The sequence below is a fragment of the Aquisalimonas sp. genome (assembly GCF_007120195.1).
Lineage (GTDB): Bacteria > Pseudomonadota > Gammaproteobacteria > Nitrococcales > Aquisalimonadaceae > Aquisalimonas.
Genome location: NZ_SKOG01000002.1, coordinates 1 through 57671, shown reverse-complemented (window position 1 = coordinate 57671; position 57671 = coordinate 1). Strand labels below are relative to the sequence as shown.

51 protein-coding genes, 3 tRNA genes and 1 pseudogene (1 of these 55 running past the window's edge) are annotated in these 57671 nt (G+C 64.3%); 45 read left to right on the top strand and 10 right to left on the bottom strand.

From position 1 onward, the window contains the following. A protein-coding gene (gene serS / locus QZT63_RS00565; RefSeq protein ID WP_290647731.1) for a serine--tRNA ligase crosses the window boundary here: on the top strand, positions 1 to 98 show its 3' portion. It extends 1177 nt beyond the left edge of the window; the window shows 98 of its 1275 coding nt (coding positions 1178–1275); the start codon falls outside the window, past its left edge; the stop codon is at positions 96 to 98. A gap of 225 nt (positions 99 to 323) precedes the next feature. Next, positions 324 to 884: a hypothetical protein gene (locus QZT63_RS00560; RefSeq protein WP_290647730.1), complete on the top strand. Its 561-nt coding sequence runs from the start codon at positions 324 to 326 to the stop codon at positions 882 to 884. A gap of 58 nt (positions 885 to 942) precedes the next feature. Here QZT63_RS00560 and cysB read toward each other — a convergent pair whose 3' ends face one another. Beyond that, positions 943 to 1923, bottom strand: a complete 981-nt coding sequence (gene cysB, locus QZT63_RS00555; protein WP_290647729.1) for an HTH-type transcriptional regulator CysB — start codon at positions 1921 to 1923, stop codon at positions 943 to 945. Between the two features lie 604 nt (positions 1924 to 2527). On the opposite strand from cysB, the pseudogene cobA reads away from it, so the two are divergent. Next, positions 2528 to 3322: pseudogene (cobA, locus tag QZT63_RS00550) on the top strand (uroporphyrinogen-III C-methyltransferase); the annotation flags it as partial. A 47-nt stretch (positions 3323 to 3369) separates the two neighbouring features. On the opposite strand, the gene QZT63_RS00545 reads toward cobA, so the two are convergent. Next, positions 3370 to 4041 carry a Bax inhibitor-1/YccA family protein gene (locus QZT63_RS00545; RefSeq protein ID WP_290647728.1) on the bottom strand — a complete coding sequence of 224 codons (672 nt, stop codon included), beginning with the start codon at positions 4039 to 4041 and terminating at the stop codon, positions 3370 to 3372. A 209-nt stretch (positions 4042 to 4250) separates the two neighbouring features. Beyond that, positions 4251 to 5936: an isovaleryl-CoA dehydrogenase gene (locus tag QZT63_RS00540; RefSeq protein WP_290647727.1), complete on the bottom strand. Its 1686-nt coding sequence runs from the start codon at positions 5934 to 5936 to the stop codon at positions 4251 to 4253. Positions 5937 to 6106: 170 nt separating this feature from the next. Here QZT63_RS00540 and QZT63_RS00535 point away from each other — a divergent pair, with 170 nt between their 5' ends. The 6 genes from QZT63_RS00535 to lysS all read left to right on the top strand — a co-directional run bounded on the left by QZT63_RS00535 (position 6107) and on the right by lysS (position 15019). Continuing rightward, entirely contained in the window at positions 6107 to 7054 is a 948-nt protein-coding gene (locus tag QZT63_RS00535; protein ID WP_290647725.1) for a 5'-nucleotidase, read from the top strand. Between the two features lie 184 nt (positions 7055 to 7238). Beyond that, complete coding sequence (thrH, locus tag QZT63_RS00530; RefSeq protein ID WP_366635406.1) at positions 7239 to 7844, top strand: bifunctional phosphoserine phosphatase/homoserine phosphotransferase ThrH; 606 nt, start codon at positions 7239 to 7241, stop codon at positions 7842 to 7844. 9 nt (positions 7845 to 7853) lie between these two features. Then, positions 7854 to 8426, top strand: coding sequence for a metallophosphoesterase family protein (locus tag QZT63_RS00525; protein WP_290647723.1), 573 nt, complete (start codon positions 7854 to 7856; stop codon positions 8424 to 8426). A 6-nt stretch (positions 8427 to 8432) separates the two neighbouring features. Beyond that, the gene (gene hrpA / locus QZT63_RS00520) at positions 8433 to 12335 is read left to right on the top strand and encodes an ATP-dependent RNA helicase HrpA (protein WP_290647722.1); all 3903 of its coding nucleotides are present in this window, start codon (positions 8433 to 8435) and stop codon (positions 12333 to 12335) included. A gap of 68 nt (positions 12336 to 12403) precedes the next feature. Next, positions 12404 to 13499 (top strand): peptide chain release factor 2 gene (gene prfB / locus QZT63_RS00515; protein WP_290647721.1). Its coding sequence is split into 2 segments (ribosomal slippage): positions 12404 to 12475 and positions 12477 to 13499, totalling 1095 coding nucleotides; the frame shifts between segments, so codons are not numbered across the junction. Between the two features lie 20 nt (positions 13500 to 13519). After that, the gene (gene lysS, locus QZT63_RS00510; protein ID WP_290647720.1) at positions 13520 to 15019 is read left to right on the top strand and encodes a lysine--tRNA ligase; all 1500 of its coding nucleotides are present in this window, start codon (positions 13520 to 13522) and stop codon (positions 15017 to 15019) included. Positions 15020 to 15079: 60 nt separating this feature from the next. Here lysS and QZT63_RS00505 read toward each other — a convergent pair whose 3' ends face one another. Next, positions 15080 to 16156 (bottom strand): hypothetical protein, encoded by a 1077-nt coding sequence (locus QZT63_RS00505; RefSeq protein WP_290647719.1) that lies wholly within the window; start codon positions 16154 to 16156, stop codon positions 15080 to 15082. 68 nt (positions 16157 to 16224) lie between these two features. Here QZT63_RS00505 and QZT63_RS00500 point away from each other — a divergent pair, with 68 nt between their 5' ends. The 7 genes from QZT63_RS00500 to QZT63_RS00470 all read left to right on the top strand — a co-directional run bounded on the left by QZT63_RS00500 (position 16225) and on the right by QZT63_RS00470 (position 20603). Beyond that, a complete protein-coding gene (locus QZT63_RS00500; protein ID WP_290647718.1) occupies positions 16225 to 16410 on the top strand; it encodes a succinate dehydrogenase assembly factor 4 in 186 nt (61 codons plus the stop codon). Between the two features lie 128 nt (positions 16411 to 16538). Further along, the gene (gene sdhC / locus QZT63_RS00495) at positions 16539 to 16934 is read left to right on the top strand and encodes a succinate dehydrogenase, cytochrome b556 subunit (protein ID WP_290647717.1); all 396 of its coding nucleotides are present in this window, start codon (positions 16539 to 16541) and stop codon (positions 16932 to 16934) included. Further along, entirely contained in the window at positions 16931 to 17311 is a 381-nt protein-coding gene (gene sdhD, locus QZT63_RS00490; protein ID WP_290647716.1) for a succinate dehydrogenase, hydrophobic membrane anchor protein, read from the top strand. Before sdhC ends, sdhD begins: the two co-directional genes overlap by 4 nt. A gap of 6 nt (positions 17312 to 17317) precedes the next feature. Further along, positions 17318 to 19108: a succinate dehydrogenase flavoprotein subunit gene (gene sdhA, locus QZT63_RS00485; protein ID WP_290647715.1), complete on the top strand. Its 1791-nt coding sequence runs from the start codon at positions 17318 to 17320 to the stop codon at positions 19106 to 19108. A gap of 48 nt (positions 19109 to 19156) precedes the next feature. Beyond that, a complete protein-coding gene (locus QZT63_RS00480) occupies positions 19157 to 19936 on the top strand; it encodes a succinate dehydrogenase iron-sulfur subunit (protein ID WP_290647714.1) in 780 nt (259 codons plus the stop codon). A 6-nt stretch (positions 19937 to 19942) separates the two neighbouring features. Next, positions 19943 to 20191: a succinate dehydrogenase assembly factor 2 gene (locus QZT63_RS00475; protein ID WP_290647713.1), complete on the top strand. Its 249-nt coding sequence runs from the start codon at positions 19943 to 19945 to the stop codon at positions 20189 to 20191. A 7-nt stretch (positions 20192 to 20198) separates the two neighbouring features. Then, positions 20199 to 20603 (top strand): hypothetical protein, encoded by a 405-nt coding sequence (locus QZT63_RS00470; RefSeq protein ID WP_290647712.1) that lies wholly within the window; start codon positions 20199 to 20201, stop codon positions 20601 to 20603. Here QZT63_RS00470 and nadB read toward each other — a convergent pair. Further along, a complete protein-coding gene (nadB, locus tag QZT63_RS00465) occupies positions 20549 to 22147 on the bottom strand; it encodes an L-aspartate oxidase (RefSeq protein WP_290647711.1) in 1599 nt (532 codons plus the stop codon). The genes QZT63_RS00470 and nadB overlap by 55 nt on opposite strands. 270 nt (positions 22148 to 22417) lie before the next feature. On the opposite strand from nadB, the gene rpoE reads away from it, so the two are divergent. From rpoE to acpS, 12 genes are all read left to right on the top strand, one after another. Further along, a complete protein-coding gene (rpoE, locus tag QZT63_RS00460; protein WP_290647710.1) occupies positions 22418 to 22999 on the top strand; it encodes an RNA polymerase sigma factor RpoE in 582 nt (193 codons plus the stop codon). Between the two features lie 14 nt (positions 23000 to 23013). Next, positions 23014 to 23574 carry a sigma-E factor negative regulatory protein gene (locus tag QZT63_RS00455; protein WP_290647709.1) on the top strand — a complete coding sequence of 187 codons (561 nt, stop codon included), beginning with the start codon at positions 23014 to 23016 and terminating at the stop codon, positions 23572 to 23574. 19 nt (positions 23575 to 23593) lie between these two features. After that, on the top strand, positions 23594 to 24058 hold the full coding sequence (locus QZT63_RS00450; RefSeq protein WP_290647708.1) for a SoxR reducing system RseC family protein: 465 nt from the start codon (positions 23594 to 23596) through the stop codon (positions 24056 to 24058). Between the two features lie 123 nt (positions 24059 to 24181). After that, positions 24182 to 25624: a DegQ family serine endoprotease gene (locus tag QZT63_RS00445; protein ID WP_290647707.1), complete on the top strand. Its 1443-nt coding sequence runs from the start codon at positions 24182 to 24184 to the stop codon at positions 25622 to 25624. A 144-nt stretch (positions 25625 to 25768) separates the two neighbouring features. Beyond that, a complete protein-coding gene (gene lepA, locus QZT63_RS00440; RefSeq protein WP_290647706.1) occupies positions 25769 to 27565 on the top strand; it encodes a translation elongation factor 4 in 1797 nt (598 codons plus the stop codon). A gap of 35 nt (positions 27566 to 27600) precedes the next feature. Next, the gene (gene lepB, locus QZT63_RS00435) at positions 27601 to 28389 is read left to right on the top strand and encodes a signal peptidase I (protein WP_290647705.1); all 789 of its coding nucleotides are present in this window, start codon (positions 27601 to 27603) and stop codon (positions 28387 to 28389) included. Continuing rightward, entirely contained in the window at positions 28370 to 28768 is a 399-nt protein-coding gene (locus tag QZT63_RS00430; protein WP_290647703.1) for a DUF4845 domain-containing protein, read from the top strand. The genes lepB and QZT63_RS00430 overlap by 20 nt, the downstream gene beginning before the upstream one ends. Then, a complete protein-coding gene (rnc, locus tag QZT63_RS00425) occupies positions 28765 to 29460 on the top strand; it encodes a ribonuclease III (RefSeq protein WP_290647702.1) in 696 nt (231 codons plus the stop codon). Before QZT63_RS00430 ends, rnc begins: the two co-directional genes overlap by 4 nt. Further along, positions 29457 to 30380: a GTPase Era gene (era, locus tag QZT63_RS00420; protein WP_290647701.1), complete on the top strand. Its 924-nt coding sequence runs from the start codon at positions 29457 to 29459 to the stop codon at positions 30378 to 30380. The genes rnc and era overlap by 4 nt, the downstream gene beginning before the upstream one ends. Before the next feature lies 1 nt (position 30381). Further along, entirely contained in the window at positions 30382 to 31137 is a 756-nt protein-coding gene (recO, locus tag QZT63_RS00415; protein WP_290647700.1) for a DNA repair protein RecO, read from the top strand. Beyond that, positions 31134 to 31880 (top strand): pyridoxine 5'-phosphate synthase, encoded by a 747-nt coding sequence (gene pdxJ, locus QZT63_RS00410; RefSeq protein WP_290647699.1) that lies wholly within the window; start codon positions 31134 to 31136, stop codon positions 31878 to 31880. The genes recO and pdxJ overlap by 4 nt, the downstream gene beginning before the upstream one ends. Before the next feature lie 11 nt (positions 31881 to 31891). Next, positions 31892 to 32272 carry a holo-ACP synthase gene (acpS, locus tag QZT63_RS00405; protein ID WP_290647735.1) on the top strand — a complete coding sequence of 127 codons (381 nt, stop codon included), beginning with the start codon at positions 31892 to 31894 and terminating at the stop codon, positions 32270 to 32272. A 333-nt stretch (positions 32273 to 32605) separates the two neighbouring features. On the opposite strand, the gene QZT63_RS00400 is transcribed toward acpS, so the two are convergent. Then, the gene (locus tag QZT63_RS00400) at positions 32606 to 35374 is read right to left on the bottom strand and encodes an ATP-binding protein (RefSeq protein ID WP_290647697.1); all 2769 of its coding nucleotides are present in this window, start codon (positions 35372 to 35374) and stop codon (positions 32606 to 32608) included. A gap of 300 nt (positions 35375 to 35674) precedes the next feature. Here QZT63_RS00400 and QZT63_RS00395 point away from each other — a divergent pair, with 300 nt between their 5' ends. From QZT63_RS00395 to QZT63_RS00385, 3 genes are read left to right on the top strand one after another with little or no spacing between them, the layout of a single operon-like run. Then, positions 35675 to 36475, top strand: coding sequence for a 3'-5' exonuclease (locus QZT63_RS00395; protein WP_290647696.1), 801 nt, complete (start codon positions 35675 to 35677; stop codon positions 36473 to 36475). Further along, a complete protein-coding gene (gene rlmD / locus QZT63_RS00390; RefSeq protein ID WP_290647693.1) occupies positions 36468 to 37802 on the top strand; it encodes a 23S rRNA (uracil(1939)-C(5))-methyltransferase RlmD in 1335 nt (444 codons plus the stop codon). Before QZT63_RS00395 ends, rlmD begins: the two co-directional genes overlap by 8 nt. Positions 37803 to 37813: 11 nt before the next feature. Further along, positions 37814 to 38413: an NUDIX domain-containing protein gene (locus tag QZT63_RS00385; RefSeq protein WP_290647691.1), complete on the top strand. Its 600-nt coding sequence runs from the start codon at positions 37814 to 37816 to the stop codon at positions 38411 to 38413. A 70-nt stretch (positions 38414 to 38483) separates the two neighbouring features. Here QZT63_RS00385 and purB read toward each other — a convergent pair whose 3' ends face one another. Continuing rightward, positions 38484 to 39851 (bottom strand): adenylosuccinate lyase, encoded by a 1368-nt coding sequence (gene purB / locus QZT63_RS00380; RefSeq protein WP_290647687.1) that lies wholly within the window; start codon positions 39849 to 39851, stop codon positions 38484 to 38486. Between the two features lie 205 nt (positions 39852 to 40056). Between purB and QZT63_RS00375 the strand changes: the two genes are divergently transcribed. Beyond that, positions 40057 to 41439 carry a class II fumarate hydratase gene (locus QZT63_RS00375; protein WP_290647686.1) on the top strand — a complete coding sequence of 461 codons (1383 nt, stop codon included), beginning with the start codon at positions 40057 to 40059 and terminating at the stop codon, positions 41437 to 41439. Here the strand turns inward: QZT63_RS00375 and QZT63_RS00370 are convergent. Next, positions 41414 to 42268, bottom strand: coding sequence for a dihydrofolate reductase family protein (locus QZT63_RS00370; RefSeq protein WP_290647685.1), 855 nt, complete (start codon positions 42266 to 42268; stop codon positions 41414 to 41416). The two genes, QZT63_RS00375 and QZT63_RS00370, sit on opposite strands and share 26 nt — an antisense overlap. A gap of 204 nt (positions 42269 to 42472) precedes the next feature. On the opposite strand from QZT63_RS00370, the gene uvrY reads away from it, so the two are divergent. From uvrY to QZT63_RS00345, 5 genes are all read left to right on the top strand, one after another. Continuing rightward, entirely contained in the window at positions 42473 to 43111 is a 639-nt protein-coding gene (gene uvrY / locus QZT63_RS00365) for a UvrY/SirA/GacA family response regulator transcription factor (RefSeq protein WP_290647683.1), read from the top strand. Positions 43112 to 43125: 14 nt separating this feature from the next. Continuing rightward, positions 43126 to 44958, top strand: a complete 1833-nt coding sequence (gene uvrC, locus QZT63_RS00360; protein ID WP_290647681.1) for an excinuclease ABC subunit UvrC — start codon at positions 43126 to 43128, stop codon at positions 44956 to 44958. A 7-nt stretch (positions 44959 to 44965) separates the two neighbouring features. Then, positions 44966 to 45547, top strand: coding sequence for a CDP-diacylglycerol--glycerol-3-phosphate 3-phosphatidyltransferase (gene pgsA / locus QZT63_RS00355; protein ID WP_290647679.1), 582 nt, complete (start codon positions 44966 to 44968; stop codon positions 45545 to 45547). Positions 45548 to 45585: 38 nt separating this feature from the next. Then, positions 45586 to 45660 (top strand) — tRNA-Gly (locus QZT63_RS00350). 170 nt (positions 45661 to 45830) lie between these two features. Then, positions 45831 to 45904, top strand: a tRNA-Cys gene (locus tag QZT63_RS00345). A gap of 352 nt (positions 45905 to 46256) precedes the next feature. Here the strand turns inward: QZT63_RS00345 and QZT63_RS00340 are convergent. Beyond that, on the bottom strand, positions 46257 to 47243 hold the full coding sequence (locus QZT63_RS00340) for a lysylphosphatidylglycerol synthase transmembrane domain-containing protein (RefSeq protein WP_290647678.1): 987 nt from the start codon (positions 47241 to 47243) through the stop codon (positions 46257 to 46259). A gap of 830 nt (positions 47244 to 48073) precedes the next feature. On the opposite strand from QZT63_RS00340, the gene QZT63_RS00335 reads away from it, so the two are divergent. The 8 genes from QZT63_RS00335 (at position 48074) to fusA (ending at position 56689) form a co-directional block, all read left to right on the top strand. Beyond that, a tRNA-Leu gene (locus tag QZT63_RS00335) sits at positions 48074 to 48160 on the top strand. 26 nt (positions 48161 to 48186) lie between these two features. After that, complete coding sequence (locus QZT63_RS00330; protein ID WP_290647676.1) at positions 48187 to 48783, top strand: class I SAM-dependent methyltransferase; 597 nt, start codon at positions 48187 to 48189, stop codon at positions 48781 to 48783. A gap of 1 nt (position 48784) precedes the next feature. Then, positions 48785 to 50206, top strand: coding sequence for a pyruvate kinase (gene pyk / locus QZT63_RS00325; protein ID WP_290647675.1), 1422 nt, complete (start codon positions 48785 to 48787; stop codon positions 50204 to 50206). Between the two features lie 237 nt (positions 50207 to 50443). After that, positions 50444 to 51817, top strand: a complete 1374-nt coding sequence (locus QZT63_RS00320; RefSeq protein WP_290647674.1) for a sodium-dependent transporter — start codon at positions 50444 to 50446, stop codon at positions 51815 to 51817. A gap of 8 nt (positions 51818 to 51825) precedes the next feature. After that, positions 51826 to 52383: a DUF192 domain-containing protein gene (locus QZT63_RS00315; protein WP_290647673.1), complete on the top strand. Its 558-nt coding sequence runs from the start codon at positions 51826 to 51828 to the stop codon at positions 52381 to 52383. 466 nt (positions 52384 to 52849) lie between these two features. After that, the gene (locus tag QZT63_RS00310; RefSeq protein ID WP_290647671.1) at positions 52850 to 53524 is read left to right on the top strand and encodes a response regulator transcription factor; all 675 of its coding nucleotides are present in this window, start codon (positions 52850 to 52852) and stop codon (positions 53522 to 53524) included. Positions 53525 to 53795: 271 nt separating this feature from the next. Further along, positions 53796 to 54455 (top strand): response regulator transcription factor, encoded by a 660-nt coding sequence (locus tag QZT63_RS00305; RefSeq protein WP_290647669.1) that lies wholly within the window; start codon positions 53796 to 53798, stop codon positions 54453 to 54455. A 179-nt stretch (positions 54456 to 54634) separates the two neighbouring features. Next, complete coding sequence (gene fusA, locus QZT63_RS00300) at positions 54635 to 56689, top strand: elongation factor G (protein ID WP_290647668.1); 2055 nt, start codon at positions 54635 to 54637, stop codon at positions 56687 to 56689. Positions 56690 to 56769: 80 nt separating this feature from the next. On the opposite strand, the gene QZT63_RS00295 is transcribed toward fusA, so the two are convergent. Further along, entirely contained in the window at positions 56770 to 57582 is an 813-nt protein-coding gene (locus QZT63_RS00295; RefSeq protein WP_290647667.1) for a 4'-phosphopantetheinyl transferase superfamily protein, read from the bottom strand. Between the last annotated feature and the right edge of the window lie 89 nt (positions 57583 to 57671).

The window sequence follows — 57671 nt, the reverse complement described above, 5'->3', positions numbered from 1 at the left end:
TGGCCATCCTGGAAAACTACCAGCACGCCAACGGACGGGTGCGGATGCCCGAGGTACTGCGCCCCTACATGGGCGGACAAGAGTGGCTCACCACCTGAAAGCAGAGCGTGTCACTGTCTCCCTTTCGCCACACTTGTCAACGGCCGGATTTGGAGGATAGTAAGCCGGGATTCGGCAACCCAGCCGGAGTGGCAACGTGCGAGAAGCCTGATCACCCCGACCGTCTTCACTGCTGCGCGCACACACATCGCGTGGCGCGAGCTGTGAGTGTCGCGGGATAGGGTGTTGATCGGGGGACGCGAGCTAACAAGGAGCGAAACAACTTGGAACACAAACCAGCAAGTCAGCCCATGGAGGCCCTGTTCGATGGCATGGCCGCGACATCCCGGCAATTCTGGGATCAATGGCAACAGACACCGAGCACACACGTTAGCGCCGATGACCTGACTCGGGAGGTGGATCGATCTTTTTGGGAGGGGCTTGAGGTCTCTGAACGACTGGTTCACGGAACGATTCAGGTGGAAAAAGAGATGATCGCGCAGTGGTGTGGGTCAGTATCAACTCTCACCGAGCAGCCCGGAGATGGCAGTGGGGCTGCGCAACAGTGGGGCGAGATGATGGAGAGCTGGCTCGATCTGCGTACCCGTATGTGGGAGCAGTGGTTCCAGGAAGTGCGGCGTATCGAACAGCAGACCCTGCCGTTGTTCCTACGGGCCGTGGACGAGACGGCTGGGGACCCGGAGATCGCCCCGGTCCCTGCCGCGGGTGATTCGGCCTCGGCACCAACCCAGGAGATGCAGGCGGAGCAGAGCACGGTCCCACCCGCTTCGGCTATCAAGTCGGCGCGGTCCGGGGGCAGAAAACAGGCCGATCTGGACAGCTGATGGTTACGGGACACTAACAAGCCGGGGACGGACGTACTGCGTCCCCGGCGAGCCCCCATCAGCGCTGCGCAAGAGCCGGTTCGAGTTCCTTGAACATCGCTGCACGCTCCTCATGCGTACGCACCGCCATGGAGCGCTCCACCACGTCGCGGGTCAGGTGCGGTGCAAAGAGTTGAATAAATTCGTACATGTAACTGCGCAGATAGGTTCCCCGGCGGAAGCCGATATTGGTGACGCTGGACTCGAACAAATGCCCGGCGGGGATGGCTTTGAGGCCCGGATCCCGCTCCGGTTCGTAGGCCATGGTGGCCACGATCCCCACCCCGAGCCCGAGCCGCACGTAGGTCTTGATGACCTCTGAATCGGTCGCCGTGAAGACCACCTCCGGTTCCAGACCACGCTGGCGGTAGGCCTTGTCCAGCTTGGAACGGCCGGTGAAGCCGAACACGTAAGTCACCAGCGGATACTTGGACAGGGACTCGAGTGTCAGCGGGTCCTCTTCCAGCAACGGGTGGCCATCGGGGACAATGACACTCCGGTTCCACCGGTAGCAGGGCATCATCACCAAGTCCTCGAACAGGTCGATGGCCTCCGTGGCGATGGCGAAGTCCACACCGCCGTGGGCCGCCAACTCTGCGATCTGCATCGGCGTTCCCTGATGCATGTGTAGGCTGACACGCGGATAGCGCTCGCGGAATGCACTGACCACCCCCGGGAGCGCGTGGCGGGCCTGGGTGTGGGTTGTGGCAATGGACAAGCTGCCCCGGGCGTCGTCCAGGTGCTCTTCCGCAATCGAACGGATGTTATCCACATCACCCAGGACCCGTTGTGCGGCTTGCAGGATTTCCTTGCCGGCGGCTGTCACTTGCGTGAGGTGCTTGCCGCTTCGCTCGAAGATCTGGACGCCCAATTCGGACTCGAGCATCCTGATCTGTTTACTCACTCCTGGTTGCGAGGTGTAGAGCGCCTCGGCGGCCGCCGAGACGTTGAGGTCGCGGCGAGCGACCTCGCAGATATAGCGCAGCTGATTGAGCTTCATGAAAGGCCCCGCGGGAGTCAATTCGCTATATAACACATTCGCATATCACTAAATGAAATTGCTTCTTTTGTAAATAAGGGTCTGGCGTTAGTCTCCTGCAACCGATGGGTTGACACATCCTCAGGCGGCGCCGGGGAGGCGAGGTTCAATGACTGATGCGCTCACACTCACACTGAGCACGCGCGGCAAGCCAGTGCTCGTCCTCGGTGGCTGCGCCGATGGCGACACTCGGCTCCAGTGCCTGCAGCTGCGTGCGACGCTGTTCAGGGGATGGGGTCGCACCCGTGTCCCCGACGTTGAACCGGTCTCGCCGCCGGACTCCCGCGAGGCCCTGGAGGCCATGGTGCGGCGCAGTGCCATGGTGATCATTCTGGACCTCTCGGAAGCCGATGCGCAGGCCCTGGCTGACGCGGCAATCGACGCCGGGGTGCCGTTGTGGATCCCAGAACGGCCCGAGCAGGGAACGGCCCGGCCGCTGGCGCCGTCTCAACCCCCGGTGCAGTCACCCGCAGGGGCGCCTGGTGCTGACGCGGCTGTTGCGCCGGGCCCAGGAACCGAGGCGTCAACCGATCAGGCCGCAGACGGGCAACCGACTCGCCGTCGCGGTGACGTGAGTCTCGTTGGCGCGGGACCGGGCGCTCCCGATCTGCTCACCCTGCGGGGCATGCGAGCATTGCAACAGGCGGATGTGGTCATTTACGACCGGCTGGTCGCGGCAGCATTGCTGGATCTCGTGCCCGCGCATGCCGAGCGCATTTTCGTCGGCAAACGCCGCCAGGACCACACGCTTCCCCAGCACGCGATCAACCAGCTCCTCCTGGATCGCGCCGGAGCCGGCAAGCGCGTGGTCCGCCTCAAAGGCGGGGACCCCTTCATCTTTGGACGCGGTGGTGAGGAGATCGAACACCTGATGGACGCGGGCATTCCGTTCCGCGTGATACCGGGCATCACTGCGGCCAGCGGTTGCGCCGCCTACGCCGGCATCCCGCTCACCCACCGGGACTACGCCCAGTCCTGTGTATTTGCCACTGGCCATCGCAAGAATGGGGCACTGGATCTGGATTTTCGCGGCCTGGTGCGCGAGGCGCAGACGCTCGTTTTTTACATGGGGCTGCACAGCCTGCGGGAGCTCTGCGACGGCCTGGTCGCCCACGGCATGCGGGAGGATATGCCCGCAGCGCTGGTGCAGCAAGGCACCACAGTCGCTCAGCAGGTCATCGTCGCCCCACTCACGCAGCTTCCCGCGGCAGTCGAACGGGCAGGGATCCGCGCCCCCACGCTACTGATCATCGGCGAGGTGGTGAGACTGCGCGAGCGCTTGGCCTGGTTCGATGGCAGCAACGAAGCGATGGCCTGGGCCGAGGCGACGACACCCGGACCGGTGGTGCCACCGGAGTAGGGGTAACGCGCCGCTGCCGGCCCGCGACATGCCGGACCGGCGACGCCTCAATCATCGCCACCGAACGCCATCAGCAAATGCAACAAGCTGGTGAAGAGGTTGTAGATGGCAATGTAGAGGCCCACCGTCGCCATGATGTAGTTCGTCTCGCCGCCGTGCACCAGCGCGCTGGTCTGGTACAGGATGAAGGCGGACATCAGCAGCACGAACATGGCGCTCACGGCCAGCATCAGTCCCGGCAGCTGGAAGACCAACGCGCCCAGGCCAGCCAAGAACGCCACCAGGATGCCGGCAAACAGAAAGCCGCCCATGAAGGAGAAATCCTTGCGGGTGGTCAGCGCATACGCGGACAGGCCGATGAAGATCGCGGCCGTACCGCCAAAGGCCGTCATGACGATTTGCCCACCGTTACTGACGGCGGTCAGGTAGAAGCTGATCAGCGGCCCCAGCGTGTACCCCATGAAACCCGTCAACGCGAACACCGAGAGCAACCCCCAGGCGCTGTTCTTCAGGGCATTGGTCAGAAACAGCAGACCGAAGTATCCGCCGAGAACCAGGAACCATGGCATGGGGGGCGCATTGGTGGCCATTGCCACGCCCGCCATGATGGCGCTGAATGCGAGGGTCAGGGACAACAGGGAATACGTGTTGCGGATGACCTTGTTGGTCTCGATCGCCCGTGCACCGCGGGTGCTGACGACACGCTCGTGGCTTGTCATTTCGTTCTTGCCTCCTTGAGTTGATTCCAGCCCAGGGGTCGTAGACTCCCCGGGTCGACGGCGACATTCTAGCGCGAAGCCGCGCGCTGCACGATCCTAACAACGTGGCTGGTGTCAGATTCCCTGGGCCCGATGGCGCCTGTCAATGCAACAGACCTCCCTGGCGGCAACCGGGTTCCCGCAACGGCGGGTTCCCGCAACGGCATGAATCAGTTTGCCGCCTCAGGCAACGCCCGCTGCACGATGGCATTCAGGTCCGCGCCCCTGGACAGACCACCGTACATCAGCGTGCGCTCCGGGCCGAGGCGAGCGGTGCAGAAGGCATCGGCAACCGCCGGAGTGCCGGCGCGCACGAGCAAGGACCCTTGCATGGCGAGCACCATGTCCTCCACTAGCATCCGCGCATCAGAGGGCGAATCAGCAGCGCCATGCAGACGCCGCTCGATGCGTTTTACCGCCGCATCCAGACAGCGGTTCTCGCCCTGCGTGCGTCGCAGTTCCGAGAGCATCACTTCCACGGTTTCCGGGTTCTTGTGCATGGCCCGCAAGACATCCAGGCACTGGATGTTGCCAGAGCCCTCCCAGATCGCGTTGACCGGCGCCTCGCGGTACAGGCGCGGCAAGGCGTGTTCTTCCACGTAGCCGGCGCCTCCCAGGCACTCTTGGGACTCCGTGATGTGCCCGGCCGCCCGCTTGCAGATCCAGTACTTGCCCAAAGCGGTGCCGATGCGCGCGAGCGCACCCCCGCGGGGTGCCGTTGCCTGCTGGTCCATCGCCGAGGCAATCCGAAAGGTGAGCGCCACCGCGCCTTCGACTTCGAGGGCGAGATCCGCGAGGACGTTGCGCATGAGGGGCTGTTCCAGAAGGATACCGCCGAAGGCGCGCCGGTAGCCGCAGTGATGGATTGCCTGGGCCAGACCGTGGCGCATCAGGCTGGTGGATCCGATCATGCAGTCCAGGCGCGTCTGCGCCACCATGTCAATGATCGTGCGCACACCGCGACCCTCGTCGCCGATCATAACCGCGTGGGCGTTGTGGAACTCGACCTCGCTGGAGGCGTTTGAGCGGTTCCCCAGCTTGTCCTTGAGCCGCTGGATTTCAATGGCATTAACCGTGCTGTCGGGCCGCCAGCGCGGCAGCAGAAAACAGCTCAGGCCGCCCCGCGACTGGGCGAGGACCAGAAACGCATCGGACATGGGCGCGGAGAAGAACCACTTGTGGCCGACCAGCTCGTAGTCGCGCCCGGGCCCTTCGGCGCCGACGGCCGTGGCCCGGGTGGTGTTGGCGCGCACGTCCGAGCCGCCCTGCTTCTCGGTCATACCCATGCCCAGGGTCAGGCCCTGCTTCTGGTCAGGCGGCAGAAAACGCGGGTCATACCGATTGCTGAGAATGCCGGGTTCCCAGCGTTTAGCAACCTCTGGCTGGTGCCGCAGCGCCGGTATGGAGGCGTGAGTCATGGTGACCGGGCACATGGTGCCGGCTTCCGCCTGGTTGTGCAGGTACATCAGGGCCGAACGCACCACCTGGCTGCCCACCCCAGGCTGTCTCCAGGACAGGGCGTGCACTTCGCTGCCAATGGCCGCCTCCATCAGCGTGTGGTACGCCGGGTGGAACTTCACCTGGTCGATGCGGTGGCCGTAGCGATCGTGCGTGAGCAACTCAGGCGGATTGCGGTTGGCATCGAAACCGGCCTCCCAGAGTTCCCCACCGGCCCGCTCCCCATAAGCGCGCAGACGCTCATCGCCCCACGCGCCGCCTTCACGCTCCACCGCCTCGCGCAGGACCCTGTCGGTCAGGTAAAGATTCCGGCCCTCAAAGGGTGGGGGCTGGTTTTCCACATCATGGGTCGTCCACGCTGCGGTGTGGTGCAGGGGCTGTCCGTCACGGGCGGCCATGGTCTCCTCCTCCAGCCGGTTCGCCGCAATCCGCTCGTGCTTCCTTACCGCGTACGTCGATCCGGTATGCGAAGATGCGAATCGAGGAAGCGCTTCCTTGGAACGCGGCCGGCTTAACAGTATGAGTGAAGCAAAGTTCAAATCCTGAGTACAGCTGTGGAGGCACGCCGATGCCGGTATCATTCGACGGCAAACTGGTGGTGGCGATCTCCTCCCGTGCCCTGTTTGACATGGGCGAGAGCCATCGGGTTTTCATGGAACAGGGCGTGGATGCTTACTGCCGCTACCAGCGCGAGCACGAGGACGAGATACTGCCGCCCGGGGTGGCGTTCAATCTGGTCCGTAAGCTGTTGCGCCTGGAGGGCACAGACGGTGGAGTTGAGGTCATCCTGTTGTCGCGGAACAGCGCCGATACCGGGCTGCGGGTGTTTAATTCCATCGAGCACTACGGGCTCCACGTGACCCGGGCTGCGTTTACCAATGGCGAGCGACCCTGGCGCTATGTCCCGGCCTTCGGGGCACACCTGTTCCTGTCCGCCGACCCCAACGACGTCGCCCAGGCACTCAGCCTCGGCTATGCCGCGGCGACGATCCTGCCATCGGCCGGACGTGAGGTGAACGCCCAGGAAGAACGCGAGGTGCGTATCGCCTTTGACGGCGATGCCGTGCTCTTCGGGGACAGCGCCGAACGTGTCTTCCAGGAATCGGGGCTCGAGGCGTTTTCGGCCAGTGAGCGCGCGCAGGCCCGCTCACCGCTGCCCGGCGGGCCTTTCAAGTCGTTCCTGGCCGCGCTGCACCAGCTGCAGCGCCGGGAAGACGCCTCCGGCGAGGCGAGCCCCATCCGCACGGCGCTGGTCACCGCCCGCAGTGCGCCGGCCCACGAGCGCGTCATCCGCACTCTGCGCCACTGGGATATCCGCATCGACGAGGCGCTCTTCCTGGGGGGGCTCGCCAAGGCGGATTTCCTGGCGGCGTTTGGTGCCGATATCTTCTTCGATGATCAACAGGGGCACTGCGAGATTGCCAGCCAGCAGGTGGCGACAGGGCATGTGCCGCACGGCATCGCCAATCATCAGCCAGGTGGCAATATTGAAGACACAGATGCAATCCAGGGTTGACCAGAGCGGGCCTGGTCAGGCCTTGAATCCCGGTGACCTCGCGATGTTGTGAACCACGACACAGCGCCCGCACGCCGGTGTACGTAGTGTTCTTGCGGGCCAGGTCAAAAACGACTACCGTGTGCGCGTTTTGCCCCCGCGGGGCCGACCGGTGCCCGAGCTGGTTGCAGGGAGCGGATCCGTTTTGAAGATTGTGTGCCTCGATCTGGAAGGGGTACTCGTGCCGGAGATCTGGGTCGGGCTTGCCGAGCGCACCGGTATCGAGGAACTGCGGGCGACAACCCGGGATGTGCCGGACTATGACCAACTCATGCGTCAGCGCCTGCGCATTCTGCACCGGCATGGGCTCGGTATGGAGGCGCTGAGAGAGGTTATCGACAGCGTGTCGCCGTTTCCCGGAGCGCGCGAATTTGTCGACTGGTTTCGCGAGCGCTACCAGCTCGTCATCCTGTCGGACACCTTCTACGAGTTCGGGCGGCCAATTATGCGTCAGCTGGGCTGGCCGACACTGTTTTGCCATGAGCTGGAGGCGGACGCCGATGGACGCATCGTGGACTACCACCTGCGCATGCCAGACCACAAACGCGCCGCTGTTGCCGCGTTTCAGCAGCTCAATTTCCGCGTGACTGCGGCCGGGGATTCCTACAATGACGTCGGCATGTTGAGCCAAGCGGAAACAGGGATTTTGTTTGCGCCGCCCCAGAACGTCGTTGACGATTTTCCGCAGTTCCCGGTAACCCGAGACTACGAAGCCCTCAGGAACGCCATCGAAGCGGCGTCTTCGGAGTGATAACGCGCCATGACACTTACGCAGATCACGCGCGTCGCGATTCTCGCCGACACCCACGGGTTTCTCGACCCGCGCATTGCCGAGCGCGTCGTCACGTGCGACTACGCTGTGCATGCCGGTGACGTGGGCGGTGCAGAGGTCTTATGCTCGCTCAACCCAAGGATCTCGGTGATCGCCATTCGCGGGAATAACGACACGCCCGCGAAATGGGCGGCGTCCGAAACCCATTTTCTTGAGAACCTGCCCGCCATTGCGCAGCTCGAGCTTCCCGGGGGCCTGCTCGTGGTGACCCATGGGGACGACGCGCGCTCCCTGAGCGAGCGTCACCGCCATCTGCGCAAGACCTACGCGGACGCCCGGGCCGTGGTGTACGGCCACAGCCACCGGCTGACCATGGATTGCGACAGCAACCCCTGGATTCTCAACCCGGGGGCAGCTGGTCGGACCCGCGTCCAAGGCGGACCCTCGTGCCTGCTGCTAAGCTGCACCGAGGCTGCGTGGTCCGTCGAGTCCGTGCAGCTGCCAGCGCGGCGTTATCCCAACCGCGATGGGCGGCGCAGGCGCACCCAGGTAGCGAACTAGGAGGCCATGAGCGGGGACACGGGTCCACGTCCCGACCACAGCCTGGACGAGCTGGCTGAGCGCGTGCGTTGCGCGCTGGGTGCGGATCGGCGCGGCTTTCTAAAGCGCCTGCAGGGGTTACGCAAGCGAGCCCGGGCCGGCAAGCCCTACGATCATGGCCTGCGCCGGCTGAGCGCCGACGTGGCAACGTCCGTCGCCCGGCGTGCCCAGCGTGCCGCCAGCCTGCCGACGCCGGAGTTTCCTCAGGATTTACCGGTCACCGCGCACCGGGACGCCCTGGCCAAGGCCATCCGCGATCACCAGGTGGTCGTCGTGTGCGGCGAAACCGGCTCCGGCAAAAGCACCCAGCTGCCCAAGATCTGCGTGCAGCTGGGGCGGGGCGTGGACGGAATGATCGCCCATACCCAGCCACGGCGCATTGCCGCCCGGACCCTCGCTGGACGAATTGCCGAGGAACTGCACACCCAGCTTGGAGGCGCGGTGGGGTACAAGGTCCGTTTCACGGACCGCGTCAGCACGGCGACCCACATCAAGCTTGTGACCGACGGCATGCTGCTCGCCGAGTCCCAGGGCGACCGCGAACTCGATGCCTACGATACCGTCATCATCGACGAGGCACATGAGCGCAGCCTCAACATCGATTTCCTGCTGGGGTACCTGAAACAGCTCCTTCCACGGCGTCCGGACCTCAAGGTCGTCATCACCTCGGCGACCATCGATCCGGAACGCTTCGCGCGCCACTTCGACAATGCGCCGATCGTCCACGTCTCGGGGCGAACCTATCCCGTGGAGGTGCGCTACCGCCCCCTGGCAACGGAGCTCGCCGAGAACCCGGATCGCGATCAACAAACGGCCATCGTCGAGGCGGTGGAGGAGCTCGCCCAGGAGGGGCCCGGGGACGTTCTCGTATTCCTCGCCAGCGAACGGGAAATCCGGGAAACCGCCGAAGCGCTCCGTAAGCGGCACCCGCCGGGCACGGAGATTTTACCCCTGTTCGCCCGGCTCAGTGCCGCCGAGCAACAGCGCGTGTTTCAGCCGCATCAGGGCCGACGCATCGTCCTGGCCACCAATGTGGCCGAAACCTCAGTGACGGTGCCGGGCATCCGCTACGTTGTGGATACGGGGCTGGTCCGGCTGAGCCGCTACAGTTACCGTACGAAGATCCAGCGGCTGCCCATCGAGCCCATCTCCCAGGCCTCGGCCAAACAGCGCGCCGGGCGCTGTGGCCGTGTGGCACCGGGCATTTGCATCCGCCTGTACAGCGAGGATGACTTCCGCTCGCGCCCGGAATTCACCGACCCGGAGATCCTGCGCACCAATCTGGCATCGGTCATCCTGCAAATGCAGTCCCTGGGACTCGGTTCGGTGCAGGCGTTCCCGTTCGTCGAGGCCCCGGACCAGCGCTATATCAATGACGGCTACCGGCTGCTCCACGCGTTGCGCGCCGTGGACGCCACACACCGACTCACCGATCAGGGCCGGCAGCTGGCCCGCCTGCCGGTGGACCCCGCATTCGCGCGCATGCTGATGGCCGCAGGCGAGGAGGGCGCCCTGGCGGAGGTGCTGGTGATCGTCGCCGCGCTCAGCATCCAGGATCCCCGCGAGCGCCCGGTAGAGGCGCAGCAGGCGGCGGATCAAGCCCACAGCCAATGGCGCGACCAACGCTCGGATTTCCTGGGCTTCGTCAATCTTTGGACGGACTACCGGGATGCCGGGCGGCACCTCTCGCGGAACAAGCTCAACCGCTGGTGCCGCGAGCGCTATCTCAACCCGTTGCGCATGCGCGACTGGGGCGATATCCACCGCCAGTTGAAGGAGCTGGTCTCCGGCATGGGGCTGCGGATTAACACCGACCCTGCCGGCTACAAGGCACTGCACCGGGCACTGCTAACCGGACTTCTCGGCAACGTGGCCATGCGCAACGATGACCAGGGCTATGTGGGCCCCCGCAACCTCAAGCTGACTATTTTTCCCGGTTCAGCGCTGGCAAAGCGGCGTCCGAAGTGGATCGTGGCCGCGGAGGTCGTGGAAACCTCGCGGGTGTTTGCCCGCACCGTGGCAGCCACGGACCCGCGGGACGTGGAGCCCCTGGCCGATCATCTCGTCCAGCGCCACTATGCCGAGCCCCATTGGGATCGCCGCCGCGGGCGCGTCACGGCCCATGAGACCGTAACGCTGTACGGCTTGCCACTGGTCACCGGGCGAAAAGTGGACTATGGCCGCGTGGCACCAATCGATGCCCACGAGGTGATCCTGCGCGAGGGCCTTGCAGAGGATCGGGTCGACAGCGAGGGGCACTTTCGCGAGCACAACCGGCAGCTCATCGCCGAGATCCAGGAGCTGGAAGAGAAGTCCCGGCGGCGCGATGTGCTTGTGGACACCGATCGCCGGTATGCCTTCTACGCCGAGCGCGTACCCGCCGAGGTGAACGACCTGCGCGCCTTCGAGCGCTGGCGGCAGACTGTGGAGAAAACCGAGCCGCACCGGCTGTACATGACCCGTGACACCCTTATGCAGCATGAGGCCGAGGGGGTGACGGCGCAGCGCTACCCCGAGGAGCTCGCCATCGGGGAACTGCGCCTGCCGCTGCGCTATCATTTCGAACCCGGACACCCGGAGGATGGGGTGTCGCTGCAGGTGCCCCTGGCGGCCCTGAACCAGCTCCGTCCTGAACCCCTGGAGTGGCTGGTGCCCGGGCTCATCGAGGAGAAGGTGACCGCGCTGATCCGCGGACTGCCGAAGTCCCTGCGCCGCAATTTTGTGCCGGCGCCGGATTTCGCCCGGGCAGCGCTGGAGGCCATGGCACCGGCGCAGGGCGGGCTGCTCGATGCCCTGCGCCGGCAACTGCACCGCATGACCGGTGTCGACGTTCCTCCCGAGACATGGGCGGCCGTGGCGTTGCCTGCGCATCTGGTGATGAATATCCAGGTCTACGATGCCGAAGGCGAGCGCATTGCCCAGGGGCGCGACCTGACCGCGTTGCAGCGTGACCTCGGCGACCAGGCCAGCCAGGACTTTCGCGTGGCCAGCCCAGATCCGCAGTGGGGGCGAGAGGGCATCACGCGCTGGGATTTCGGCGAGCTGCCGGAGGCGGTGGAATTTCGGCAGCATGGCATGACCGTGCGCGGTTTTCCCGCGCTGGAGGATCGCGGCAAGAGCGTTGCGCTGCGCGTCAAGGACTCCCCGGACGCGGCTGCGCAGGCCACGCGCGCCGGCCTGCGCCGGCTGATCCAGCTTCAGCTCCGGGATCAGGTTGACCACCTGCGCGGGAACCTGCCGGAGTTCCAGACGATGGCCTTGCAGTACCGCGGACTGGGCAGCAGCGACGAACTCCAGGACGACATCCTGGCCGCGGTGGTCGAGCAAGTGTTCCTCAACGGCGAAACCCTGCCAGCCACGGGGCAGGCCTTCGAGCATGTGCTCGAGCGGGGTCGGGGCGAGTTGGTGGAACAGGGCGAACGGTTTGCCCGCCGGGTGGCGCGTATCCTCGAGCGCTTTCACACGCTGCGCAAGTCGCTGCGGGAGCCCCGCGGAGTGGAGGGCATGGATAGCTTCCGGGACATGGGTGAGCACCTGAATCACCTAGTGTTTCCCCATTTCCTGGCGCGCCTGCCAGCGGGGCTGTTGGAGCACCTCCCCCGTTATCTGGACGGCCTGGCCCATCGTGTCGAGAAGCAGCGGCAGGATCCGCGTCGGGATGCGCAGCGCACGCACCTGGTGCGCCCCTGGTGGGAGGCCTATCTCGAGCGGGCGTCCCGACATGCGCGCGAGGGGATCGACGATACCCAACTCCAGCGCTTTCGTTTCCTCCTGGAGGAGTTTCGCGTCTCGCTTTTCGCCCAGCATCTCGGCACGGCGGCGCCGGCATCCGAGAAACGGCTGCGCCAGCAGTGGCGGGCCGTACGCTAACCCTGCTAGTGTCCTGTGACCCCCTGTAGTACCATGCGCTCCTTCCCACATGCCGACATGGGCGCGTTATGGAAATCAACGCCTTGTACTCTCAAGCTGCCGATCTGCGTCAGCGCGTCGACGCGCTGAGGGGGTACCTTTGACTACCCGGGCAAGAAGGAACGCCTGGAGGAAGTCCTGCGGCTGCTTGAAAACCCGGACATCTGGGACGACCCGGAAGAAGCCCAGACCCTGAATCGCGAGCGCTCCCGACTCCAGGACCAGGTCGAAAAGCTCGAGGAACTGGGCGCCGGCCTCGGTGACATTGAGGAACTCCTGGACATGGCCCAGGAGGAAGACGATGCCGACACCGTCGCGGCGGTGGAAGCGGACCTGCGCGACTACGAGCGGGCCGTCGAGGGGCTGGAGTTTCAGCGCATGTTTTCCGGGGAAATGGATGCGTGCAACGCGTTTGTGGATATCCAGGCCGGATCGGGCGGTACGGAGGCCCAGGACTGGGCCAACATGCTGCTGCGCATGTACCTGCGCTGGGGTGAGCACCGGGGCTTCAACACTGAAATTATCGAGCTCTCCGAAGGGGATGTCGCCGGTATCAAAAGCGCGACGGTCCGCTTCGAAGGCGACCACGCGTTTGGCTGGTTGCGAACCGAAACGGGGGTCCACCGCCTGGTGCGCAAATCGCCCTTCGATTCGGGCAATCGCCGGCATACCTCCTTTGCGGCCGTGTTTGTCTCCCCCGAGATCGACGACAACGTCGAGATCGAAATCGATCCCTCGGAGCTGCGCATCGATGTCTATCGCGCGAGCGGTGCCGGCGGGCAGCACGTCAATACCACTGAGTCGGCAGTGCGGATCACCCACACGCCCACGGGCATCGTCGTGCAGTGCCAGAACGACCGTTCCCAGCACAAGAACCGCGCCACGGCCATGAACCAGCTGCGCGCCAAGCTCTACGAATACGAGATGCACAAGCGCCGCAAGGCCCAGGAGGCGGTGGAGGACGGCAAGTCCGATATCGGCTGGGGCAGCCAGATCCGCTCCTACGTGCTCGATCAGTCCCGGATCAAGGACCTGCGCACGGGCGTGGAAATCGGCAACACCCAGGCCGTACTCGATGGGGATCTGGACCGCTTTATCGAAGCCAGTCTCAAAGCAGACGTCTGACCGAGCGAGCAGCCAAGCCCGTGAGCAAGAACAACCCGGAAACCGACGACAACAAACTCATCGCCCAACGCCGGGAGAAGCTCAAGGCCTGGCGCGAGAGCGGCAATGCGTTTCCCAACGACTTCCGCCGGGATGCCTGCGCGGCCGATCTGCTCGGCGCTTACGGCGACCTGGACAACGAGACGCTACAAGCCGACGGGGTCCGGGTGCGCGTGGCCGGACGCATGATGGCCAAGCGCGTCATGGGCAAGGCCAGCTTTGCCCAGCTCCAGGACATGACCGGGCGCATCCAACTCTATGTGCGCCGGGATGATTTGCCCGACGGCCATTACCAGGACTTCAAGAGATGGGATGTGGGCGACATCATCGGCGCGGAGGGCACGCTGTTTCGCACCCGGGCCGGGGAGCTGTCCATCAGCGTCGAGCGTATCGTGCTGCTGACCAAGTCCCTGCGGCCGCTTCCGGAGAAGTACCACGGACTGACAGACCAGGAGGCGCGTTACCGGCAACGCTACGTGGATCTGATCATGAACCCCGAGGTCCGCGAGGTCTTCTACGTGCGCAGCCGCATCATCCAGTTCATCCGGGATTTCTTCAACGCCCGGCGTTTCCTGGAAGTGGAGACGCCGATGATGCAGCAGATCCCCGGTGGAGCGGCGGCGCGTCCCTTCGTCACCCATCACAATGCGCTCGACATGGCACTCTACCTGCGCATCGCCCCGGAGCTTTACCTGAAGCGGCTGGTGGTGGGCGGCTTCGAGCAGGTCTACGAGATCAACCGCAATTTCCGCAACGAGGGTGTGTCCACGCGGCACAATCCCGAGTTCACCATGCTGGAGGTCTATCAGGCCTACGCGGATTATCATGACCTCATGGACCTGACCGAGGAACTGCTGCGCGCGCTGGCCGTGGAGCTCAAGGGGGCGCCGGAGCTGACTTGGCAGGGGGAGCCGGTGGATCTGGGCAAGCCCTTCCAGCGGCTGGCCATGCGGGATGCGATTCTGCGCTACAACGAGCACATTCGACCCCAGGAGCTCGACGAGCTGGGGGCGGCGCGCGCCGTCTGCCAGCGGCTCGGCTTGCCCGCCGATGACGACGCCGGCCTCGGCAAACTGCAGCTCGCAATCTTCGAGGAAACGGTGGAGCACCAGCTGCGCAAACCCACGTTTATTGTTGATTATCCCAAGGAAGTCTCGCCCCTGGCGCGGCGCAAGGACAGCAACCCGTTTGTCACGGAACGCTTCGAACTCTTCATCAGCGGCCGGGAGATCGCCAACGGCTTCTCCGAGCTCAATGACGCCGAGGACCAGGCCGAACGCTTCCAGGCGCAGGTGGCCGAGAAAGACGCCGGCGACGAAGAGGCCATGCAATACGACGCCGATTTCATCCGCGCGCTGGAATACGGGTTGCCGCCCACGGCGGGCGAGGGCATCGGCATCGACCGACTGGTGATGGTGTTTGCCGATCAGGCGTCCATCCGGGACGTGCTGCTCTTCCCGGCCATGCGCCCCGAAGGCTAATCTCCTGACGGGTACTCACCTCCCCGCGGGGTTTGCCATCTCCGCATCAGGCCACGTGGACTACTTTCCCGCCGCTTCGTCCTCGGCCACTGGGGGCACAGGATAGGGCAGCGGCATAAAGCGGGCCGCTTGGCCAGCGATGCGCAGGTCCTGTCGGTCACGAAACTCCACTCGCAGCACGGCGAGCGCTTCGACTCCCGTCGGACCGGCGACACCCTGGACGATCTCGCCGGCGGTCTCGCCATCCGCCGTGAGCACGCTGTCGCCAGGCGCGGGCGCCTGACCCCCGGGCGTCGCCAGGCCGAACATGCGCCGGCTCGCCTTGCCCCGGTAGTGCATGCGCGCCACCACCTCCTGGCCAGGGTAACAGCCCTTGCGGAAGTCGATGCCGTCGATGAGGTCGAGGTTGACCTGCTGCGGCACAAACCGCTCCGAGGTACCGGCGGTGATGCTGGGCACGCCGGCGCGCACCTCCAGCAGCGTCCACGCCGCGGGTGTGATGGGCCGGGAGCCGGCGGTCAGCCCGCGCCAAAGGCCGGCCGCGTCGCGGGCATGGGCGATCACCAGGAAGCGCTCCGTGTCTGCGTTAAGGTTGAGCACGGTGGTATCGCCCGCGTGCATGGCCGCCCCCACGCCCTGGGGTAGTGTGCCGGTGAGCTCCGTCAGAGCTGCGGCTCCCGAGCCGGTGGCACCCCAGACGCCGGCGTGCGCCGTGAAATCCTGCAGCGCGACCCGCGCGCGCAGCACGAACATGCGTAACCGCTTGACCAGGGGCTCGATCAGGCTGGCATCGGTCAGTAGCAGGAAGTCGTCGGCCTCCAGGCGCACCACCTGAAATAGCCCCAGCAGGCGGCCCTTCGGATTGCAGTAACCCGCCAGCCGCCATTGCTCGGTCCCCTGATCGTCTACACTGTGGCTGAGCTGGGCGTGGAGAAAGGCGGGGGCGTCTTGGCCGACGACCCGTATAACCCCAACCCCTGGCAATGGCATCACGCCGCCGGCGCCAAGGACCGCGTGGAGTTCCCCCGCGGCGTCGCCAAAGTCAAGTAGCCGGCCCTGCCCGTCGAAGCGCGCCTGTTGCAGGCTCAGTAGCGTGTACCAGTCAATGGTCGGTGCGGTCTCGGGACGATTGCTCATTGTGCACTGCCGTATACGCGTTATGGTGTGGCATACTCGAGAACTTATCCGCTCAGGAGGCCGACGTCATGACACAGCGTACACCGGATCAACGGCAGTCAGTGCCTCAGGACTCCCGCGAGGCCCAATCGCAGGATAACACGATGGATCCCGCCGACCCGAGTACATGGCCGGATGAGTTCGGTGGTCAGGCCGGCCCCGAGCCGACCCGGTATGGCGATTGGGAGAAAGGTGGGCGCTGCACGGATTTCTAAGGCCACCCACTCCCACTGGCGACCCCAGCTTCGACCAAGTCCGGCTTTCCGGCGTGGTGCCAGCTTGCATCGCCCGGAAGGACAGTTTAGTTTAACTGCCGCTTTTGGCCCACGCGGAGCGAGTCACGATGCCAACCGATAATCGACCGCTGTCCCCCCATCTGCAGATCTACCGACCCCAATGGACCTCCGGACTCTCCATTTGCCACCGATTGGCAGGAGTCGTGAATACCATTGGTTCGCTGCTGGTGATCTACTGGCTGGTTTCCCTGGCGAGCGGCCCGGCTGCGTTTGAGCGTGCCCAGGCAATTCTGGGATCCTGGCCCGGGCTGTTCGTTCTGTTTTTCTTCAGCCTGGCGCTGTTCTATCACCTGTGTAATGGAGTTCGGCATCTGTTCTGGGACGCCGGCAAGGGCTTTGAGCTGGACACCGCCTGGCGCTCCGGGCAGGCCGCGGTTGCCGGCGCGGTGGGCCTGACGGTAATCGTGTGGATTGTGGCGCTGACCACTGGGGGGGGAGGATGAACCTGAGAACACCCGTCAAGGAGGCGCGCGGCCTCGGCTCCGCGAAGGGCGGAACACACCACTGGCTGATGCAGCGAGTGAGCGCTATCGCCCTGTTGCTACTTGTCCTTTGGTTCGCGTTTTCCATTGCGATCAACGCCGGCGGCGGGTATGAGGCCGCGCGGGCCTGGATCGCGTCACCGATCACGGCGGGGGCGGTGATTCTGTTGCTGGCCGCCGCGTTCTATCACGCGCAGCTCGGGCTGCAGGTGGTGCTGGAAGACTACGTGGGCAACAAGGCCGTGCAGCTCGCCGCCGTCATTGCCGTTAAATTCCTGGCTGTGATCCTCGCACTCACGGGCATCCTGGCCGTGCTCAGCATCGCCTTTGGAGGCTGAACGCAAATGTCCAGCTACGAGATCATCGATCATACCTACGACGTCGTGGTTGTTGGTGCCGGCGGCGCGGGACTGCGCGCCACATTTGGCATGGCCAACCAGGGCCTGAAGACCGCCTGCATCACCAAGGTGTTCCCCACGCGCAGCCACACCGTAGCCGCCCAAGGAGGCGTATCGGCGGCCCTGGGCAACATGGGCGAGGACGACTGGCGCTGGCATATGTACGACACCGTGAAGGGGTCGGACTGGCTCGGTGACCAGGACGCCATCGAATACATGTGCCGCGAGGCCATTCCGGCGATCATCGAGCTGGAACACTATGGCGTGCCCTTTTCACGCACCGACGCGGGCAAGATTTACCAGCGCCCGTTCGGCGGCATGACCACCCATTTCGGCGAGGGGCGCGCCCAGCGCACCTGCGCGGCGGCGGACCGCACGGGTCACGCGATCCTGCACACCCTCTACCAGCAGGCCCTGAAGTACGAGGCGGAGTTCTACATCGAATACTTCGCGCTGGACCTGATTATGGACACCGATGGTGTCTGCCGCGGCGTGATCGCCCTGAACATGCATGACGGCACCATTCACCGTTTCCGCGCCCATGAGACCGTGTTGGCGACGGGCGGGTATGGCCGTTCGTATTTCTCCTGCACTTCCGCACATACCTGTACCGGCGATGGCAATGGCATGGTCCTGCGTGCGGGCCTGCCGCTGCAGGATATGGAGTTCGTGCAATTCCATCCCACCGGCGTGTACGGCGCCGGCTGCCTGATCACCGAAGGTGTGCGCGGGGAGGGCGGCTATCTGACCAACTCCGAGGGCGAGCGATTCATGGAGCGCTACGCGCCCAACGCAAAGGACTTGGCCTCCCGGGATGTCGTCAGCCGCTCCATGACCATCGAGATCCAGGAAGGCCGGGGTGTCGGCCCGCAGAAAGACCACATCAACCTGCACCTGGAGCACCTCGGCGCCGACGTGATCAACGAGCGCCTGCCGGGCATCGCCGAGACGGCCCACATCTTCGCTGGTGTCGACGTGACCAAGGCGCCGATTCCCGTACTGCCGACGGTGCACTACAACATGGGTGGCGTGCCGACCAACTACAAAGGCGAAGTGGTGACCCTGCGCAACGGTGACCCCGACGCGGTGGTGCCCGGTCTCATGGCCATCGGCGAGGCGGCCTGTGTCTCGGTGCACGGCGCCAACCGACTCGGCTCCAATTCCCTGCTCGACCTGGTGGTCTTCGGCCGGGCGGCCGGCTTGCGGGCCAAGGAACTGGTTGCGGAGCAAGGGGATAACCACCGCCCCCTACCAAAAGACTCCGCGGACTTTGCGCTGGCGCGCCTTGACCGCCTACGTTACGCCAATGGCAGTCAGCCCACGGCGCAGATCCGGGACAAGATGCAGCGGGTGATGCAGAATTTCGCAGCGGTGTTCCGCACCGGTGAGATCCTGGAGCAGGGCTGCCAGAAGATGGACGACGTCTTCGCGTCGTTCAAGGATGTGGCCGTCTCCGACCGCTCCTTGATCTGGAACTCCGATCTCATCGAGACACTGGAACTGGACAATCTACTCGGCTGTTCGGTGACCACCATCCACTCGGCCCGCAACCGTCAAGAGAGCCGCGGCGCACATGCCCGCGAGGACTTTAGCGAGCGGGATGACGAAAACTGGATGAAACATACCTTGTCCTGGATGGACATCCACGGCAAGACGGACATCGACTACCGCCCCGTCCACATGACCACACTGACCGATGAGGTGGAGGTCTTCCCGCCCAAGGCTCGGGTGTACTGAATCCGACGGCACGCGTCGTAGGCCAGCAAGTAACGAGGTTGACAGCCAATGGCAGAGTTCAAGCTTCCGAAAAACTCCCGGGTTGGCCAGGGCACGACGTGGCCTGCCCCTGAGGGTGCCAGCAACGTGCGCAATTTCCGTATCTACCGTTGGAATCCGGACGATGGGCTGAACCCACAGGTGGATACCTTCGAGCTGGACATGGATGACTGCGGCCCGATGGTTCTCGACGCCCTCATCAAGATCAAAAACGAGGTCGACCCGACGCTGACCTTCCGGCGCTCCTGCCGCGAGGGCATCTGCGGCTCCTGCGCCATGAACATTGACGGCACCAACACGCTCGCTTGCACCAAGGCCTGGGACGAGGTCAACGGCGACGTCCGCGTCTATCCGCTGCCGCACATGCCGATGGTCAAGGACCTGGTGCCGGATCTCACGCATTTCTATGCGCAGTATGCCTCTATCAAGCCCTGGATCCGCACGGAGACGGCAACGCCGCCGGACCGGGAGCGGCTCCAGAGCAAGGAGGACCGGGCAAAGCTCGACGGCCTCTACGAGTGCATTCTGTGCGCCTGCTGCACCACATCCTGCCCCAGCTACTGGTGGAACGGGGACCGCTATCTCGGCCCCGCCGTGCTACTGCAGGCCTACCGCTGGATCGTGGACAGCCGTGACGAAACCACGGGCGAGCGCCTGGACGACCTCGAGGACCCGTTCAAGCTCTATCGTTGCCATACGATCATGAACTGCACGAAGACCTGCCCCAAGGGCCTGAATCCCGCCAAGGCGATTGCGGAGATCAAAAAGTTGATGGTTGAGAGGCACTAGGTGGGCGTGAGCGAGCTGTCCCGTCTGCGCTGGCATTGCCGCCGCGGCATGCGTGAGCTGGACTTGCTGTTCGAGCGGTTTCTCGATCATGCGTATGCGGACCTGGCTGAAGAGGACCGCAGGCGCTTTACAGAGCTTCTCACGCATGAGGACGACACCCTGTTCGGCTGGTTCTATCAGGGAGAGGTGCCGGAGGATGCCGAACTCGCACGGCTCGTGGAGCGAATCCGCGAGAATTTCGGGCTTTCAGGTTAGGCCGTCCTTGACGCTGCGGCGCTGGGGATACCTCCTGGTGGCGGTCTGGGTGATGGCGCTGGCCCTTGCGCCGGTCGCCGTCATCCTTACCACAGGCATGCTCATGCCCCTGCACCTTCTGCGCGGGCGCTCCCCGTGGTATCCGCGCAGACTGGCGGCATGCTGGATTGCGCTCGACGCAGATCGCGGGTGCATCCGCGTCAAGCCGGCATTACCGAACGCCCCGCAATGGGGGCTGCGGGACTGGTTCCGGCACCCGCGGCTGATGATCCTGTACCTCGAGCGCACCCCGCGGGAGTACGGCTGCCTGGTGCTTGTGCGTGACGGCATGGAACCATCGGCCTGGCGCCGGTTGTATTACCTGTTGGGGGTGAGCACTGTCGGGACGGGCTCGCAGCTGCGCTCCGGATAATCCAGCGTGTAGTGCAGCCCGCGGCTTTCATGCCGGCTCTGGGCGCACCGGATGATGAGCTCAGCGACGGTGGCCAGGTTGCGCAGCTCGAGAAGATCCGCATTGACGCGGAAGTTGCCGTAGTATTCCAGGATTTCCGCCCGTAGCAGGTCCACGCGGCGCCGTGCCCGTTCCAGGCGTTTATTGGTGCGCACGATGCCGACGTAGTCCCACATGAAGCGTCTGAGTTCGTCCCAATTGTGACTGACGACCACCTGCTCGTCGGAGTCACTGACGCGGCTCTCATCCCAAGGGGGGAGTGGGCCAGGGGTATCGAATCGGTGGATACGCGCGGCGATGTCGTCCGCAGCCGCGGTGCCGTACACCAGGCACTCCAGCAGTGAGTTGCTGGCCAGGCGGTTCGCCCCATGCAAACCCGTGTAGGAGACCTCGCCAATGGCGTACAAGCCGGGCAGATCGGCACGACCGTGAGGATCAACCATCACCCCGCCGCAGGTGTAATGCGCCGCCGGCACGACGGGCACCGGCTCGCGCGACAGATCGAAGCCGAACTGCTGGCACTGCTGGTGGATCATGGGAAAGTGCTCGCGGACGAAGTCCGCATCGCGGTGCGAAATATCCAAATACAGGCAGTCCGCCCCCAGGCGTTTCATCTCGTGGTCGATGGCCCGGGCGACCACATCCCGCGGGGCCAGCTCCTCGCGCTTGTCGAAACGGTGCATAAAGCGGTTGCCGTCGGGCAGCAGCAGATGAGCGCCTTCACCGCGAAGGGCCTCGCTCAATAGGAACGACTTCGCGCGCGGGTGAAAAAGGCAAGTCGGGTGAAACTGGTTGAACTCCATGTTCGCAACGCGACAGCCTGCACGCCAGGCCATGGCGATACCATCACCCGTCGCACCGTCGGGATTACTGGTGTAGAGATACACCTTGCTCGCACCGCCGGTGGCCAGCACCACAGCGCGCGCCGGCAACGCGTAGACGTTGCCAGCGCGCACATCGAGGACATAGAGCCCCAGGCAGCGTTGCGGCTTCGTGCCGAGCCGGCCTGCCGTGATCAGGTCGATGCCCAGACAATGCTCCAGCACCGTGACATTCCCCCGCCGGCGCACCATGCCCTCGAGGGTCGTCTCCAGCGCGCGTCCGGTGGCATCGGCCGCATGCACGATACGCCGGAACGAATGGCCGCCCTCGCGGTGCAAGTGCAGGCTGCTGTGGCCGTCGGGACCCATCTCGCGGGAGAAGGGAACGTCGTTGCCCACAAGCCACTTGATGCACCCCGGGGCATTCGCAGCCACGAAACGGGCGGTTTCCGCGTCCGAGAGCCCGGCGCCCGCTTCGAGCGTGTCCGCCACGTGGGCCTCAACGGAATCCTGTTCGTCGAATACCGCACTGATACCGCCCTGAGCATAGAGACTCGAGCCTTCCGTCAGCGGCCCCTTGGACAAAACGGCCACCTGCAAGTGCTGCGGCAGCCGCAACGCCAGCGTGAGGCCGGCGGCACCGCTGCCGATGATGACGACATCGAACGGATCAGGGTTTAACACGGCTCCAGGTTTCCGGCGTGGCAATGATCAGGATCAAGTGGGTTGTTGCTTGCAGCGTAACAGGGCGATCAGCTACCCTCAGTGGCCGTTAAGGCCTCCCGGCACGGGCGAGGCCCTCGTGACGGCAACGCGTCGTGCGGCAAATGGGAGCAGGGTGGCGTCGCCGGCACTCATCTAAACACAATCCGCTGAAGCGCGCGAACTATCCATGCCCATCAATGTCTACCGCAATAACGCGGTCAGCGCAGCGGCCGCAAAAGGACGGGCTGAATGACCAATGCAAAGGTCGATCAACAGCTCGTCGAGCGAGTTCAGGCCGGCGACAAAAAGGCGTTCGACCTGCTGGTGCAGAAGTATCAGTTCAAGCTGGTCAAGATGATTTCGCGGTATGTGACCGATCCCAGCGAGGCGCAGGATGTCGCGCAGGAAACCTTTATCAAGGCGTATCGGGCGTTGCCGAATTTCCGAGGCGAGAGCAGCTTCTACACCTGGATCTATCGAATCGGCGCGAATACCGCGAAGAACTACCTTGTTGCCCAGGGACGCCGTCCTCCGGGATCCGACGTGGACGCCCAAGACGCCGAGCAATACGCGGTGGATTCCCTCTTGCGAGAAACCGACACCCCGGAGGGGTTGGCGCAGCGCGAGGAAATCGAGCGCACCGTCTTCGAGGCCATTGAGGCCTTACCGGATGATCTGCGCACAGCGATCACGCTGCGCGAGTTGGACGGCTTGAGTTACGAGGAGATCGCTCAGGCAATGGAATGCCCGGTAGGGACGGTCAGGTCGCGGATATTTCGGGCGCGAGAGGCCATCGATCATCGGCTCAGACCGTTGCTGGATAATAGGTAGGGGGAGACGTGGTGGTGCCATTGACGAAGCCTTATGCACAACAGGTATCGGCCCTGGCCGACGAGGAACTGCCTCAATCCGAGCTCGACCTGCTCGTGCGCCAGTGCAGCCGTTCGGATGACATCGCCGAGCGGCTTGGGCGGTATGCCATCATACGGGAGGCCTTGCACCGGAACCTCCCGGCCCAGGTCGATCCCGGACTGGCACATCGAATTGCGTGCGCCCTGGAGGACGAACCGACCCACCAGCGGCCCATGACAGTGCGCTCGCGCCGCTGGACGCGGCCCATGGCCGGCGTGGCAGTCGCTGCCTCGGTTGCATTGGTCGCCATTGCCATCTGGCCCGAGCAGTCCCCATCGCCCGAGCAGCAGCCCATACAGACAGCAAGCGTGCCTGCGGCCGATCAGGCCGCGGGGCAGCCGGTGCGTACCGAGAATATCCAGTGGGATCGCCTGGATTCGGACATCCAGGCCCGGCTGGAGGAGTACGCGGTGACCCCAGGCGAGCGCGTGGAACCCCAGCTAGGCATTCTCCCGCGCCCCGTGGGCGTGAGCAGCCGCCGCCTCGAGGATTGATCGGCGTGGCCGGCGTGCAATGATCGAAACACAGGCAGAGGTTATCGATTGCCGCAACGGCTGGGCCCGGCTGCGGGTTCAGCGGCAAACGGCCTGTGGCCGGTGTCACCTGCAATCCGGTTGTGGCGTGGGCGTGCTGGCCCGCGTTCTGCCGGGCGCAGCGTGGGAAGTGGCGCTGGCGAGCGCGACGCCGCTGGCGCCGGGGCAGCGCGTTCGCATCGGTGTCTCGGAACAAGGCTTGGTATCGGCAGCCGCGCTGGTCTACTTACTCCCCCTGGTGATGCTGTTGGGAGGTGCTGCGCTCGCATCGCCCTGGGGAGACGCCGCCACGATTCCTGCAGCCTTGGTTGGCTTGGTCGCAGGCCTTGCCGTCGCCCGCCGCCTGGCCGCACGATCAGCGCATCGGGGCAAGGGCCAGCCGGTTCTGCTCGGGCCAGTGGCGGAACCCGAGCGGGTTACAGCAGTCCATGCGGGGAAGCACTAACGCACTGCCGGACGCGCCCCGGGGCCTGGAATCGCACCCGGCGATGGACACCGGCCTGAGCGGTGTGGCGCCGTTGGGCATGACCGAAGTGTGAACACAATGAACTGCACGGGGAATCACAATATGCAACAGGTGGCGAATCGGAAGTTCCTGGTAGTGCTGTGCACGCTGGCACTGTTGACCGCGCTCGCCTTGTCCGAGGCACAGGCGCGCGATCTTCCGCACTTCACGGAACTCGTCGAAAAGAACAGCCCGGCGGTGGTGAATATCAGTTCCACCCAGACCCGGGAGCGGGGCGGGGGTCAGGGCGGAACGCCCGACCTGCCTGAAGATCATCCGTTCCATGAATTCTTCGAGCGCTTTGGCGACGAGCCCGGCGAGGAGGGACAGCCACCCCGGCCCTTCGATTCCGAGTCTCTGGGATCAGGGTTTATCATTTCCTCCGACGGCGACATCATCACCAACTACCACGTGGTGCGCAACGCCGACGAAGTGGTGGTGAAGCTCAGTGATCGCCGTCAATTCACGGCGGAAATCGTCGGCTATGATGAGCGCAGTGACCTGGCGCTACTGAACATCGACGCCGAGGATTTGCCCACGGTGTCCATCGGTAAGGCCCGGGATCTGGCCGTCGGTGAGTGGGTGCTCGCCATTGGTTCGCCATTCGGGTTCGAGCATTCGGTAACGGCAGGCATTGTCAGCGCGAAGCGCCGTAGCCTGCCCCAGGATAACTACGTGCCGTTCATCCAGACCGATGTGGCGATCAACCCGGGTAACTCCGGTGGCCCGTTGTTCAATCTCGACGGCGAGGTGGTTGGCATCAACTCCCATATCTATAGCCGCAGCGGTGGATTCATGGGGCTCTCGTTCGCGATCCCCATCGAGCTTGGCATGGATGTGGTGGAGCAGCTGAAGACGGACGGGCGAGTCGCTCGCGGTTGGCTGGGGGTTCTGATCCAGGATGTCGATCGCGATCTCGCCGAGTCCTTCGGTATGGATCGCCCGTATGGTGCCTTGGTGGCCGAGGTCACCCCGGATAGTCCTGCCGCGGACGCAGGGTTCGAAGCCGGGGACGTGATCGTAAAATTCGACGACCAGGAGGTCGGGGTATCGTCGGAGCTGCCGCCGATGGTCGGTCGTATGCGCGCCGATACCGAGGTCACGGTGGAGGTAATCCGAGGCGGCGAACACGAGGACATCTCCGTCACCCTCGGGGAGCTCCCGGACGATCTCGCGGCGGACGAACCCCCGCGAGAGGAGGCCCCGGAAGAGGAATCAGTGCCCCAGGAGCAATACTTCGGCATGGAACTGCGGGATCTCACGGACGAGCAGCGCGAGGAAATGGGGGTCGAGCACGGCGGTGTCCTGGTCGAGAGCATTTCCGAGGGGCCGGCGCAGCAGTCGGGCATTCGGCGCGGTGACGTGATTACCATGCTGGATCAAGAGCGAGTCGATTCCATGGAGGCATTCAAGGAGATCGCCGACAATCTCGACGGCGATCGTGTCGTGCCCGTATTGCTGCTGCGCAACGGCAGTCCGCGCTTTTTGCCGCTCAGGCTCCCGTAGGCGCGATGAATCGGTACAATACCGGCACACACTCGTGCCGGCGGACTGCAAAACGTGCCCCGCTTGCGGGGCACGCTTGTTTTCGGCCGACGCAATGCTCCCGGCTCTCCGGCAGTTACCCGGGAGCAAGCAACTGATGCGACTATGAGACACATACGGAACTTCTCCATAATCGCCCATATCGACCATGGTAAATCCACCTTGGCGGACCGTCTTATCGAGCGCTGCGGTGCCTTGACCGGCCGCGAGATGTCCGAGCAGGTGCTCGACTCCATGGATCTCGAACGTGAGCGGGGAATCACCATCAAGGCGCAGAGCGTGGCGCTGCAGTACCATGCCCGGGATGGCAACACCTATCAGCTCAACCTCATCGACACGCCCGGGCATGTGGATTTCTCTTACGAGGTCTCACGGTCGCTTGCGGCCTGTGACGGCGCGCTGCTGGTCGTTGATGCCGCCCAGGGCGTTGAGGCCCAAAGCGTCGCCAACTGTTACACGGCAGTTGGCGAGGGCCTCGAGATCCTGCCGGTGCTCAACAAGATCGACCTGCCATCTGCCGAACCCGAAGCAGTGCTGCAACAGATCGAGGAGATCATCGGTCTGGACACCGGCGAGGCGCTCATGATCAGCGCAAAGACCGGACAGGGAATCGACGAGCTCCTCGAGGCCATCATTCGCTGCGTGCCGGCACCCAAGGGCAAGCCGGAAGACCCGCTCAAGGCACTGATCATGGACTCCTGGTTTGACAACTATCTGGGCGTGGTCTGCCTGGTACGGGTGTTCAACGGCCGCATTACTGTCGGCGAAAAGATCCAGGTCATGTCCACCGGTCGTGAGTTCCAGGTGGATCAGCTGGGCATGTTCACGCCCAAGAAGACGCCCATGAAGCGGCTGGAAACGGGCGAGGTCGGCTATGTCGTCGCCGGCATCAAGGATATCGACGGCGCGCCAGTGGGTGACACGCTCACGCACAAACACGCGCCGTGCGCCGAACGCGTCCCCGGGTTCAAGTTGGTTCAGCCGCGAGTCTTTGCCGGGATGTTCACCATCAGCTCGGAAGACTACGAGTCCTTCCGGGATGCCTTGTCGAAGCTGCGGCTCAATGACGCCTCGCTGCAGTATGAGCCGGAAAACTCGGCCGCGCTGGGATTCGGCTTCCGCTGCGGCTTCCTCGGCATGCTGCACATGGAAATCGTCCAGGAGCGACTGGAGCGCGAATATGGGCTGGACCTGATCACCACCGCTCCAACCGTCATCTACGAGGTGGAGACCACCGCCGGTGAGGTGCTGGAGATCAGCAACCCGGCTGCACTGCCGCCGAATCACGAAATCGACGAGATCCGGGAGCCGATCATCCAAGCGAGCATCCTGGTGCCCCAGGAGTACGTCGGCAACGTCATCGCCTTGTGCGAGGAAAAGCGGGGGGCCCAGCGGGACATGCAATTCGTGGGCAACCAGATCTCACTGGTCTACGAGTTGCCGTTGAGCGAAGTCGTCCTGGATTTCTTCGATCGACTCAAGTCGGCGAGTCGCGGGTTTGCCTCCTTCGACTACGAGCTCAGCCGCTTTCAGGCCGAAAACCTGGTGCGCCTGGATGTGCTCATCAATGGCGAACGCGTGGACGCCCTGGCCGTGATCATCCACCGCGACCACGCGCAGCGCCGCGGACGAGAGCTGACGGAACGGTTGAAGAAGCTGATCCCGCGGCAGATGTTCGAGGTTGCCATCCAGGCCGCCGTGGGCAGCCATATTGTGGCACGCTCAACGGTGAAGGCAATGCGCAAGAATGTGACTGCCAAATGCTACGGCGGCGACATCACCCGCAAGCGCAAGCTGCTCGAGAAACAAAAGGCGGGTAAGAAGCGCATGAAGCAAGTCGGCAAGGTGGAAATTCCCCAGGAGGCTTTCTTGTCGGTACTGCAGGTGAATAACAATGATTGAGCGCCCACGATTAGCCGGTGCCGAAGGACGTCACGATGTACTTTGATTTCGAGTTTCTGCTGGTCCTTTTGACGCTGGTGACGGCGCTCACCGTCGCCTACGCCTGGTTCAGGCGTCGTCGGCTGCTCCGGGCGGGCAAACCGCTACCGCCGAAGGACAACTGGTGGGTGGATCTGTGCCGGTCACTGTTCCCGGTCATCCTCATTGTGTTGGTGATCCGCTCGTTCGTTGTGGAGCCATTCCGGATTCCATCGGGCTCCATGATCCCCACGTTGCTGGCAGGGGATTTCATCCTGGTCAGTAAGTTCTCCTACGACATACGTCTGCCCGTACTGAATACCACGGTGATCCCCACCGGTAAGCCGCAACGGGGCGATCTGGCGGTCTTCAAATACCCGGTCAATCCACGCCAGGACTTCATCAAGCGCGTGGTCGCCGGGCCGGGTGATCACGTGCTCTACAGCGGTGGCGATCTCTACGTCAACAACGAACCCGTCGAGCAGTCGGACGAGGGCGAATACAATCAGCCCGAAGCACCCCGGGCACGATTGCTGACCGAATCCCTGGGTGACCGGGAGTATCAGATCCTGCAGCACCCGAGCCCGGCGTGGTGCACGGATTATGGATCAGGGCCCGACGGCTACACTGTCCCCGACGGCCATTATTTTACTATCGGCGATAATCGAGACCGCAGCAGCGACAGCCGATGTTGGGGCCCGGTCAGCGAAGACCTGCTGGTCGGGCGAGCATTCTTCATCTGGATGAGTTGGGATACCCATGAAAACCGGATCAACTGGAGCCGAATTGGCAGTCGCATCCAGTAGCGGAGCCGGCGTCGGTGGGCGCCGCCAGCGGGGCATGGGGCTGATATCGTGGCTGCTGCTGCTCGTGCTGACCGCGCTGGTGGCCCTGCTGGGGCTGCGCGTCGCACCTGTGTACCTCGAGTCCATGACGGTTCGCTCGGTGGTCTCGGACGTGGCCAGGGATCCTGAGTTGCGGGGCGCGCGCCCCAGCGATGTCCGCAGCGCCGTGATGCGGCGCCTGCAGGTGAACAATGTCAGCAGCGTCGAGCGCGGAGATATCACCGTCGAGCGCTCCGGCGATGGGATTGAGCTCATTGTCGACTATGAACGGCGTTTTCGGCTCTTGGCGAACCTCGACGGCGTGGCCAGCTTCCGCGAAGAGGCGATGGTGGACCCGTGAGCGACCCTCGGGACGATCTATCCCATCGCCTGGACTACCGGTTCCGCAACCCCCGGCTGCTGGAAGAGGCGTTGACCCATCGCAGCGTTAGCGAACGCAACAACGAACGCTTGGAGTTCCTCGGCGACAGCATCCTGAATTTCGTTATTGCCGACGAGCTGTTTAAGCGCCAGCCGGAGGACTCCGAGGGCAAGCTGAGCCGGCTTCGTGCCAGTCTCGTCAACCGGGAAACCCTCGCCAGCATCTCCAGGCAACTGGATCTGGGCGCGCACCTGCGCCTTGGCAGCGGCGAGCGCAAGAGCGGCGGCCGCAGGCGCGACTCCATCCTCTCCGATGCCCTGGAAGGTCTCTTCGGCGCCGTGTATCTGGACGGCGGCTTCGGCGCATGCCGTGATCTTATCGTGCGTCTGTACGCAAACCGATTACATAACCTGCCCAGCGCCGCCGAGCTCAAGGATCCGAAAACCCGCCTCCAGGAGCACTTGCAATCGGCCCGTTTGCCATTACCCACTTACCAGGTGCTGGAGATCGCCGGTAAGGCCCACGATCAGACATTTCGTGTGGAATGCCGTATCCCCGGCGTAGAGACGGCCACTGTGGGCGAGGCGCGCAGCCGGCGGCGCGCCGAGCAACGGGGCGCCGAGGCGATGCTCAGGGCGCTCAGCGCCGATGACCCGGAGAAGCAGCCATGACCGCAGGCAGCACGACGAACGCGGGCTCCACCGGTCAGCGCTGTGGCTACGTCGGGCTGGTCGGGCGGCCCAACGTGGGCAAATCCACGCTGCTGAACCGGCTGCTGGGCATGAAGCTCAGCATTGTCTCGCGGCGGCCGCAGACCACCCGTCACCGGATCCTGGGGGTTCACACCCATGGCAACACCCAGTTGATCTACGTAGACACCCCAGGGCTTCACGGCAAGCAGAAAAAGGCGCTGAACCGGTACCTGAACCGATCGGCAGTCGCCGCCCTGCGTGATGTGGATGTGGTGGTCATGCTGGTGGAGCCGGGTCGGTGGCTGGAGGATGACGAACTGGTGCTTGAGCATGTGCGTCAAGTCGATCGCCCCGTGATTGCAGTGGTGAACAAGGTGGATCTGGTCCCCCGGAAAGAGGCGTTGCTGCCGTACCTGAAAGAGCTCTCGGGTCGCTTTGCGTTCAGCGAGATTGTGCCCCTGTCGGCAACCAAAGGGCAGAACGTAGAATCACTGCAAGAGGCCATTCGAGGGTATGTCCCGGAGTCGGTGTTCTATTTCCCGCAGGACCAGGTCACCGATCGCAGCCAGCGCTTTCTGGTCGCTGAGCTGATCCGCGAGCAGCTCATGCGCACGCTCGGCCAGGAGATCCCCTACTCGACCTCCGTAGAGGTGGAGGCCTTCGAGGAGAGTAAGTCGCTCGTGCGCATTGCCGCGGTGATTTGGGTCGAGCGTGACGGCCAAAAGGCGATCGTCATCGGTCAGGGCGGCCGCCAGCTCAAGCTCATTGGCCAAAACGCCCGCCGCCATATCGAGCAGTTCATGGGCAAGCAGGCGCATGTGGAGCTGTGGGTGAAAGTTCGCGAGGGCTGGGCCGACGACGAGCGGGCCATGAAGAGCCTCGGTTACGACGAGAGCTGATATGCCGCCTTCGACCGGTCGTGAGGACACGCGAGCGGCCTGGGTTGTCCATCGGCGCCCCTACCGCGACACCAGCCTGTTACTGGAGCTGCTGACGCACGACCACGGCCGCATTGGCGCCGTGGCCCGCGGGGCGCGTGCCCAGCGCTCCCGCTGGCGCGGTGTGCTCGAACCCTTCCAGCCGGTCCTGGTGAGCTGGCAGGGGCGGGGCGAGCTGCTGACGCTGACCGGCGCGGAGGCCGGCGGGCGGCCGTTGCGTTTCCCCGGGACGCGCCTGGCCGCCGCCTTCTATCTCAGTGAGCTCGTGTTGCGCCTGCTGCGGCGCGACGATCCGGCGCCAGACATCTTTTTCGCCTACGGTGCCGCGCTGCAGGCCCTCGCGGGATCCGGCGAGGCCGAAGACGTCCCATTGCGGCTGTTCGAGAAGCGGTTGCTGCAAGCCCTCGGCTACGGCCTGCTGCTGCATGCGACGGCCGATACCGGCGCGGCGGTCGACCACCGTCGCAGCTACCGTTACATCCTGGAGTACGGCCCCGTGGACACCGCGACGCAGACTGGCGGGTTGCTGATCTCCGGCGAGGCATTACAGGCGCTGCACCGGGAACAGTTCGAAGACAGCGCACTGCGGGCGGAGATGCAGCGGCTCACAGGAGCGGCGCTGCGGCTCTACATTGGCGATCGACCGTTATACAGTCGATCCCTGTACCAGAGTCTGCGGCGTCGGCCGCGGAGCGCAAACGAGGAGACACCGCCATGAGCGCTGAGAACCAGGCGGGCGTGCTGCTGGGTGTGAACATCGACCACGTGGCGACCCTGCGGCAGGCCCGCGGTACCCGCTACCCCGATCCGGTACAGGCCGCGTTGATCGCGGAACAAGGCGGAGCGGATGGCATAACCCTGCACCTGCGCGAGGACCGTCGCCACATCCAGGATCATGACCTGGGACGCCTCGCGGACGTGCTGCAGACGCGCATGAACCTAGAGATGGCGGTTACCGAGGAGATGCTGACCATCGCCGAACGCCTGCGCCCCGCTTATTGCTGCCTGGTGCCGGAACGCCGCGCCGAACTGACCACCGAGGGGGGGTTGGACGTTGCCGGGCAGCCGCAGCGCATTGGCGATGCCTGCACGCGGCTTGCGAATGCGGGGATTCAAGTGTCCTTATTCATCGACCCGGAGGCCCACCAGATACTCGCGGCGAAAGAGGTTGGGGCCCCATTGGTAGAGCTCCACACCGGGCGCTACGCCGATGCTGGGAACACCGCGTCACAGCAAGCCGAGCTCGAGCGCATCCGCAGCGGGGTCGGGCTTGGTGTGGAAGCGGGGCTGACCGTCAACGCCGGTCACGGGCTGCACTATCACAACACCGAGGGGGTGGCCGCCATCCCGGGCATCCACGAACTCAACATCGGCCATAGCATCGTCGCCAGGGCCGTATTCAGCGGCCTGGAACAGGCGGTTCGCGACATGAAAGCGTTGCTTCGGGGAAGCGCCCGGTGAGCATCGTCGGCATGGGAACCGACCTGGTGCATGTGCCGAGGATTCAAAAGGTGCTGGCGCGCCATGGCCAACGCTTTGCCGAGCGTGTCCTCGCCCCTGAAGAGCTGCTGCGCTGGCAGACCCACGCCGACCCCGCCGCCTACCTCGCCAAACGCTGGGCGGTCAAGGAGGCCGCCGCCAAGGCGCTCGGGACGGGCATTGGCGGCGACACTGGCTTTCACGATCTGCGTGTCGCGCGATCCGCTGCCGGCAAGCCCTTGCTGCTGGTGACGGGGCGGGCGGAGGCAACGGCGCGGGCCCTGGGCATCGAGCACTGGCACGTGAGTATCAGCGACGAAGGCGACTATGCCCTTGCCTTCGTCGTGGCGGAGGGGCGAACTGGCGCAGCGTAATCCGCCGTTGATCGCATACCGCCTCAGGTGCACAACTCATGCTGCGTCTGTGCACCTACGGCGCAATTAGTCTTACGGTGCATTACGCTAGCGCTAATGGCACCCTACACCTTCGGTCGGGCCCCGTGCCATGGCAGGACTCCACCCCGTAGGGCGGGTTAGCGCAGCGTAACCCGCCGTCAATGACATGGCGCCGTAGACGCACAACCCGGGTTGCGGCTGTGCGCCCTTGGCGCAATTTGTTTGACGGTGCATTACGCCTGCGGCTAATGTCTACATCTTTCGATCGGCGGCGCTGCCGTGGCGTGGCTGCACGCCTTAGGCGGCGGGCAATCAGCGGTCACCGTCCTGACTGCGCTGCTGCAACACCATCAACTCATTGATGGCGTCCACCACCCGCTCAAAACCGCCGGTAATATCCTCAGGCCGGTTTTCGCCCACCGCCCGCTCCAGGGCGTCACAGGCTTGCTGCAGACGCTCCGCCCGGCAAACGCCGGCCGCCCCGTTGAGTTTGTGAACGTGGTCCTGCAGCGCCGCGCGATCACCGCGCCTATAGGCGTTGTGAATCGCACGGCGATGCTCGGGGAGTTCGGCGGCAAGCAGGCTTCGCAGCTCAGCGCTCAGCTCCCCACGGGCATCCTCCGCCAGCGACGGCAATTCCGCTACCTCCATCTCCGCCTCGCCGGCCGCGAGTCGAAGCTGGCGGGTCACCTGCGCCTCGGTCACCGGCTTGATGAGGCACTCGTCCATGCCGATCCGCATGAGCCGCTCCCGCTCGCCGGTCATGGCGTTCGCGGTCAATGCAACAATGCGGGGCATGGCGCGCCCGTGGTGCTGCGCATGGCCGCGAATTTCGCCGTACGCATCCTCGCCGCTCATGCGCGGCATGTGAATGTCCATAAACACAAGGGCGTAGTCAATCTCCCGGCACCGGTTCACCGCCTCATGGCCGTCACCTGCTTCGTCTACCTGTGCCCCCTGCTGCCCAACAATGGTGGAGACCAGCTTGCGGTTGATGGCATTGTCGTCGACCACCAGCACGCGAATCTCCCGCAAGCGATTCAGGGGCTCGGTCCGGCTCGCTTCGGGTCGCGGCGGCCGGGATTGCTGAGGCGCCATCCATTCGGGTGGCGTTTCGTCCAGTGACAGCACGCGGCATAGTTCGCGGTAGAGCGTCTGGCGGCGGACCACCTTGGGCAGGCAGGTCTGGGCGCCAAGTCGGTACAAGTCGCACAGCTCGTTACGCTCCACAGTGCTCGCCAGGATGAGCACCGACGCATCCAGGCGCTGCGCTCGCGCCATCAGCTCGCGGAAGTAGCCGCGATCGAGCTCCTCCCGGCTGAGGCCCAGCACGATACAGTCCCAGGCAGTGTGGGACTTGGCCAGTGACAGGAAAGTCTCGGCGTCCTCTACATCCCGGACCTGCAGGCCCAACGCGCCGAAGACGTGCCGCGCCGCCAGCCGGCTGAGGGTCGACGTGTCATGGAGCAGAAGCTGCCGTCCGGCGAGCGGGTTGTGGCCGGCGGGCGTGCGAGCGTTCGTATTGGCCCGGCGTTGTTTCACGCACTCGAGCGTGAACCAAAACGTCGAGCCCTTATCCTGTTCACTCTCAAGGCCGACGTTACCCCCCATCTGTTCCACGAGCTTTTTGGAGATGATGAGGCCCAGCCCGGCGCCACCGAAACGCCGGGTGATGGACGTGTCGGCCTGGCTGAAGGCCTGGAACAGTTTTTCCTGTGCCTGGAATTTCAGGCCGATTCCGGTATCAGTCACCGTGATTCGGATCCGTACCCGGTCGTCAGACTCGTCCTCCAGCATGACCCGCACGACGACCCGGCCCTGCGGGGTGAACTTGACCGCATTGTGGACCAGGTTGGTGAGTACCTGCCGGATGCGGATGGGATCACCGAAAAGCCGAGCCGGCACATCCTGATAAATCAGATGCACCAGCTCCAGGTTCTTGCCGTAAGCCGTCGGGGCCATCAATGCCATGACCTCCTCGACGCAGTCACGCATGTCAAAGGCGACATTGTCGATAACCAGCTTGCCGGCCTCGACTTTCGAGAAATCCAGGATGTCGTTGACCAGGGCCGACAGATTGGTGCAAGACTCACGGATTGTGTCCACGAATTCCCGCTGCTCGTCGTTCAGCCGCGTGTGCGACAACAAATCAGTGAAGCCGAGAATACCGTTGATCGGCGTGCGAATCTCATGGCTCATGTTGGCCAGGAACTCGGATTTCACCTTGCTGCCCTGGAGCGCACGCTTGCGCGCAAGGTCGAGCTCCGCGTTCTGGATTTCCACCGCCTCAAGCGTTTCCCGGGACTCGCGGGTGGCCTGCTCGATCTGTTCATTGAGATCCGTTTCGTTGCGCTGCTGGCGGGCCGCCATTCGATTCACGGCGCGCGCCAGCTCGCCGATCTCGCCACTCGCAAGCAGGTGCGCCCGCGCCCGCAGATCGCCCGAGCCAAGGCGGCGTACGGTATCCGTGAGCCGGGCGATGGGCCGGACAACGCTGCGGCGCGCCCAGAATCCGAACCCGAGGCTGAACAACAGCGCGAGCCCCAGCGCTGCGGCGGCGCGCCTGGCCAAAACCGCTTCGCGCTGAAGGTAGGGCGTGGCATTCACGTCAACGAGCACCCAACCCACAAGCTGCTCGCCGCTGTCCAGCGGCAGGCGATCCAGCAAGGGGTCGGGGGGCGCCACCACGGGGACGCGGATACTGGGGAGGTGATCCAGGCGCAAAAGCCAGCCGCTTAGGCGCAGGAACATGTCCTCTGGTCGTGCTTCTTGTGCCGCCACGTCCTCGGCGCCAAAGTGGGCCACCACCTGTCCATCGGCCCGCTGCACAATCACTGTGGCAATGGCCGGGTCCAGCCGGGCCGCGGCTGCGATCTGGTGGACAACGGGCTGGTCTTCGCTCGCCAGCGGCTCCCGCAACGCGGGCGCCAGCTGCCGCGCCACGGTCTCACCCCGCTCGACCAGCTGCTTGTAAGTGTCCTGGGCCCTGCTGCTGAGTAGATACCCCACCAGCAGGGTTGTCGTCAGCACCGGTGCAAGCACCGCGAGCACGAAGACGCGCATCCCGAGTCCCCAGCGCATGGGTTACTCCGTCCTGTCCATGGGAATGGGCGGCTCTGCCGCCGCCGAGCGGAAGTCTCAACTATGCAATGGTACAGGTTCCTGGTGATCCCGACCTATGCGGCGTGATCACGAGCTTTCCCGCACATCCATTGTGGGCGAGAATAGGCGCGCCCTCGCGGACGCGCGTCACGCGATCACTACCGCACTGCACAGCGCTTGCCGGTAGCGAGGGACCAGCGCGACTCCTACGAGCCGCGACAAATAGCGGGCAACAGCGGAATCGCTACCTCTCCTCTGGCGGGTATCCGGACTGATTCCATGACGATTTTCGCGTTTGACATCGAAACCGTGCCGGACCTGGACGGGCTACGGCGGCTGTACGGCCTTGACGGTCTGGACGACGCCAGTGTGGCCGAGGCCGGATTCAGCCTGCGGCGCCAGGAGACCGGGGGCTCCGATTTTCTGCGCCTGCACCTCCACCGGGTGGTGGTGATCTCCATCGCCATGCGCAGCGGCGAGCGCTTCAAGATCTGGTCCCTGGGCCAAGGGGACGATGACGAGGCGGAGGTAATCCAGCGTTTCTACGATGGCATCGAGCGCTTCACCCCCACGCTGGTCTCCTGGAACGGCAGCGGCTTCGATCTGCCCGTGCTCCATTACCGGGCGCTTAGGCACGGGCTGAGTTCACCCCGCTACTGGGAGACCGGGGCCACGGAACAGACGTTTCGCTGGAACAACTATCTCAACCGCTTCCACGAACGCCACACGGATCTCATGGACATGATCGCCGGCTACCAGCCGCGGGCCAATGCGCCGCTGGATGAAATCGCCACCCTGTGCGGTTTCCCCGGCAAGATGGGCATGAGCGGCAGCCAGGTCCACCAGGCCATCGAGTCCGGGGCATTCGACAGCGTGCGCGACTACTGCGAGACTGACGCACTCAATACCTACCTGGTGTGGCTGCGTTTCCAACTGCTGCGCGGTCACCTGGATCGCCCCGGGTACGCGCGGGAGTGCGCCATCGTGCGTGAGACACTCGCGGGCGACGGCCGCGCGCACCTCCGGCAGTTCCTGGACGCCTGGCCGATGGATTCCGTGGAACAGGGCACTGATGGCTAAGCGCCGGCGTCGCTCGCGCATTCCCGGGGAGCCGGTGGATGTCCAGGTGGAGTCCCTGAGCCATGAAGGCCGGGGCATTGCCCACATCGCCGGCAAGACCGTTTTCGTCCACGGCGGCCTCCCGGGCGAGGCCGTGCGCATGCGCTATACCAAGTGCCACCGCCGGTTTGATGAAGGGCGCGTGGAGGCGGTGCTGGCGCCCGCTCCGGAGCGGGTCGAGCCGCGTTGCCCGCACTTTGGGGTGTGCGGTGGCTGCAGCCTCCAGCACATGCCCCCGGAACAGCAGATCCGCTTCAAGCAAGGGGTATTGCTGGAGCAACTCGCCCACATCGGCGGCGTGACGCCGGAGACGGTACTCGACCCGATCACGGGGCCCATCTGGGGATACCGGCGCAAGGCGCGCCTGGCGGTCAAGGACGTGCCCGCCAAGGGGCGGGTCCTGGTCGGTTTTCGCGAAAAGCACAGCCCCTATGTGGCCGATATGACAGAGTGCCACGTGCTGGACCCGCGGGTCGCAGACCGCCTCACGGACCTGAGCGCGCTGGTGGCCGGGCTCTCCTGCCGCGGTCGTTTGCCGCAGATCGAGGTGGCCATCGGTGACGACACGGTGGCCCTGGTGTTTCGCAACCTGCACCCTTTCACCGGTGCCGACTACCGGCGCCTGGCCGCATTTGGCGAACAGCACGGTCTCGCCATCTACGAGCAGCCGGGGAACGAGGACACGGTGACACCGGTGTGGCCCGGCGCACCACGCCTGGCTTATCGGCCCGCCCCGGGTGAACCGGTAATCGAGTTCCAGCCCACCGACTTCACCCAGGTGAACCGCGGCATCAACACCGCCATGGTTGAGCGGGTACTTGAGTATCTGCAGCCGCAGCCGGCCGACCGCGTCCTGGAGCTCTTTTGTGGCCTGGGCAATTTCTCACTGCCGCTCGCCCGACGCGCCGGGGAGGTCGTGGGCGTGGAGGGCGATGAGCGGTTGGTCCGGCGCGCGCAGGAAAACGCCGCACGCAATGGCATCGCCAATGCACGGTTTTACGCCGCCGACCTTGCGGCGGACACAGACACACCGGCCTGGCTCGACAGACCCGTCGACAAGATACTGCTGGATCCACCGCGCTCCGGTGCGGCGGCGGTCATCGCACGCGTCGGCGGCCTCGCAGCGCGGACGGTGTTGTACATTTCCTGTAACCCGGCCACCCTCGCCCGGGACGCGGGCGCCCTGGTCCACGAACATGGCTACCGGCTCGAGCGGGCGGGGGTCATGGACATGTTCCCGCATACGGCGCACGTGGAGAGTCTGGCGCTGTTTCGTCACGGAGGCTGACAGAGAGGCCCATGGCAAAACAACTCGAAATCCTCAATTGCACAGTCGCTTATAACGGTTTCTTCAGGCTGGAACGCTACCAGTTGCGCCACGGACTGTTTGCCGGCGGCATGAGCCAGGAGCTCGTGCGCGAGCTGTTCCGGCGGGGCCGTGTGGCGGCGGTGCTTCCCTACGACGCGGTACGCGATGCGGTCGTGCTCATCGAACAGTTCCGCATTGGCGCCATGGATGCACCGACCGGCGCCTGGCTCATGGAAACCATCGCAGGGGTCGCCGAGCCCGAGGAGACCATCACGGCGGTGGCCCACCGCGAGGCCCGGGAGGAGGCGGGTCTGAGACTCGACGAACTGATGCGGATCTGCGACTACTACCCGAGCCCGGGAGCGTCGTCGGAACTCGTCAGTCTGTTCTGCGCACGTGTGGACGCCACCGGCGTCGAAGGCGTGCACGGACTCGCCGAGGAAAACGAAGATATCCGCGTCCACGTCCTGCCCGTGGAAGAGGCCATGGACATGCTGGAGCACGGCATTATCAACAGTGCCATGCCCATTATCGCGCTGCAGTGGCTGGCGCTGAACCGCGAGCGCCTGCTCGACCTGTGGGCCGACTAAAGAGCGCATTCTCTGTTCCATGACCTTGCCTCGCTACTCCCGGGCGTACCGCGCACGGCGATGCTTCGGTTCATACCCCGCGCGCCTGCTCGGCGGCATTGCCGATGTAGCGCGCCGGAGTGAGCTCCCTTAAAGTTTGCCGCGCCTCTTCGGGAAGATCGAGCGCGTCGATGAACGCCTTCATGCCGGCGGCGTCAACACGATGCCCGCGCGTGAGTTCCTTGAGCTTCTCGTAAGGATGCTCGATCCCGTAACGGCGCATGACCGTCTGGATGGCCTCGGCGAGGACTTCCCAGTTGGCGTCGAGATCCTCGGCGATACGCTGGCGATTGACTGCCAGCTTGCCCACGCCCTTGAGCAGCGCGTCGTAGGCGATCAGCGAGTGGGCGATGCCCGCGCCCGCACTGCGCAGCACGGTGGAATCCGTCAAATCACGCTGCCAGCGGGACACGGGGAGCTTGGCCCCCAGATGCGAGAACACGGCATTGGCCAGCCCCAGATTGCCCTCGGCGTTTTCGAAGTCGATCGGGTTCACCTTGTGCGGCATGGTCGATGATCCCACCTCGCCGGCGACCAGGTCTTGCTTGAAGTAGCCCCAGGCGATATAGCCCCAGACATCGCGGCTGAAGTCGACCAGCACCGTATTGAGCCGGGAGCAGGCATCGAACAGCTCGGCAATGTAGTCGTGGGGCTCGATCTGGGTTGTATAGGGGTTCCAGGTCAGCCCGAGCCCCTCGACGTAGCGGCGCGCAAACGACGGCCAATCGACCTCCGGATAGGCCACGTGGTGGGCATTGTAGTTGCCGACCGCGCCGTTGATCTTCCCCATGATGGGCACAGCGGCGATCTGGGCACGCTGGCGCTCCATCCGGTAAGCGACGTTTGCCATCTCCTTGCCCAATGTGGTCGGGGAGGCCGGCTGGCCGTGCGTGCGCGACAGCATGGCCACATCGGCGTTGGTGTGCGCCAGTTCGCGCACGGCGTCGATCATCCGATCCAGGATCGGCAAGAGCACCTCGCGTCGTGCTGCATCCAGCATCAGCGCGTAGGCCAGGTTGTTGATATCCTCGGAGGTGCAGGCGAAGTGCACGAACTCCCTGATCGACCCGAGTTCCGGATGCCCGGCAATGGCTTCCTTGATGTAGTACTCCACCGCTTTGACGTCATGATTCGTGGTCGCTTCAAGCGCCTTGACGCGACCGGCCTGCTGCGGTTCGAAGTCGGTGATCAGTCGGTCCAGGGCCTGGCGGGCGGCGTCCGACAGGGGCGGGACTTCCGTGAGCACCGGCTCGGCCGCTAGCGCCTGGAGCCAGCGCACCTCTACGATTAGGCGGTGCCGGATGAGGCCGAACTCGCTGAAGATGGGCTGCAGGGCTTCGGTCTTGTTGCCGTAGCGACCGTCGACGGGGGAAATCGCCGTGAGTCGGGTGAGTTCCATGGTGGCTCCGCTGTTTCCTGGCCCTTTGCTTGCCCACACCTGCGGGTGCAGGATCGTTCCCGGGCTGCCGGGGCTATTCTATCAGTGTGCGGAAAAAGATCACCGGCAGCCTTGGATCATGACGCCGCTTCGGGCACGCTTGACGACCCTTGATGATCGAGGCGCCGCGCCGGTCCCATCCATACCCCCTACGGAGGAATCAATAATGGCCGACTATCGCACCGAAAAAGACAGCATGGGCGAACTGCGCGTGCCCGCGGATGCGCTCTACGGCGCCCAGACGCAACGCGCGGTGGATAACTTCCCCGTGAGCGGCATCCCCATGGGGCGCCCGTTCATTCGCGCACTTGGCTTAATCAAGGCGACCGCGGCCGAGGTCAACCGCGATCTCGGCTTGATGGATACGAGTACTGCCGACGCCATCGTGACCGCCGCCCTGGCAGTGGCCGAGGGTGAGCACGACCAGCAATTCCCTGTGGATGTCTTCCAGACGGGTTCCGGCACCAGCAGCAATATGAACGCCAACGAAGTCATTGCCCATCTGGCCACCAGGGAAGCGGGCACGACGATCCATGCCAACGACCACGTGAACATGGGCCAGAGCAGTAACGACGTCATCCCCACGGCGATCCATGTCAGCGCCGCCCTGGAGACCCAGGAACGGCTGTTGCCGGCGCTCGAGCACCTGGAGCAAACCATCGAGGCGCGTGTCTCGGAACTCTCCGAAGTGGCCAAGACGGGCCGAACGCACCTCATGGACGCCATGCCCGTGACGCTGGGACAGGAACTCTCCGGCTGGGGGGCCCAGATCCGGCAGGGTCGGGAGCGGATCAGCGACACACTGCCGCGTTTGCGCGCTCTGGCCCAGGGCGGCACCGCCGTCGGCACGGGGATCAACGCGCATCCCGAGTTCGCAGGACGCTTTGCCAATCGCCTGGCAGAGCGCACCGGCCTGGCCTTCCGGCCGATGGACAATTGTTTCCTGGGCCTGAGCAGCCAGGATACGGTCGTGGAACTTTCGGGGCAGTTGCGCGCGCTCGCGGTGGCCTACATGAAGATCGCCAACGACCTGCGCTGGATGAATAGCGGCCCACTGGCCGGGCTCGGCGAGATCAGCCTGCCCGCCCTGCAGCCAGGCTCCAGCATCATGCCGGGTAAGGTGAACCCGGTGGCGCCGGAATCCGTTGCCATGGTGGCCGCCCAGGTCATGGGTAACGACGGCGCCGTCGCCATCGCCGGGCAGTCCGGCAACTTCCAGCTGAACGTCATGCTGCCCCTGGTTGCGCACAATGTGCTGCAAAGTATTTATATTCTGGCCAATGCAGCGACCCTGCTGGCAGATAGCGCCATTGCCGGCTTCACGGTGAATCAGGCAAGACTGGACGACGCCTTGGCCCGTAACCCGATACTCGTCACCGCCTTGAACAGTGTGATCGGTTACGAGCTGGGCGCCAAGGTCGCCAAGCGTGCCTACGCGGAAGGACGCCCCGTACTGGACGTGGCCGAAGAGATGACGGATCTCGAGCGTTCCGAACTGGAGCGGATTATGGATCCGCGCTCCCTCACGGAGGGGGGGATTCCAGGCTGAAGTGTGCATAGTGCTGCGCCGGTGCATCCTCTGTTGCGGTATCCAGGTACAGCCACTGGAGCCTGAGGTCAGCGGGCGGCTCCAGTGGCTCGCCTTCGACGATGGTGCTGTAACCATCGCCGCCGACAATACGGTGGCGATGGGTCAAGAACAGCCCATCCAGGGCACCGGCCTTTAGAAACGCGTGCAGCACGTAAGGCCCGGTGACGGAGTAGGCCCGGCGATACCCCATTTGACCCAATTGCCGGGCGGCTGCCTCACCGCAAACGGCGCTGCCCTCGTTCACGGGCACGACCCGAGCGCCGCGGCCCTCGTGGCGGGCGACCGCCTCTGCCGGGGCATCACGGGTGGTCAGCACTGTTACCCGGCGGCCCTGCCGCAAGAGCGACAGCGGTAGCTGAAAATCCAGGCTCGCCGAAAGCACCGCCACATCAGGCTGAGGTGGGTAGCCGTGCCGGGTGCGCCAGGCATGCAGGTCCTGGAACGGTGGCTTGGAGCTCAGGGGCAGCACGTCCTGGGCCGTCCCCAGGCGCAGGTCGCGCAGGTATCGGCCGCTCGTGATGAGCACATCGGCGCGCGCCGCCAGTTCCTGGAACAGCCGCCAGTCTCGCGGATCACTGATACTCGCCGCGACCCCGAGGCGCCCCGTTTGCCGATTGACCAGGGCGATCCGACCGTCGAGCGTGGCAATGAAGTTGCCATAAATCCACGGCCCGAAGCGACCCCCGCTAGGCAGGGGCGCTTCCAGATAGAGCCCCAGCAGAGGAACCGGATCAACCGCGGCGGGGTAGAGCGGTTGCACAGGAGCGGTGTACCGGGATTCGGTCATGATAGTTGTGATGCACTCGCTAGTTGGAAAAACGCCACACTACCAGTATGTCCCCAGGGACGCCTACGCGCGCGGCGCTGACCGTGGGACGCGGCGCCCGTAACTGACGTATCATGACCGGGATCGGCTGCTTTGCCGGCTACCTTGCCACCAACAGGGTCAGGCCGTTAGCGTCCGGTGCCACGCAGAGAGGTTCAAGACGGAATGGACGTGGTACTGGTCGATGACCACCAGTTGGTCCGTAGCGGTATCCGCCGCCTGCTGGACGACGCGCACGACATTGAGGTTACCGGTGAAGCGGCCAGCGGCGAGGCTGCCCTGCAATTGGTCCGCGACAAACGGCCCGACGTGGTGCTCATGGATGTAAGCATGCCCGGCATAGGCGGGCTGGAGGCCACGCGAAAGCTGCTTCGCATTGTCCCGGCGCTCAAGATCATCGCCCTGACCATCCACGGGGATGAGCCCTATCCAAGCCGCCTGATGGAAGCAGGTGCGATGGGGTATATCACCAAGGGCTGCGACGAGGAGGAAATCATTGGCGCGATTCGGACCGTATGCCGTGGCGAGCGTTACGTCGGTGCGGAAATCGCCCATCAAATGGCCCTGGCAAGCTTTGACGGCACGCGCGGAGGCGGGCTGGGGAAGCTCTCTCAGCGGGAAATCCAGGTGATGATCATGGTCACCCAGGGACGCAAGGTGCAGGAGATTTCGGATATCCTGTGTATCAGCCCCAAAACGGTGAGCACCTACCGCTACCGGCTGCACGAGAAGCTTGGGGTGGAAAGCGACGTGGAATTGACCCACCTGGCCCTGCGCCATGGAATGATTGACCAAATGCCCTAGTGTCCTGTACCTGCATGAGCGAAGCGCTGCCATTTGATGCCCGTGAACTCGTCCGCTCGTTCCCCGACCAGCCAGGTGTTTACCGAATGCTCGACGGGGATGGGCAGATCATCTACGTCGGTAAGGCGCGCAAACTCCGGCGGCGGGTTGCCAGTTACTTCACGGCCTCGGTGAAGAACCCGCGCACCCGCGCCATGGTCGCGCAAGTTGCGGACATCAGCTTCACGGTCACTCACACCGAGGCCGAGGCCCTGATCCTGGAAAACACCCTGATCAAGGAGCACAGCCCGCGCTACAATGTGCTTCTGCGCGACGACAAGAGCTACCCCTACATCTTTCTCTCCGACACACAGACATTTCCGCGCCTTGGCTTCCATCGGGGCAGTAGACGCCAGCCAGGGCGTTATTTTGGCCCGTTTCCCAGTGCCGGCGCGGTCCGGGACACGCTGAGCCACCTGCAAAAGGTGTTCCCAGTGCGCCAGTGCGAGGACACCTTCTTCGCCAATCGCTCGCGGCCATGCCTTCAGTACCAGATCAAGCGCTGTACCGCCCCCTGCGTGGGCTATGTCTCGCCAGCGGAATACGCGCGGGACGTGGAGCACGCCGTCATGTTTCTTGAGGGCAAGAGCGGCGAGGTCATCGACCGGCTGGTGCGGCAGATGGAGGAAGCCTCCGAGCAACTGGATTTCGAGCTCGCCGCGCGGCTGCGCGATCGTATCGCGACGCTAAGACGCATCCAGGAAAAACAGGCCATGGCCGGCGAGAAGGGAGACCTGGACGTGGTCGCTTGCGCCGCCGAAGGGCGTGCGGCCTGCGTTCAAGTGTTCGTGATTCGTCACGGCCACAACCTGGGCAACAAGAGCTTCTTCCCCAAAGTGCCGCAGGGCACGGAGCCCGGGGAAATCCTCGCCGCATTTCTGGCGCGGTACTACCTGGGCCGGGAGACTCCCAGGGAGATTCTGGTCAATGTCGAGGTGGCCGAGCGGGAAGTGCTGCAAGAGGCCCTGGCCCAGGACGCGGGGCACGCCGTCGTCATTCGCCGCCGGGTGCGTACCGAGCGCCGGCGTTGGCTGGACATGGCGGTGAACAATGCCCGCACCGCCCTGCAGGCCCGCGCTGCCCAACAGGCAGGGCAGGGGCAGCGCATGGACGCCCTGCAGCAGGCCCTGGATCTCGAAGCCATCCCGCAGCGCATAGAGTGTTTCGATGTTAGCCACACCGGCGGCGAGGCGACCGTGGCGTCTTGTGTGGTGTTCGATCACGAAGGCCCGGTGAAATCCGACTACCGGCGATTCAACGTCACCGACATCGAGCCGGGCGATGATTACGCGGCGATGCGCCAGGCCCTGGAGCGGCGCTACACACGGCTGAAACGCGGTGAAGGCGTGTTGCCGGACCTGTTGCTCATTGACGGCGGCCCGGGGCAGGTGAAGCAGGCCATGGCGGTGCTGGAAGAGTTGCAGGTCGACGGAGTGCCCGTCATCGGCATCGCCAAAGGGCCGGATCGGCGCCCGGGAGAGGAGAAGCTGTATCTCGCTGAGCGCGATGAAACAGTTATACTGCCCGCGGATTCCCCGGCATTGCACGTGTTGCAGCAGATCCGGGACGAAGCCCATCGATTCGCGATTAGCGGGCACCGGAATCGGCGCAGCAAAGCCAGGCGCGGTTCAAGGCTCGAGGATATCCCGGGGCTCGGGCCCAAGCGCCGGCAGAACATCCTCAAGCAATTCGGCGGATTGAAAGCGGTTTCCCGAGCGGGCGTGGACGATCTCGCCCGGGTGGCCGGCGTCAGCCGAGAGCTGGCGCAGCGGATTTACGACATGTTCCACGGTGATGGGAAGGGTTGATGCAGTCATGGATATGAATGTGCCCAACAGCTTGACCCTGGCACGCATTGCCATGATCCCGATTTTCGGGCTCGTGTTTTTTCTGCCGGTCGAGTGGTCCAACCTCGCCGCCGCAGTGATCTTTGCCCTGGCCGCGGTAACAGACTGGCTCGACGGCTGGCTGGCGCGGCGACTTGGGCAGACGTCCGCTTTCGGCGCCTTCCTCGATCCAGTCGCGGACAAGCTGATGGTGGCCGTGGCTCTGGTGGCCCTGGTCACCGAGAATCCCTCGGCATTCTTCGCTCTGCCCGCGGCGGTGATCATCGGGCGGGAGATCGCCGTGTCCGCGCTGCGCGAGTGGATGGCGGAACTGGGTAAACGGGCAACCGTTGCCGTCAATGTCATCGGCAAGTTCAAGACCGGCGCCCAGATGATCGCCATCATTCTACTGGTCTACGGAGCGCCGCTGCTGGGTCTGCCCACCGTCGCTCTCGGCATGTTGTTGCTGTATGCGGCCGCCGGGCTGACGCTTTGGTCCATGATCGTCTATCTGCGGGCCGCCTGGGTGGTGCTGGTAGCGGAACCCCGCCACGATGCCGGCCAGACTTGACAGGCAGCGGATGGTGACTAGACTATGCTCCTCCTCAGGCGGGAATAGCTCAGTGGTAGAGCACAACCTTGCCAAGGTTGGGGTCGCGAGTTCGAATCTCGTTTCCCGCTCCAGATTGAAGGAATCGGTCAGCGCTTCCTTAACGCAACCCCGGCTTCCTGCCGGGGTTTGCTTTTCGGGCAGCGAGGCAACACGGTGCGGGGTGTGCCTGGGTACTTGTGTTATGGTGCCCGCAATCGCTCGTGGGCACCATCGGGTGCCGTGTTAACATAGGCCCAGCACGGGCTCGGTGGCAGAGTGGTGATGCAGCGGACTGCAAATCCGCGTACGTCGGTTCGATTCCGGCCCGAGCCTCCATCCAGATCAGCAAGCCGCCGCTCATGCGCGCGAGTGCGTACGACTGACCTAGCGCGGCCCCAGGCAGCTTGCCGTCTTGCACCAGACCCTGTCCCCGGTGGTGACCACCCATAAGCCAGGGCATAACCGTGACGCCACGCCAATGATCACCGTCCAGCCGGAGCTCTTCGGCTGTGACATGGACGCTACTCAGACCATGAATCGACGCTGGCTCGAGATCATAGCGGAGTTCGTTGTGTCCGCTTAACCCGCCCCCGCCGTCACAGTCGTTGGTTTGGCCCGGCAAGGATTCCGCGTGGCCAACCATCGGGATGGCCCGGTGTTCGTCCACCGGACGCCTGGGCTGGGGGATTCAAGCCTCGGCACGCTGGGCGCCGCGCGTGGTGGCCAGGAAAATTCCTCCAATCCCCGCCAGAACGACGTCTCTGCTCACCAACAATAGCAGGGAGAAGCCCACCGCCTCTGCAGTCTCGACACCTAGCGGAAGCAGCATCACGATGGTCGCTCCCTCTCGCACCCCAAGGCCGGAAATTGAAATTGGGAGCATTCCCGCGAGTATCCAGAGGGCCGCAACCCATAACGTATCCAGATAGGTCAACGGCAGGCCCAGGCTCTGAGCGACGCAAAAGACGAGCAGCCCGTTCAGAAGGTTCGACGCGATGGCCCAGAACCATAGCCAGAAATGCTCGACGAGGCGCAAGTCTGCGAAACTCTGAAATGCCGACATGAGTTTGATGAGGCTAGCACCAATCCTGCCGTTGGATAGGGGCATCCATCTTTTTATTAGCGCTATCACATGCACATTCGCGCACAGCACATAGCCGACGACCAAACCAAACAGCACCATGCTCAGCGTCAGTCGCGCCGCCCCGCTCTCCGGAGGCAAGATGAGGACATAAGCGAACAAACCCAGTCCCAGCAACGCGATTGTGTCACCGAGTCGATCATAAACAATGCTTGCCAACGCCTGCGCTGGCATCTGGTTGACACGCGAGAGCATGTACCAGCGCACCGCCCCACCGGCCATGTAACCCGGAAGCATTAGACTGTAAAAGGCCGAAATGAAGTTAATACGGTTGACTTGCCATGTGGTGAATGTCATGCCGAGATGACTCACCAGGAGCTTCAGCCTGAGGGCCGCAAACCACTTGAATGCAAGGACTAGCGGAATCGCGGGGAGAAGATAGAGTCCGTTTAGCTCCGTGATCAACGCTACAATCCGGTCTGCCCCCGCAAAGTGGAGCACCAGGCCGAGGAGAATGACGCTGGCCAAGACCCTGAGCGTTAGCCAAAAAATCCCCCTGACTGTCTTGCTCTCCCCTCGAGACAACGCCCCCATAAGCGCTCCTCGCATCATCATCCAATGAGTGGCGTCACCCGTTTCGGCACTTTTCTTTATGTCATCTCTACAAGCGTGCTTGAAAAGCCCTGTACAAGCACTTCCTGAGGCCGACAAGCACGCTGCCGTGCTGCGACGGCCAGAGATGACGCACTTCAGCTGCTGCCCCAACTGGACCGACATCTTCCACTGTCTCTACCCAGACCTCAAGGCGCCCAGATTCAGTGCACCGCACGCTGCCGCCAGAAGCTCAACCAGGCGCGCCGCTTGGCCCGGGACTGCCTCCACCCCCATGTCTTTCCAGCGGTGACGTCGGGCCGCTGGTGCCTAAGCCTGGCAACCCACCCCCAGGGCATTGACTTCGATACATTGAGGGCTCTCTTGAACTCGCCCTCCAGCGCTGTGGCAGCGCCGCAGTACGGCCGGTCGCAGCGCCTCCGGCGTCGCGCCAAGGCGTGCACGGTGCTTGCCCGGGAGGAGGGTGCAATCTGCCATGCCCGGGTCGGGCACGCCACTCGCGCGCTTGCGCCGAGCGTGAAGCGGGGCTTCTCTGTCCTGCGGGGCATGTCGGGCCCACGTGCCCGGCCTGCAGAGCCGCGCCCCTGGGATCCACCCACACGTGCGGGCCTTGTGCGCGGCAATTGTGGAGTGCATAAGCCCCTGATAGCATTACCGCTGACTGATGGGACAATCACGGTTTCGCTGGGCCGCAAACCCGGGCACATCGGTTCGGCTGCGGCCCGAGCTTCCATCCTTGCCACTGCTGTCACCGCACACCGGATTTCGGTCATTGGGCAGCGTTCGGATATCCGCATCCTCTTGCAGACACCGCGGGTGTGATGGAACAGGTAGACATAGCAGACTTAAAATCTGCTGGGCTTATGCCCGTGCCGGTTCGAGTCCGGCCACCCGCACCATTGGGTCAGCCAGCGGCCATGGCGTGATGACATCCAGGTTACGCGAGAAATGGGATACCTGCTACAGCGCCGCCAGCCCGCTGGATGCGCGGGCCGCCGAGGTTCTCACCGAGAACCGCCATTTGCTGCCAGGGCGGGGCGCGGCGCTGGATGTGGCCGCCGGACTGGGCGGCAATGCCTTTGTGTTGGCGCGACAAGGCCTGGACACTCAGGCCTGGGACCTCTCAAGGGTCGCCGTCGCCCTTGTGCGGGGCTATGCCCGCGAGACCAAGCTTCCAGTCACCGCGATCACCCGAGACGTCGTCGCTCACCCGCCCGCGCCAGAGAGCTTCGAAGTCATTGTCGTCTCCGGCTTTCTGCACCGCGAGCTCTGCCCGGCTATCGCCGCCGCCCTGCGCCCCGGTGGGCTGCTGTTCTACCAAACCCACTGTCGGCACCGCTGCAGCTCCGGTGGCCCATCCAACCCCGCGTTCCTGCTCGAGGACGGAGAGCTGTTGCAGCTGTTCCATACCCTGTCACCCATTGTCTACCGCGAGGAACGACAACTCGGTGACCCCTTTTGCGGTTTCCGGGATCGCGCCATGCTGGTGGCGTTACGGAAACCTCGACCCAGTGAGGGCTGACATGCCGAGAAGAACAAAGATCGTGGCAACGCTTGGGCCAGCGACGGAGAAACCCGGCGTCCTCGAGGGAATCATCCAGGCCGGCGTCTCGGTCGTGCGCCTGAACTTCTCCCACGGTGACGCGCAAGGGCACTCGCGCACGGCCCGGTCCGTGCGTGAGACCGCCCGTCGCCTGGGGCAGGACGTCGCCATCCTGGCGGACCTACAAGGCCCCAAGATCCGGATCGAGCGTTTCAGCAATGGCGCGGTGGAGCTCAACGACGGTGACTCCTTCTTCCTCGACCCGGAACTGGCCCGTGATGCGGGAACCAAGGCCGGTGTCGGCGTCGCCTATGAGGCGTTACCCCGGGACGTCCACCCCGGCGATACCCTTTTGCTCGATGACGGCCAGCTCGTGCTGAGCGTCGAGCGCGTCGAGGGCCCCCGCATTCACTGCCGCGTCGAGCTTGGCGGGCGCTTGACCAACAACAAGGGCATCAATCGCCAGGGCGGCGGGCTCTCTGCCCCGGCTCTGACTGACAAGGACCGCGCTGATATCGTGAGCGCCGCTGAACTCGGTGCGGACTATGTGGCGGTGTCCTTCCCGCGCGCCGCCGAAGACCTGCACGAGGCCCGGCAACTGCTTGAGGAGGCGGGCAGCCAGGCCAGCGTGATCGCCAAAATCGAACGCGCGGAAGCGGTCGAGGCCATCGAATCGATTATCGAGGCCTCGGACGTCATCATGGTGGCACGCGGCGACCTGGGTGTGGAAATCGGGGATGCCGAATTGCCCGGGGTGCAAAAGCGCATCATCGCAACCGCGCGCAACCACAACCGTGTCGCGATTACCGCCACGCAGATGATGGAATCCATGATCACGCACCCGACGCCGACGCGCGCTGAAGTCATGGACGTGGCGAACGCAGTTATGGATGGCACCGATGCGGTCATGCTCTCGGCCGAGACGGCCACCGGCGCCTATCCGGTGCGCACGGTGGAGGCCATGGCCAGGATTTGCCTGGGCGCGGAACGCCAGCGCGCGACACAGCGCTCCACTCACCGGATCGATTCCCAGTTTGGCCGGATCGATGAAGCGATCGCCATGGCGGCGATGTATACGGCGAATCACCTCGAGGTGAAGGCCATTATCGCCCTCACGGAATCCGGGGCAACGGCGCTGTGGATGTCACGCATCAGCTCGGCCATTCCCATCTACGCACTGACCCAGCACGAGGCCACGCGGCGTCGCACGGCCCTGTACCGCGGCGTCTACCCCGTGGCCTTCGATATCATGCACCACGACGCAACCATGGTCGTCATGGACGCCGTAGGCACACTGAAGGAGACGGGGCTGGTGGCACCGGGCGATCTCGTGGTCGTGACCAAGGGGGAGTTTTCCGGAATTCCTGGGGGAACCAACGCCATGAGAATCCTCCGTGCCTAACTCGCGCTGGAGCGCGCCGGCCCGCTCAACACCACCCAACACACCTCGCGGAATTGATTGGGGCGGTGTCGCCAGTACAATGCCGAAGATTCCCCGCGGATAGGCCGGCGGAAGGTTGGGGACGGCGCTTCGGACAACGGATGCAACGGACTGAACTGCCCTTTCCGGGCTGGGAGACGGGCGTTACGTCTTGCGAATTAAATCATCAACGCTCGATGCGGCAGAAGGTAAGAAGCTATGGCGGTACCTCGTGCCTCTATTCACGGCGAGTGGTCAAGCGGTCTGGTCTTCATCCTCGCGGCGACCGGCTCCGCGGTGGGGCTAGGGAATCTTTGGCGCTTTCCCTATCTGGTCGGTGAGAACGGCGGCGCCGCCTTCGTCATAATCTATTTGCTCTGCATACTCCTGGTGGGGCTACCCATCATGATTGCGGAGATCACCATCGGCCGCCGCGGTAAACGCAGCCCGATCAACAGCCTGCGCTCGGTCTCTCTGGAGGAGGGGCGCTCCCGGCGGTGGTCTTTACTCGGCTGGCTCGGCGTTGCCGCGGGCTTTTTTATCCTGTCGTTCTACAGCGTGGTCGGCGGTTGGGCGCTGTTCTATGTGCTCCAGGCGCTACTCGGCAGCTTCGGCGGCATCACCGCCGATGCGGCCAGCGAGCTCTTCGACACGCTGCTCGCTAGCCCAGGCTCGGTGGTGGTTTGGCACACGCTGTTCATGCTGATTCTCTTCGTCATTGTCGCCGCGGGGGTTCGGCGTGGTCTGCAGCGCGCCGTAACGCTCCTGATGCCGTTGCTGTTCGTGCTGCTGATACTGCTGGTCGGTTACGGCATGGCGGCATCCGGCGCGTTCCAGGAGGCCATGGCCTTTATGTTTCGGCCCGACTTCTCTGCAGTGGAGGCTGGCACCATCCTGACGGCGCTTGGGCAGGCGTTCTTCACACTGAGCCTGGGCATGGGCGCCATCATGGTCTACGGCGCCTACCTGTCGCGGCAGGAATCCATCGCGAAGAGTGCCGCCTGGATCGTGGGCATGGATACAGCGACGGCCCTGCTTGCCGGACTGGCCATCTTTCCGATCGTTTTCGCCGCAGGCCTGGAGCCGGGCGAGGGCCCTGGCCTGGTGTTCGTGACCCTGCCGATTGTCTTTGGGGAGATTCCCTTCGGCTACGGGCTCGGCCTGCTGTTCTTTGTGCTGCTCTCGGTGGCGGCGGTGACCTCCGGCATGTCGCTGCTGGAGCCGGCAACAGCGTACCTGACGGAGCAAACCGGCGGCAACCGTGCGCAGGCGGCCGCCCTGATCACAGGATTGATCTGGGTGCTGGGGATTGCCTGCGGGCTGTCCTTGAACGTCTGGAGCGGCTTTGAGCTCCTGCCGGGGATGGGCATTTTCGACGCGCTGGAGTTTGTCTCCAATGACATCATGTTGCCGTTGGGTGGTCTGCTGATTGCGGTTTTCGTGGCTTGGCGCATGCGCCTGTCCAGCGTGGTCTCGGAGCTGGGTGCAGATCAGGACAGCGCCGTGTTCAAGACCTGGCTGTTCGCGACGCGATTCGTTGCCCCGGCGGCCGTGATCCTGGTGTTCCTGAACGCCACGGGTCTGTTCGGGTAGAAAAGGATATGGCTTCAGCACGGGGGAAGGGCAGGGGGCGCGGGCGCGCCCTGGTGTTCGTGATCGTATTCCTGGGTGGCGGCTTTGCCCTATACGCCGCGCCACCCCATCCCCAGGTGGTCGACTGGCCCGTAGCCCAGTGCGTGCAGAAAACCCCCGAGCTGGCCGCTATGCCCTGGGTGGAGGTAACGGTCGCTGACGCCGAGCCGGAGCGCGGCGAGACCGCCGCGGTTTTCCACGCTCGGCTTGCCGCCACCGGCCCCCACAGAGCCGCTGGGATGCAACACCTCTGCCCGGAGGCCATTGCCGTCAACCCCATCCTCTTCGTATTCGCCGAACCGACTCGCCCGGCATTCCACATGGACAACGTCCACGCTGCGCTGGACATCGCTTTCATCAATGCCAACGGCGTGATCGTCGCCATCGAGCGGATGACACCCGACCAGAGAACGCTGACGCGCGCCAATCAGCCCGTAGCGGCCGCTTTGGAGCTGCCTGCAGGGCGCGCTGATGCCTACGGGCTGGTCGAAGGCATGGTCATCAAGTGGTCTCAACCCGTTGAGTAACCTTGGCTTTGTGCATTGAAGCGGGGTTGTGGAGCGCTGCACCCGCGTAGGGCCGGCATGCGCCCGGCAAGTGCGCGGAGGCGGGCCACGCTGACCGCATGCCAGGCTGTCGCTGTGCGCCTGCGGCGCGGTTTGTTTGACGGCGGGTTACGCTGCGCTAACCCGCCCTCGTTCCGGCGTGCAGCCATGCCATGGCACCACGGCCAATCGAAGGATGTAGGGTGCCATTAGCGATAGCGTAATGCACCGTCAAACAAACCGCGCCGCAGGCGCACGACACGGTCGCCTGGCGGCGCTGCCGTCGGCACTGGAAACGCTGACGGGCGTAGCCCCTACGCCCGTCAGCATCGGCGGCGGTTGCCGCCGCCTGGGGGCCGCGCCATGGTAATATACTAGCCCATTGACGATTCCCCGCCCGGGGGATGGAATGCCAAGCACCTCGCTTCTCGCATAGGAGCCCAGCTCGATGCATCCGAGCGATGATGCGGATCGACCGATCAGGGTTCTGGTCGCCGATGATCGCGGCCTGATCCGCGAGGGCCTGCGGTGCATGCTTAACCGGGTCGGGGGCGTGGAGGTCCTCACTGGTAACGGCAGCCGCGAGGCGATATCCGAGCTCGCAGCGGCCCATCCCATTGACGCCGTGCTGATTGATGCGGAACTGCCGGGATGGAGGCGGATCGCTGTCACGCAACAATTGCAGCACAGCGCGTCACGCCCCAGGGTCGTTATCTTTTCGGTAACCCCGAGCGTGGAGGATGTCACCAGCGCGCTGGAGAGCGGCGCCTGCGGGTTCCTGCTGCGCGATGCCGGCGCCGCCGATCTCGAGATCGCATTGCACAATGCCATGAGCGGCGAGGTCTTCCTGTGCCCATCGATTTTCAGAACCGTTCTCTCCTATGACCTGCAACGCGATGATATATCGATATTTGATCTCGGCAATCTGGAGGCAAGCTCGCACAGGATCCTCCGGCTTCTGGCCGATGGGTTTACCATGACAAGCATTGCTCACTATCTCGCGGTGGGGGTTGGGACGGTCATTCGTCAACGCCAGGACATTATGCGCCGACTCGCAGTTGACGATGCCGATGCGCTAATACGTGAGGCTGTCCGCATGGGTGTGCTATCGTGTTCGAGATGAGTAACACGGTGTAGCGTCGGCCCGCGGCTCAGGGTTTTTACCGATGGGTTTGCACTGATGCAGCTGCGGGGCTAAGGCCTGTACCGTGTGAATCACGGGGAAGGCTTGGCTTGGACGTTCGGCCTCGCGACTCCCGAGGTGGGTCCCGCTCTTGGCGAGTCGTCCTTCTCCGTGGAGGAGATGGCAAGGGTTCGGCCTCGTTCCACGTCGAACATGGCTTGCCGGAAAATACGCGTTTCACGGAGCTGGGTATCGTTGTCCCACCATCATTATGGACAGTGAGCCAACCCGCATTCTGCTCGCCGATGACCACCGATTGGTGCGAAGTGCACTCAGGCATCTCATTGAATCCTTCCCTGGGATGGACGTGGTTGCCGAGGCCGGGTCCAGCCACGAACTTCTGCAGGCGGCTGGCGAACATCCGGCGCATGTGGCACTGGTCGATACTGCCTTGGCCTCTCTCGGAGGATTGAATCTTACCGGTCGCCTTCAGGAGCTGTGCGCGGGGATTCAGACCGTGGTCCTGTCCGTGTACGCCAGTGATTCCTATATCCGTCGGACCCTGGCTGAGGGGGCCTGTGGCTTCATCCACATGAATGCGGAGCCCGAAGATCTCGAATCGGCGATTCGGCTGGCTGCAGCCGGCCAGCCGTTCGTCTTCCCGGCCGTCGAGTCTGGACATCGCATTGATCCGATTCTTGTTAGCGGCTCGTCCGACGGCGCATCAAAGCCGCTGACCGCTCGCCAGGAAGAGGTCCTGCGACTGGTCGCCACAGGGTATCGCACAAGGGCAATTGCCGAACACCTGGGCGTGAGTGTCAAGACGGTGGAGACACACCGCGCGGAAATCATGCGCCGCCTCGGCTTGCGGCATATGGCCGGTATGGTGCGCGAGGCGATCCGGCTCGGCTTGGTTTCGACCTACCCATAAACGACTGCACGGCGCACGCGGGTTGCTGGTGCCAATCCCCCAACTTCGGCTCAGGCGCTGCAGCGCTCGCCAAGCTCGCCGGTAACAGCCTCGCTCACTCCGGGAGGTAACTCCCTCGCATTCTGCAATAATGCTTCACAGGGTTAATCAGGGTCTCTGGCTAACGTGGAGCGTCGATCATGACTGATCAAAGCGTCAACATTCGCAACATCGCGCTGGCCGGGCATGAGGGCAGCGGCAAGACGCTGCTCGCTGAGCGGTTGCTGCTGGCCGCCGGCGCCATTCGCCAGATGGGCGAACTGGCGCGCGGCAGCACCGTGTGCGACCACGACCCGTTGGAGCGGGAGCTGCAGCATTCGCTGGACGTCACGGCCTGTCACTTCGAGTACCGTGGCTGCCACACCCACCTGCTTGACACCCCGGGCTCCCCGGACCTGCTCGGGCGCACGGTGGCGGTGCTGCCTGCGGTGGAGTCGGTGGCGGTGGTGGTGAACGCCCAGGTTGGTATCGAGGTCGGCACCCGATGGGCCATGGAAGCCGCCGCGGCGCGTCGCCTGTGCCGTGTGCTCGTGGTCAACCGCATCGATGCCGGCGGGGACTGGCCAGCGCTGATGGAAGCGCTGCGAGAGGTCTTCGGCCCGCAATGCCTGCCGATCAACCTTCCCGCCGAGGGGGGAAGCAAGGTGCTGGATTGCTTCTTCACCGATCAAGGCGGACCCACCGACTTCTCCGAAGTGGCCTCGGCGCACCGCGATATCATCGAACAGGTCGTGGAGATGGACGAAGCGCTGTTGACGCGGTATCTCGAGGGTGACAGTGAGGTCACGCCGGAACAGTTGCACGACCCGTTCGAGCGCGCGCTGCGTGAGGGCCACTTGATCCCCGTCTGCTTTACCTCCGCGCACACGGGTGCCGGCATACCCGAGCTCCTGGACGAAATTGCACGGCTGACACCCAATCCCGCCGAGGGCAACCCGCCCCCGTTCGTCATGGGCGAGGGCGAGGCGGCGGAGCCGGTTAATGTGGCGCCTGATCCTGACAGGCACGTGGTGGCGCACGTATTTAAAGTGACGATTGATCCCTACGCCGGGCGCATCGCGTTGCTGCGCGTGCACCAGGGCACCGTACGTCCGGGGATGCAGCTGTTTGTGGGTAATCAGGGCAAGCCGTTCAAGGTAACGCACTTGTACGCGGTACAGGGCAAGCAGCTCCAGGAAATATCCGAGGCCGTGCCGGGGGACATCTGCGCCATCACCAAGGTCGAGGAGCTGGAGTACGACGCCGTGCTCCACGACTCCCACGACGAGGATCACTATCATCTGCGCGAGCCCGCGCCACCACCGCCGATGCTGGGTCAGGCGATTGAAGCCAGCCGCCATGGCGACGAACAGAAGCTTGCGGACGCGCTGGCGCGCCTGACCGCGGAAGATCCCAGCCTGCGCCTCGAGTACCGTCCGTCGCTCAACGAGCGGGTACTGTACGGCCACGGTGAGCTGCACCTGCGTGTGGTGCTGGAACGCCTCAAACGCGCCTTCAATGTGGACGTCCACACTCGCCCGCCCAGCGTTCCCTACCGCGAGACCATTTCGAGCGCAGCGGAAGGGCATTTCCGCCACAAGAAGCAAACGGGCGGGGCAGGGCAGTTCGGCGAGGTCTACCTGCGCGCGGACCCCCTGCCGCGCGGCGAGGGCTTTCAATTCGTGGACGAGGTCAAAGGCGGTGTGATTCCGGGCCAGTTTATCCCGGCGGTGGAAAAAGGCGTGCGCCAGGTGCTCGAGAGCGGCGCTATCGCCGGTTTCCCCATGCAGGACGTGCGCGTCACGGTCTATGACGGCAAGAGTCACCCGGTGGACAGCAAGGAAGTGGCCTTTACCACCGCCGGACGCAAGGCATTTCTCGACGCCATTGACAAGGCCGGGGCCGTGGTGCTGGAACCCATCGTGAGCCTGACCGTTACGGCGCCTGCCACCGCCGTGGGCGCCATCACCGGGGAGGTCAGCGCCATGCGAGGCCGCATCCTCGAGCAGCGCACCGTGTCCGACGGCACGCAGGTAGTCATCGAAGCCCTGGTGCCGCTACCGGAGCTCACCGACTATCACCACCGGCTGAAGGCACAAACCGCCGGCGAAGGCTTCTACGCCATGGCGCTGAGCCACTACGAACAGGCGCCGGCGCACCTGCAGCAGGAACTGGTCGCCGCCCACAGCCAGCAGCGACAACAGGAAAGCAGATGAGGACCCGGAACTGCCGGTCGTTCGTTCAATCAATCGAGCTGCATCCAAGGCCTGCCGGAGCACGTCGTTGACGGGCGAACTCAGCGCCGCAAGCCCCATAGGGTCCAACCGGCCGCAGAATCATCAAGGGACCAGCAGCGCAACCGGTAACCGTGGCGCTCCACGGCGCAGGCCGCCACATGGCCGGCGGCCGGGGATAGCAATCGCACGGACCAGCGCGCGGCTGTGTCCGGATCGCCGTCCGCGGCGTGGAACTCCGGGACTCCCCCCGACGTCAGAGCGACCTCGATGCGGTCCAGCCGCCCGGCCAGGCCGTCGCCGGTTGCCTTCACGTAGGCCTCCTTAATCGTCCAGGCGCCAAGGAACGCCTCGGCGCGTCGATCGGCAGGCACAGCGGCAAGCGCCAGCTGCTCCCGAAAGGAGCAACACAGCCGGGCCATCTGCTCGGCATCAGGGAGCGGGCGGAGCGCTTCCAGATCCACGCCGATTCGCCCTTCGCGCGTGACCGCATACAGGGCAAGCCCTTGGGAATGGGAGTAATTGAAGCAAACCGGCGGATTACCCCCGGGCCGCTCGAGCTCGGGCTTGCCATTCGGGCCATAGCCAAAGCCGATGCTCTCGGGCGCACGGTCAAGATAATGGCCAAGGAGCATGCGCAGCACGCCCCGGGCGGCGAGGAAACGCCGCTGGTCCGCGGCGAACACAAAGGCATCCGCCCTGTGGTTTTCGTCCGCAGATAAGGTCTGAGCGAGTCGCTCAAGGGGCCATGGCGGCCGGTCCAACGCCACACACCAGAGGTGGACGTCGGCGCCCGACAGCGCAGGATGTGGTGGCGCACGACCCCATGGATGGGCAGCCCCGGAGGCGTCGCTAGCCGGGATGCACTCGTTCATGAAGCCACCACTGCCACGTCATCCAGACAGGAAGCCAACCGCGTGGCGAGCACCGATACGTGCGGCTGGCGAAGCATGGTGTAGTGGTT

What these genes read in the sequence shown, in the direction of transcription:
- cysB (WP_290647729.1), bottom strand. Translation starts at nt 1,923, where the DNA reads ATGAAGCTCAATCAGCTGCGCTATATCTGCGAGGTCGCTCGCCGCGAC.
- QZT63_RS00545 (WP_290647728.1), bottom strand. Translation starts at nt 4,041, where the DNA reads ATGACAAGCCACGAGCGTGTCGTCAGCACCCGCGGTGCACGGGCGATC.
- QZT63_RS00540 (WP_290647727.1), bottom strand. Translation starts at nt 5,936, where the DNA reads ATGGCCGCCCGTGACGGACAGCCCCTGCACCACACCGCAGCGTGGACG.
- QZT63_RS00535 (WP_290647725.1), top strand. Translation starts at nt 6,107, where the DNA reads ATGCCGGTATCATTCGACGGCAAACTGGTGGTGGCGATCTCCTCCCGT.
- QZT63_RS00525 (WP_290647723.1), top strand. Translation starts at nt 7,854, where the DNA reads ATGACACTTACGCAGATCACGCGCGTCGCGATTCTCGCCGACACCCAC.
- hrpA (WP_290647722.1), top strand. Translation starts at nt 8,433, where the DNA reads ATGAGCGGGGACACGGGTCCACGTCCCGACCACAGCCTGGACGAGCTG.
- QZT63_RS00505 (WP_290647719.1), bottom strand. Translation starts at nt 16,156, where the DNA reads ATGAGCAATCGTCCCGAGACCGCACCGACCATTGACTGGTACACGCTA.
- QZT63_RS00500 (WP_290647718.1), top strand. Translation starts at nt 16,225, where the DNA reads ATGACACAGCGTACACCGGATCAACGGCAGTCAGTGCCTCAGGACTCC.
- sdhC (WP_290647717.1), top strand. Translation starts at nt 16,539, where the DNA reads ATGCCAACCGATAATCGACCGCTGTCCCCCCATCTGCAGATCTACCGA.
- sdhD (WP_290647716.1), top strand. Translation starts at nt 16,931, where the DNA reads ATGAACCTGAGAACACCCGTCAAGGAGGCGCGCGGCCTCGGCTCCGCG.
- sdhA (WP_290647715.1), top strand. Translation starts at nt 17,318, where the DNA reads ATGTCCAGCTACGAGATCATCGATCATACCTACGACGTCGTGGTTGTT.
- QZT63_RS00480 (WP_290647714.1), top strand. Translation starts at nt 19,157, where the DNA reads ATGGCAGAGTTCAAGCTTCCGAAAAACTCCCGGGTTGGCCAGGGCACG.
- rpoE (WP_290647710.1), top strand. Translation starts at nt 22,418, where the DNA reads ATGACCAATGCAAAGGTCGATCAACAGCTCGTCGAGCGAGTTCAGGCC.
- QZT63_RS00450 (WP_290647708.1), top strand. Translation starts at nt 23,594, where the DNA reads ATGATCGAAACACAGGCAGAGGTTATCGATTGCCGCAACGGCTGGGCC.
- QZT63_RS00445 (WP_290647707.1), top strand. Translation starts at nt 24,182, where the DNA reads ATGCAACAGGTGGCGAATCGGAAGTTCCTGGTAGTGCTGTGCACGCTG.
- lepA (WP_290647706.1), top strand. Translation starts at nt 25,769, where the DNA reads ATGAGACACATACGGAACTTCTCCATAATCGCCCATATCGACCATGGT.
- lepB (WP_290647705.1), top strand. Translation starts at nt 27,601, where the DNA reads ATGTACTTTGATTTCGAGTTTCTGCTGGTCCTTTTGACGCTGGTGACG.
- era (WP_290647701.1), top strand. Translation starts at nt 29,457, where the DNA reads ATGACCGCAGGCAGCACGACGAACGCGGGCTCCACCGGTCAGCGCTGT.
- recO (WP_290647700.1), top strand. Translation starts at nt 30,382, where the DNA reads ATGCCGCCTTCGACCGGTCGTGAGGACACGCGAGCGGCCTGGGTTGTC.
- pdxJ (WP_290647699.1), top strand. Translation starts at nt 31,134, where the DNA reads ATGAGCGCTGAGAACCAGGCGGGCGTGCTGCTGGGTGTGAACATCGAC.
- acpS (WP_290647735.1), top strand. Translation starts at nt 31,892, where the DNA reads ATGGGAACCGACCTGGTGCATGTGCCGAGGATTCAAAAGGTGCTGGCG.
- QZT63_RS00400 (WP_290647697.1), bottom strand. Translation starts at nt 35,374, where the DNA reads ATGCGCTGGGGACTCGGGATGCGCGTCTTCGTGCTCGCGGTGCTTGCA.
- QZT63_RS00395 (WP_290647696.1), top strand. Translation starts at nt 35,675, where the DNA reads ATGACGATTTTCGCGTTTGACATCGAAACCGTGCCGGACCTGGACGGG.
- rlmD (WP_290647693.1), top strand. Translation starts at nt 36,468, where the DNA reads ATGGCTAAGCGCCGGCGTCGCTCGCGCATTCCCGGGGAGCCGGTGGAT.
- QZT63_RS00385 (WP_290647691.1), top strand. Translation starts at nt 37,814, where the DNA reads ATGGCAAAACAACTCGAAATCCTCAATTGCACAGTCGCTTATAACGGT.
- purB (WP_290647687.1), bottom strand. Translation starts at nt 39,851, where the DNA reads ATGGAACTCACCCGACTCACGGCGATTTCCCCCGTCGACGGTCGCTAC.
- QZT63_RS00375 (WP_290647686.1), top strand. Translation starts at nt 40,057, where the DNA reads ATGGCCGACTATCGCACCGAAAAAGACAGCATGGGCGAACTGCGCGTG.
- QZT63_RS00370 (WP_290647685.1), bottom strand. Translation starts at nt 42,268, where the DNA reads ATGACCGAATCCCGGTACACCGCTCCTGTGCAACCGCTCTACCCCGCC.
- uvrY (WP_290647683.1), top strand. Translation starts at nt 42,473, where the DNA reads ATGGACGTGGTACTGGTCGATGACCACCAGTTGGTCCGTAGCGGTATC.
- uvrC (WP_290647681.1), top strand. Translation starts at nt 43,126, where the DNA reads ATGAGCGAAGCGCTGCCATTTGATGCCCGTGAACTCGTCCGCTCGTTC.
- pgsA (WP_290647679.1), top strand. Translation starts at nt 44,966, where the DNA reads ATGGATATGAATGTGCCCAACAGCTTGACCCTGGCACGCATTGCCATG.
- QZT63_RS00340 (WP_290647678.1), bottom strand. Translation starts at nt 47,243, where the DNA reads ATGGGGGCGTTGTCTCGAGGGGAGAGCAAGACAGTCAGGGGGATTTTT.
- QZT63_RS00330 (WP_290647676.1), top strand. Translation starts at nt 48,187, where the DNA reads ATGACATCCAGGTTACGCGAGAAATGGGATACCTGCTACAGCGCCGCC.
- pyk (WP_290647675.1), top strand. Translation starts at nt 48,785, where the DNA reads ATGCCGAGAAGAACAAAGATCGTGGCAACGCTTGGGCCAGCGACGGAG.
- QZT63_RS00320 (WP_290647674.1), top strand. Translation starts at nt 50,444, where the DNA reads ATGGCGGTACCTCGTGCCTCTATTCACGGCGAGTGGTCAAGCGGTCTG.
- QZT63_RS00315 (WP_290647673.1), top strand. Translation starts at nt 51,826, where the DNA reads ATGGCTTCAGCACGGGGGAAGGGCAGGGGGCGCGGGCGCGCCCTGGTG.
- QZT63_RS00310 (WP_290647671.1), top strand. Translation starts at nt 52,850, where the DNA reads ATGCATCCGAGCGATGATGCGGATCGACCGATCAGGGTTCTGGTCGCC.
- QZT63_RS00305 (WP_290647669.1), top strand. Translation starts at nt 53,796, where the DNA reads ATGGACAGTGAGCCAACCCGCATTCTGCTCGCCGATGACCACCGATTG.
- fusA (WP_290647668.1), top strand. Translation starts at nt 54,635, where the DNA reads ATGACTGATCAAAGCGTCAACATTCGCAACATCGCGCTGGCCGGGCAT.
- QZT63_RS00295 (WP_290647667.1), bottom strand. Translation starts at nt 57,582, where the DNA reads ATGAACGAGTGCATCCCGGCTAGCGACGCCTCCGGGGCTGCCCATCCA.